This window comes from Streptomyces camponoticapitis, from assembly GCF_014646115.1.
GTDB classification, from domain to species: domain Bacteria; phylum Actinomycetota; class Actinomycetes; order Streptomycetales; family Streptomycetaceae; genus Streptomyces; species Streptomyces camponoticapitis.
In genome coordinates, this window is sequence record NZ_BMMV01000015.1 from 115,344 (window position 1) to 173,014 (window position 57,671).

General features: G+C 70.9%; 46 protein-coding genes (2 of these 46 cut by a window edge). 30 read left to right on the top strand and 16 right to left on the bottom strand.

Annotated features, from left to right (window positions below; all coding sequences use genetic code 11):
* Positions 1-336, top strand: partial view of an Ig-like domain-containing protein gene (locus IEY79_RS22655; RefSeq protein ID WP_189109392.1) — the end only. 1,914 nt of this gene lie to the left of the window's left edge; only the last 336 of its 2,250 coding nucleotides appear in the window; the start codon falls outside the window, past its left edge; it ends in the stop codon at positions 334-336.
* A gap of 47 nt (positions 337-383) precedes the next feature.
* Here IEY79_RS22655 and gap read toward each other — a convergent pair whose 3' ends face one another.
* Positions 384-1,376 (bottom strand): type I glyceraldehyde-3-phosphate dehydrogenase, encoded by a 993-nt coding sequence (gap, locus tag IEY79_RS22660; RefSeq protein WP_189109393.1) that lies wholly within the window; start codon positions 1,374-1,376, stop codon positions 384-386.
* A gap of 111 nt (positions 1,377-1,487) precedes the next feature.
* Positions 1,488-2,444, bottom strand: coding sequence for a GlxA family transcriptional regulator (locus tag IEY79_RS22665; protein WP_189109394.1), 957 nt, complete (start codon positions 2,442-2,444; stop codon positions 1,488-1,490).
* Positions 2,445-2,622: 178 nt separating this feature from the next.
* Between IEY79_RS22665 and IEY79_RS22670 the strand changes: the two genes are divergently transcribed.
* The gene (locus IEY79_RS22670) at positions 2,623-2,874 is read left to right on the top strand and encodes a BBE domain-containing protein (RefSeq protein WP_189109395.1); all 252 of its coding nucleotides are present in this window, start codon (positions 2,623-2,625) and stop codon (positions 2,872-2,874) included.
* A 13-nt stretch (positions 2,875-2,887) separates the two neighbouring features.
* A complete protein-coding gene (locus IEY79_RS22675) occupies positions 2,888-3,841 on the top strand; it encodes a TolB family protein (RefSeq protein ID WP_189109396.1) in 954 nt (317 codons plus the stop codon).
* 18 nt (positions 3,842-3,859) lie between these two features.
* Here the strand turns inward: IEY79_RS22675 and IEY79_RS22680 are convergent, their stop codons facing one another.
* A complete protein-coding gene (locus tag IEY79_RS22680; RefSeq protein WP_189109397.1) occupies positions 3,860-4,282 on the bottom strand; it encodes a YjbQ family protein in 423 nt (140 codons plus the stop codon).
* An 87-nt stretch (positions 4,283-4,369) separates the two neighbouring features.
* Between IEY79_RS22680 and IEY79_RS22685 the strand changes: the two genes are divergently transcribed.
* Complete coding sequence (locus IEY79_RS22685; RefSeq protein WP_373292598.1) at positions 4,370-5,470, top strand: NAD(P)-binding domain-containing protein; 1,101 nt, start codon at positions 4,370-4,372, stop codon at positions 5,468-5,470.
* Between the two features lie 79 nt (positions 5,471-5,549).
* Here IEY79_RS22685 and mltG read toward each other — a convergent pair whose 3' ends face one another.
* Positions 5,550-6,398: an endolytic transglycosylase MltG gene (gene mltG / locus IEY79_RS22690; RefSeq protein ID WP_189109399.1), complete on the bottom strand. Its 849-nt coding sequence runs from the start codon at positions 6,396-6,398 to the stop codon at positions 5,550-5,552.
* Positions 6,399-6,479: 81 nt separating this feature from the next.
* Positions 6,480-8,363: an ABC transporter ATP-binding protein gene (locus IEY79_RS22695; protein ID WP_229701046.1), complete on the bottom strand. Its 1,884-nt coding sequence runs from the start codon at positions 8,361-8,363 to the stop codon at positions 6,480-6,482.
* Between the two features lie 142 nt (positions 8,364-8,505).
* Between IEY79_RS22695 and IEY79_RS22700 the strand changes: the two genes are divergently transcribed.
* The 5 genes from IEY79_RS22700 (at position 8,506) to IEY79_RS22720 (ending at position 17,993) form a co-directional block, all read left to right on the top strand.
* Complete coding sequence (locus IEY79_RS22700) at positions 8,506-8,961, top strand: MarR family winged helix-turn-helix transcriptional regulator (protein WP_189109400.1); 456 nt, start codon at positions 8,506-8,508, stop codon at positions 8,959-8,961.
* Positions 8,962-9,190: 229 nt separating this feature from the next.
* Positions 9,191-10,696: a Gfo/Idh/MocA family protein gene (locus tag IEY79_RS22705; protein ID WP_189109401.1), complete on the top strand. Its 1,506-nt coding sequence runs from the start codon at positions 9,191-9,193 to the stop codon at positions 10,694-10,696.
* A gap of 199 nt (positions 10,697-10,895) precedes the next feature.
* Positions 10,896-12,767 (top strand): ABC transporter transmembrane domain-containing protein, encoded by a 1,872-nt coding sequence (locus IEY79_RS22710; RefSeq protein ID WP_189109402.1) that lies wholly within the window; start codon positions 10,896-10,898, stop codon positions 12,765-12,767.
* A complete protein-coding gene (locus IEY79_RS22715; RefSeq protein ID WP_189109403.1) occupies positions 12,764-14,554 on the top strand; it encodes an ABC transporter ATP-binding protein in 1,791 nt (596 codons plus the stop codon). Before IEY79_RS22710 ends, IEY79_RS22715 begins: the two co-directional genes overlap by 4 nt.
* Positions 14,555-14,726: 172 nt before the next feature.
* Positions 14,727-17,993 (top strand): hypothetical protein, encoded by a 3,267-nt coding sequence (locus IEY79_RS22720; protein WP_189109404.1) that lies wholly within the window; start codon positions 14,727-14,729, stop codon positions 17,991-17,993.
* A gap of 46 nt (positions 17,994-18,039) precedes the next feature.
* On the opposite strand, the gene IEY79_RS22725 is transcribed toward IEY79_RS22720, so the two are convergent.
* Positions 18,040-18,831, bottom strand: a complete 792-nt coding sequence (locus IEY79_RS22725) for a metal-dependent hydrolase (protein ID WP_189109405.1) — start codon at positions 18,829-18,831, stop codon at positions 18,040-18,042.
* A 167-nt stretch (positions 18,832-18,998) separates the two neighbouring features.
* On the opposite strand from IEY79_RS22725, the gene IEY79_RS22730 reads away from it, so the two are divergent.
* From IEY79_RS22730 to IEY79_RS22745, 4 genes are all read left to right on the top strand, one after another.
* A complete protein-coding gene (locus IEY79_RS22730) occupies positions 18,999-21,521 on the top strand; it encodes a DEAD/DEAH box helicase (RefSeq protein WP_189109406.1) in 2,523 nt (840 codons plus the stop codon).
* 39 nt (positions 21,522-21,560) lie between these two features.
* Positions 21,561-22,433 (top strand): acyl-CoA thioesterase, encoded by an 873-nt coding sequence (locus tag IEY79_RS22735; protein WP_189109407.1) that lies wholly within the window; start codon positions 21,561-21,563, stop codon positions 22,431-22,433.
* A gap of 51 nt (positions 22,434-22,484) precedes the next feature.
* Positions 22,485-22,973, top strand: a complete 489-nt coding sequence (locus IEY79_RS22740) for a glutathione peroxidase (protein WP_189109408.1) — start codon at positions 22,485-22,487, stop codon at positions 22,971-22,973.
* A gap of 194 nt (positions 22,974-23,167) precedes the next feature.
* Positions 23,168-23,689 (top strand): excalibur calcium-binding domain-containing protein, encoded by a 522-nt coding sequence (locus IEY79_RS22745; protein WP_189109409.1) that lies wholly within the window; start codon positions 23,168-23,170, stop codon positions 23,687-23,689.
* 20 nt (positions 23,690-23,709) lie between these two features.
* Here the strand turns inward: IEY79_RS22745 and IEY79_RS22750 are convergent, their stop codons facing one another.
* Positions 23,710-24,954 carry an acyl-CoA dehydrogenase family protein gene (locus IEY79_RS22750; RefSeq protein ID WP_189109410.1) on the bottom strand — a complete coding sequence of 415 codons (1,245 nt, stop codon included), beginning with the start codon at positions 24,952-24,954 and terminating at the stop codon, positions 23,710-23,712.
* A gap of 153 nt (positions 24,955-25,107) precedes the next feature.
* Between IEY79_RS22750 and IEY79_RS22755 the strand changes: the two genes are divergently transcribed.
* On the top strand, positions 25,108-25,752 hold the full coding sequence (locus IEY79_RS22755; RefSeq protein WP_189109411.1) for a TetR/AcrR family transcriptional regulator: 645 nt from the start codon (positions 25,108-25,110) through the stop codon (positions 25,750-25,752).
* A 34-nt stretch (positions 25,753-25,786) separates the two neighbouring features.
* Here IEY79_RS22755 and def read toward each other — a convergent pair whose 3' ends face one another.
* The gene (def, locus tag IEY79_RS22760; RefSeq protein WP_189109412.1) at positions 25,787-26,323 is read right to left on the bottom strand and encodes a peptide deformylase; all 537 of its coding nucleotides are present in this window, start codon (positions 26,321-26,323) and stop codon (positions 25,787-25,789) included.
* Positions 26,324-26,597: 274 nt separating this feature from the next.
* Here def and IEY79_RS22765 point away from each other — a divergent pair, with 274 nt between their 5' ends.
* From IEY79_RS22765 to IEY79_RS22815, 11 genes are all read left to right on the top strand, one after another.
* Complete coding sequence (locus tag IEY79_RS22765; RefSeq protein ID WP_189109413.1) at positions 26,598-27,875, top strand: ROK family protein; 1,278 nt, start codon at positions 26,598-26,600, stop codon at positions 27,873-27,875.
* Between the two features lie 5 nt (positions 27,876-27,880).
* A complete protein-coding gene (locus tag IEY79_RS22770; RefSeq protein WP_189109414.1) occupies positions 27,881-29,170 on the top strand; it encodes an extracellular solute-binding protein in 1,290 nt (429 codons plus the stop codon).
* A gap of 16 nt (positions 29,171-29,186) precedes the next feature.
* Positions 29,187-30,161 carry a carbohydrate ABC transporter permease gene (locus IEY79_RS22775; RefSeq protein WP_189109415.1) on the top strand — a complete coding sequence of 325 codons (975 nt, stop codon included), beginning with the start codon at positions 29,187-29,189 and terminating at the stop codon, positions 30,159-30,161.
* Positions 30,158-30,985, top strand: a complete 828-nt coding sequence (locus tag IEY79_RS22780; protein WP_189109416.1) for a carbohydrate ABC transporter permease — start codon at positions 30,158-30,160, stop codon at positions 30,983-30,985. Before IEY79_RS22775 ends, IEY79_RS22780 begins: the two co-directional genes overlap by 4 nt.
* Positions 30,986-31,050: 65 nt before the next feature.
* On the top strand, positions 31,051-32,520 hold the full coding sequence (locus IEY79_RS22785; protein ID WP_189109417.1) for a glycoside hydrolase family 3 protein: 1,470 nt from the start codon (positions 31,051-31,053) through the stop codon (positions 32,518-32,520).
* Between the two features lie 68 nt (positions 32,521-32,588).
* Positions 32,589-33,722 (top strand): N-acetylglucosamine-6-phosphate deacetylase, encoded by a 1,134-nt coding sequence (nagA, locus tag IEY79_RS22790; protein WP_268240599.1) that lies wholly within the window; start codon positions 32,589-32,591, stop codon positions 33,720-33,722.
* 367 nt (positions 33,723-34,089) lie between these two features.
* Positions 34,090-35,328, top strand: a complete 1,239-nt coding sequence (locus IEY79_RS22795) for a MurT ligase domain-containing protein (RefSeq protein ID WP_189109419.1) — start codon at positions 34,090-34,092, stop codon at positions 35,326-35,328.
* Between the two features lie 32 nt (positions 35,329-35,360).
* Positions 35,361-36,089, top strand: coding sequence for a type 1 glutamine amidotransferase (locus IEY79_RS22800; RefSeq protein ID WP_189109420.1), 729 nt, complete (start codon positions 35,361-35,363; stop codon positions 36,087-36,089).
* 138 nt (positions 36,090-36,227) lie between these two features.
* Entirely contained in the window at positions 36,228-37,253 is a 1,026-nt protein-coding gene (locus IEY79_RS22805) for a 6-phosphofructokinase (RefSeq protein WP_189109421.1), read from the top strand.
* 150 nt (positions 37,254-37,403) lie between these two features.
* On the top strand, positions 37,404-38,354 hold the full coding sequence (locus IEY79_RS22810; protein ID WP_189109422.1) for a cytochrome c oxidase assembly protein: 951 nt from the start codon (positions 37,404-37,406) through the stop codon (positions 38,352-38,354).
* A 67-nt stretch (positions 38,355-38,421) separates the two neighbouring features.
* Positions 38,422-38,586, top strand: a complete 165-nt coding sequence (locus IEY79_RS22815) for a hypothetical protein (RefSeq protein WP_189109423.1) — start codon at positions 38,422-38,424, stop codon at positions 38,584-38,586.
* Positions 38,587-38,630: 44 nt separating this feature from the next.
* Here IEY79_RS22815 and IEY79_RS22820 read toward each other — a convergent pair whose 3' ends face one another.
* Positions 38,631-39,020: a winged helix-turn-helix transcriptional regulator gene (locus IEY79_RS22820; RefSeq protein ID WP_189109424.1), complete on the bottom strand. Its 390-nt coding sequence runs from the start codon at positions 39,018-39,020 to the stop codon at positions 38,631-38,633.
* A 185-nt stretch (positions 39,021-39,205) separates the two neighbouring features.
* Here IEY79_RS22820 and IEY79_RS22825 point away from each other — a divergent pair, with 185 nt between their 5' ends.
* On the top strand, positions 39,206-40,177 hold the full coding sequence (locus tag IEY79_RS22825) for an NADP-dependent oxidoreductase (protein ID WP_229701048.1): 972 nt from the start codon (positions 39,206-39,208) through the stop codon (positions 40,175-40,177).
* Between the two features lie 7 nt (positions 40,178-40,184).
* Here IEY79_RS22825 and IEY79_RS22830 read toward each other — a convergent pair whose 3' ends face one another.
* Positions 40,185-40,658, bottom strand: a complete 474-nt coding sequence (locus tag IEY79_RS22830; RefSeq protein WP_189109425.1) for a DUF2000 domain-containing protein — start codon at positions 40,656-40,658, stop codon at positions 40,185-40,187.
* A 73-nt stretch (positions 40,659-40,731) separates the two neighbouring features.
* Here IEY79_RS22830 and IEY79_RS22835 point away from each other — a divergent pair, with 73 nt between their 5' ends.
* Both IEY79_RS22835 and rpmG read left to right on the top strand, forming a co-directional pair.
* Positions 40,732-41,238, top strand: coding sequence for an Lrp/AsnC family transcriptional regulator (locus IEY79_RS22835; protein ID WP_189109426.1), 507 nt, complete (start codon positions 40,732-40,734; stop codon positions 41,236-41,238).
* Between the two features lie 57 nt (positions 41,239-41,295).
* Positions 41,296-41,460, top strand: a complete 165-nt coding sequence (gene rpmG, locus IEY79_RS22840; RefSeq protein WP_189109427.1) for a 50S ribosomal protein L33 — start codon at positions 41,296-41,298, stop codon at positions 41,458-41,460.
* Positions 41,461-41,546: 86 nt separating this feature from the next.
* Here rpmG and IEY79_RS22845 read toward each other — a convergent pair whose 3' ends face one another.
* From IEY79_RS22845 to IEY79_RS22870, 6 genes are all read right to left on the bottom strand, one after another.
* Positions 41,547-42,707: an SPFH domain-containing protein gene (locus IEY79_RS22845; RefSeq protein ID WP_189109428.1), complete on the bottom strand. Its 1,161-nt coding sequence runs from the start codon at positions 42,705-42,707 to the stop codon at positions 41,547-41,549.
* A gap of 64 nt (positions 42,708-42,771) precedes the next feature.
* Positions 42,772-42,993, bottom strand: a complete 222-nt coding sequence (locus IEY79_RS22850; protein ID WP_189109429.1) for an NfeD C-terminal domain-containing protein — start codon at positions 42,991-42,993, stop codon at positions 42,772-42,774.
* Between the two features lie 121 nt (positions 42,994-43,114).
* On the bottom strand, positions 43,115-43,576 hold the full coding sequence (locus IEY79_RS22855; protein WP_189109430.1) for a hypothetical protein: 462 nt from the start codon (positions 43,574-43,576) through the stop codon (positions 43,115-43,117).
* A 44-nt stretch (positions 43,577-43,620) separates the two neighbouring features.
* Positions 43,621-44,019: a cupredoxin domain-containing protein gene (locus tag IEY79_RS22860; protein ID WP_189109431.1), complete on the bottom strand. Its 399-nt coding sequence runs from the start codon at positions 44,017-44,019 to the stop codon at positions 43,621-43,623.
* A gap of 38 nt (positions 44,020-44,057) precedes the next feature.
* A complete protein-coding gene (locus IEY79_RS22865; protein ID WP_189109432.1) occupies positions 44,058-44,624 on the bottom strand; it encodes a COG4315 family predicted lipoprotein in 567 nt (188 codons plus the stop codon).
* A gap of 188 nt (positions 44,625-44,812) precedes the next feature.
* Positions 44,813-45,424, bottom strand: coding sequence for a hypothetical protein (locus tag IEY79_RS22870; protein WP_189109433.1), 612 nt, complete (start codon positions 45,422-45,424; stop codon positions 44,813-44,815).
* Positions 45,425-47,300: 1,876 nt separating this feature from the next.
* Between IEY79_RS22870 and IEY79_RS22875 the strand changes: the two genes are divergently transcribed.
* Together IEY79_RS22875 and IEY79_RS22880 are read left to right on the top strand one after the other, a co-directional pair.
* A complete protein-coding gene (locus IEY79_RS22875; RefSeq protein ID WP_229701049.1) occupies positions 47,301-50,156 on the top strand; it encodes a helix-turn-helix transcriptional regulator in 2,856 nt (951 codons plus the stop codon).
* Positions 50,157-50,372: 216 nt separating this feature from the next.
* Positions 50,373-57,671: the start of a type I polyketide synthase gene (locus IEY79_RS22880; RefSeq protein WP_444544902.1), read on the top strand. The gene runs 11,853 nt beyond the window's last position; 7,299 of the gene's 19,152 nt are visible here — the first part of the coding sequence; its start codon is at positions 50,373-50,375; the stop codon falls past the right edge of the window.

Genomic DNA, 57,671 nt, shown 5'->3' on the forward strand with positions numbered 1-57,671 from the left:
TTCGCCTACCGGGGTTCGTCGGGCGCCGTGATCGAGGACAACCGCTTCGACAACGGCCTGAACCTGCGCGCCGACCTGAACGCCACCGACGCGGCCCAGGTCACCGGCGACGAGGTGGCCCTGGACGTCGACAACATCCTGCCGCTGCTGCCCTCGACGCGCTGGACCAGCAGCGACCCGGAGGTCGCCACCGTCGACCGGAACGGCGAGGTCACCGCGGAGCGGGCCGGCGAAACCACCGTCACGCCCACGACGAGCAGCCGGCTCGGGACCGTCTCGGGCACCCCGGTCACGCTCACGGTCGGCGGGGACGCCACCTCGCCCGCCTGTGCGTAGGACCTGATCCGCGGAGGCGGGGATTGATCGGCTGGTTGATCGGCGCGTCAGGCGAGGAGTTCGAGCGTGTCGATCAACCGGTTCGAGAAGCCGTACTCGTTGTCGTACCAGGCAACCACCTTGATGTGGCGGCCGTCGACCCGGGTGAGGGCCGAGTCGAAGATCGCCGAGGCCGGGTTGCCCGTGATGTCGGACGACACGAGGGCGTCCTCCGAGTACTCGATGATGCCGGCCATCGGCCCGTCGGCCGCTGTGCGGTAGGCCGCCAGCACGTCCTCGCGCGAGACGTCGCGGGCGACCGTCGTGTTGAGTTCCACGATCGAGCCCACCGGCACCGGCACGCGGATCGAGTCGCCCGAGAGCTTGCCGTTGAGCCTCGGCAGGACGAGGCCGATCGCCTTGGCGGCGCCCGTCGTGGTCGGCACGATGTTGACGGCGGCGGCGCGGGCACGGCGGGCGTCGCGGTGGGGAGCGTCCTGGAGGTTCTGCTCCTGGGTGTAGGCGTGCACGGTTGTCATGAAGCCGTGCTCGATGCCGGCGAGGTCGTCGAGGACCGCGGCCAGGGGGGCGAGGGCGTTGGTCGTGCACGAGGCGTTCGAGATGATCGTGTGCTTGGCCGGGTCGTACGCGTCGGTGTTGACCCCGAACGCGATCGTCGCGTCGGCGCCGGCCGACGGCGCGCTCACCAGCACCTTCTTCGCGCCCGCTTCGAGGTGGGCGCGGGAGGCCTCGGCGGAGGTGAAGCGGCCACTCGATTCGAGGACGATGTCGACGCCGAGTGCGGCCCATGGCAGCCGCGCCGGTTCGCGCTCGGCGAGGACGGTGATGCGGCGGCCGTCCACCACGAGGGCGTCTCCGTCGACGGTGACCGGGCGGCCGAGCCGGCCGGCCGTCGAGTCGAAGGCGAGCAGGCGCGCGAGGTCGATGGGCTGGGTGAGGTCGTTGACGGCGACGACCTCGAGGTCGCTGCCACGTTCGAGCAGTACGCGCAGCGCGTTGCGTCCGATGCGGCCGAATCCGTTGATGGCGATACGAGTCATGAGTGATGTCCCTTCGAGTCCCCTCCAGATTCGCGCGCCGCGGCCGGCCACGACGGCGGCGCGAACGCCATGGTTCGTAAGGATCACGCCAATGGGGGCGGGCCGGTCGGGCTACTCGCCCTGGGCGAAGGTGCGCCGGTAGGCGCTCGGCGTGGTGCCGAGCGTGCTCTGGAAGTGCAGCCGCAGGTTCGCGCCGGTACCGAGACCGACGTCGGTGGCGATCTGCTCGATGCTCAGCTCCGAGCGTTCGAGCAACTCGCGTGCGGCGTCGATCCGGGCGCGCATGATCCACTGCATCGGTGTGTACCCGGTGTCCTCGACGAAGCGCCGCGAGAACGTGCGCGGCGACACGGCCGCGTGCCGGGCCAGCGCATCGAGCGTGAGGTGTTCACCGAGGCGGCGCAGGGCCCATTCCCGGGTGGCGGCGAACCGTTCGCCGAGCGGCTCCGGCACCCGGCGCGGCACGTACTGCGCCTGCCCGCCGCTGCGGTAGGGGGCCGCGACCAGGCGCCGGGCCGCGTGGTTCGACGCGGCCACCCCGAGGTCGGAGCGCAGGATGTGCAGACACAGGTCGATGCCCGAGGCCGCGCCGGCCGATGTCAGCACGCTGCCCTCGTCCACGAACAGCACGTTCTCGTCGACCCGGACGAGCGGGTGCTTCGCCGCGAGCGCCCTCGTGTAGTGCCAGTGCGTGGTGGCTCGTCTGCCGTCGAGCAGGCCCGTGGCGGCGAGCGCGAAGGCACCCGTGGAGATGGCGGCGAGCCGCGCGCCCCTCTCGTGGGCCGCGATCAGCGCGTCGACGACCGGCTGCGGCGGATCGTCGCGGTCCGGGAAGCGGTAGCCGGGGATGAAGACGATGTCGGCCCACGCGAGGGCGTCGAGACCGTCGGCGACGTGGTACGAGAGCCCGTCACCACCGGTCACGGGACCGGGCGCGGCGCCGCAGACCCGTACCTCGTACGGCATGCTCTCGCGCGTCGTGAACACCTGCGCGGGAATGCCGACGTCGAGCGGTTTCGCACCCTCCAGGACGAGGACGGCGACACGATGCAGGCGGGGGGCTGGCACGACACCCAGGGTACGCGGCGGCCCTCCGGACCTGCGCGGACGCGGGACCGGAGCCCGCCGGAGCCGGAGCCCGGGGCGCGCGCCACGGTCCTGCCGGTCCGCGAAGCCGTCGGTCTCCGGCAACCGCCGGGCCGGTGCAGGACGTACGCCGCTTCCGCCGTGCCCGTTCGCGTGAACAGTGACCCTGCTGCGGCAGACCCGTACCGTGCACCGCGAACTCGGCCACCGCCTGCGCACGGACGCGGCGTACGTCAACTTCCCCGACCCGGATCTGCGCGACTGGCGGCACGCCTACTACGGCGGCAACTACGAGCGCCTGGTGGGGGTCAAGCGCCGGTACGACCCGGCGGGCCTGTTCCGCTACGCACAGGCGGTCGGCGGATCCGCTCCGGATCTCATCAGGCAGGGTGGACACCTGTCCGCGAGCTGAGGAGTTGCCTGAGATGACCACACCCGCACCGCGTGAAACGGCGCGTCCCGTCGGGCAGGACCCGGCGGGTGCCCGGCGAGAGCCGGGACAGAGCCTGACCTGCCGAGTCCACGTATTCGATGTGGCGTCTCTTTCGGCCGCGGTCGTCGCCGAGTTCGACCGGACGACCTTCGAGGCGCCGAACTGGGGGGCCGACGGCAACACGCTCTATCTGAACGGTGCGGGCGCGCTCTGGGCCCTCTCCCTCGACTCCCCGCTCACTCCGCGTCGCGTCGCGTACGAGGGGCTGCCGGATCTCAACAACGACCATGTCCTCGATCCTCGCGGTGACGCCATCTACATGTCCGCGACGGACGGGCACATCCACCACGGGCCGCTGGCCGGCGGCGGCCACCGCCGGGTCACGGACGAGCGGGACGTCCTGCACTACCTGCACGGGGTTTCGCCCGACGGGGAGAGGCTCGCCTTCGTACGGATCGACGGGTCGGGGGGTCCGGGCAGGCTCGCTCTGATCGGCTCCGACGGTGGTCCGGTCACGGTGGTGGACACGGGCGCGGGGCATCTCGACGGTCCCGAGTGGTCCCCCGACGGTGAATGGATCTACTTCAACACCGAGCGCTGGGCGTCGGGACCCGGGCACGCCCAACTGGCCAGGGTGCCGAGTGAGAACCCCTCCGCGGAGAAGGTCGAGCGGCTGATCTCGACCGGCACGGTGGACTGGTTCCCCCATCTCGCACCGGACGGCCGCCTGGCGGTGTATCTGCGGTATCCGGCGGGGACGGTGGGTCATCCCGGGGACGTCGATGTGGAGTTGGTCGTCGTCGACACAGCGGACTGGTCGGCGCCGCTGGCGCGCGTGCCGCTGCACGGCGGGCAGGGCACGATCAACGTCAACAGCTGGAGCCCCGACTCCGGACGATTCGCCTTCGTCTCGTATCCGTCCTCCGACGACGCGCCCGTCCGCTGAGCACGCCCCAGGGCCTGCTCAGCCCAGGAAGCTCAGCCGCACCTTCCGGTCCGGGTTGTCGGTGTTCGTGTCGACCAGACACACCGACTGCCATGTGCCCAGCTCCAGTCGGCCGGCGATCACCGGCAGTGTCGCGTGGGGTGGGACCAGGGCCGGCAGGACGTGGTCGCGGCCGTGGCCCGGGGAGCCGTGGCGGTGCTGCCAGCGGTTGTCCGCGGGGAGAAGGGTGTGCAGCGCGGCGAGCAGGTCGTCGTCGCTTCCGGCACCCGTCTCGATGACCGCGACACCGGCCGTCGCGTGCGGGACGAAGATGTGCAGGAGGCCGTCGCGGCCGGCCGCGGTCTCACGGAGGAACTGTTCGCACAGGTGCGTCAGATCCGTCACGGTCTCGTCGGTGCCGGTGGCGATGTTCAGAATCCTGGTGGTGAAGGCGTCGGGCATGGATCCATCCTGCCGTCTCACGGGCGGGTGCGCGTGCGGGATGGCGCGTGCGGGATGATCCGCGCACCCTCGGCTGTTGGTAGAAATGTGAACGATTTCGGGGTGGCAGAGGCGCGGGACACACCAACCGTGGACGTCGTGGTCATCGGCGCGGGCCAGGCGGGCCTGTCGAGCGCCTACCATCTGCGGCGCTCCGGGCTGGCGCCCGACCGGGACTTCGTCACGCTCGACCACTCCCCACGGCCTGGCGGCGCCTGGCAGTTCCGGTGGCCCTCGCTCACGTACGAGAAGATCCACGGGATGCACTCGCTGCCCGGCATGGAGCTGACCGGCGCCGACGGCAGCCGGCCGTCGTCCGAGGTGATCGGGGAGTACTTCACCGCGTACGAGGAGCGCTTCGGCCTGCGTGTCCACCGGCCGGTGGATGTGGCCGCCGTGCGTGAGGGCGAGGGCGGGCGGCTGCGGGTCGAGACGTCGGAGGGCGTCTGGTCGACGCGGGCGCTGATCAATGCCACGGGCACCTGGGACCGGCCCTTCTGGCCGCGTTATCCGGGGCAGGAGACTTTCCGGGGCCGCCAGTTGCACACCTCCCGCTATCCCGGGCCCGCCGCGTTCGCCGGGCTGCGGGTGGTCGTCGTCGGTGGCGGGGCCTCCGGGACACAGCATCTGATGGAGATCGCGGACGTGGCCGCCGGGACGACGTGGGTCACGCGCAGGCCGCCGGTCTTCCGGGAGGGGCCGTTCGGCGAGGAGCAGGGCCGGGCCGCCGTCGCGCTGGTGGACGAACGGGTACGGGCCGGGCTGCCGCCCCAGAGCGTGGTCTCGGTGACCGGGCTGCCGGTGAACGAGGCGATCACCCGGGCGCGCGGGCGGGGGGTGCTCGACCGGCTGCCGATGTTCGACCGGATCACCCCGTCCGGTGTGGTCTGGGACGACGGCCGGAGCGTCGAAGCGGATGTGATCCTCTGGGCCACCGGCTTCCGCCCGGCCATCGACCATCTGGCGCCGCTGGGACTGCGCGAGCCGGGTGGCGGTATCCGGGTCGAGAACACGCGTGCGGTACGGGACGAGCGGATCCATCTGGTCGGGTACGGGCCTTCGGCCTCGACGATCGGGGCCAATCGCGCGGGCCGTGCGGCCGTACGCGACATCAGGGCCCTGCTGGAGCACGAGCCCGCGCTCGTCTGAAGCCGCCCATGTCTGAAGTCGGCGGCCTCTGAACCGCGGTCCTCAGAGGGCGCGGCCGTCGATTCAGCGGGCAGGCGGGCTACTCCGTGGCGGAGCCCCTGTTCGCGTTGAACTCCGCCACGTTGCTCCGGTGCTCCGCGTAGTCGGCGGTGAAGCGGGTGTCCCCCGGTGCCACCGTCACGAAGTACAGCCAGTCGCCCCGGGTCGGGCTGATCGCCGCCTTCATCGCCGCCTCCCCCGGATTGCCGATCGGCGTGGGCGGCAGCCCCCTCGACTCGTAGGTGTTGTAAGGACTCTCGGTCTTCGTGTCGGAGTGCGTGGTGTCGAGTGTGCTTCGGTTCAGGGCGTAGTTGAGGGTGGAGTCCATCTGGAGCGGCATGTCCTGGGCCAGCCTGTTGTGTACGACGCGCGCGACCCGGCCCATGTCGGCGGCCGTGTCGGCCTCCGCCTGCACGATGCTGGCGATCGTCACCGTCTGATAGACCGTCATCCCGTGGCGCCGCGCGCCCTCGGTGATGTTGTCGGCGCCGAACCGCTCCCGTGCCGTGTCGACCATGTAGCCGAGCACGCCGGCCGGGGTCGCTCCGGCCTCGACCGGATAGGTGGCAGGGAAGAGATATCCCTCCGGGTTGCGGCGGGCCGCGCCCGGCAGTTCGAGGCGGGCGTCCGTCGCCGCCTTCGCGGTCGTACCGGAAGGAACACCGAGGACCTTGTCGACGGAGGCGTACACCTGGGTCGCCCGTCGTCCCTCCGGGACGAGCAACGACACCGTCTTCCCCTTCTCGGGGGGCGGTTCTCCGACGAGCAGCACCGGCACGAGCACGGCCACCGCGACGGCCAGCACCGCCGTCACGATCAGGACCAGTCGGCCGCGGCGCGTCAGTCGGGTCCCGCGCCCGGATGCCACCCGTGGGGGCTCGTTCGTCATGCGGGCACGCTAACCCGGACAAACCACATATTCCGGTACAGCGGCGGCGCTGCCCCGTGTGTCTCGCGGGTGGCCGCCCGGTCAGGCCGCGCTGGCGCGCGCGTCCTCAGGCGTCGCCTCGGACGGCCCCTCGGACGGCTCCTCGGACGTCATCTGCGCCGTCGACAGCCTGCCGTCCCTGCGGACGAGCGCCGCGTACCGGCCGTCGTGGCCTATCAGCTCCTCGTGCGTGCCTCGTTCGGCTATCCGCCCCGCGTCGAGGACGACGATCTGATCGGCGTCCCGCACCGTGGAGAGCCGGTGCGCGATGGTGATGGTCGTGCGGCCCTCGGAGAGCGCGTCGATGGCCTGCTGGACCGCGTGTTCCGTACGGGTGTCGAGCGCGCTCGTCGCCTCGTCGAGCACCAGGACCGGCGGGTCGCGCAGGATGGTGCGGGCTATCGCGAGGCGCTGCTTCTCACCGCCGGAGAAGCGGTATCCGCGCTCGCCGACCAGCGTGTCGTAGCCGTCCGGCAGTGAGGCGATGTGGTCGTGGATCTGCGCCGCCCTGGCCGCCGTCTCGATCTCCTCGTCCGTCGCCTCCGGCTTCGCGAAGCGCAGGTTGTCGGCGACCGAGGCGTGGAAGAGATACGTCTCCTGGGAGACGACACCCACCGCGCGGGCGAGAGTGGCGAAGCTCAGGTCACGTACGTCGACCCCGTCGAGCAGGACCCGGCCGCCCGTCACGTCGTACAGCCGGGGCACCAGATAGCTGAGGGTCGACTTGCCCGATCCGGTGGGGCCGACGACGGCGAGGCTGCCGCCCGCCGGGACGGTCAGGTCCACTCCGTGGAGGGTCTTGCCGTCCTTCTCGTCGTAGCTGAAGTCGACGCCGTCGAAGCGCACTTCACCCCGGACCTTGTCGAGCGCGACCGGCTTCTCGGGGTCGGTGATGTCGACGGGCAGGTCGAGATATTCGAAGATGCGCTGGAAGAGCGCGAGCGAGGTCTGCATCTGCACGCCGGTGGCGAGCAGGCTCACGGCCGGGCGGAAAAGGCCCTGCTGGAGGGAGACGAAGGCGACGAGCGTGCCGATGGAGACGCCGGTGCCGCCGGAGTGGAGGACGAAGCCGGCCGCCCAGTAGATGACCGCCGGCATGGCGGCCATGACGATGCCGATGACGGACATCCGCCACCGCCCGGCCATGTTCGACCGCACTTCGAGGTCGACGAGCTGCTCGGACTCCTCGGCGAAGGACTTGGTGAGCGAGTCGGCGCGGCCCATCGTGCGGCCGAGGAGAATGCCGCTCACCGACAGCGACTCGGTGACCGTGGCGGCCATCGTCGCCATCTGCTTCTGCCGTTGGAGGGTGATCTTTTTGCGCTCACGGCCGACGAGACGGCTGATCCACACGAACACCGGCAGCAGGAGCAGGGAGACGACGGTCAGCCGCCAGTCCAGCGCGAGCATCGCGACGACGGTCGCGATGACGGCGGTGAGGTTGGAGACCAGCGAGGTGGCGGTCGAGGTGACCGTCGCCTGCATACCGCCGATGTCGTTGGCGATCCGGGACTGGACCTCGCCGGTGCGGGTGCGGGTGAAGAACGCGAGCGGCATGCGCTGCAGCTGCGCGTAGACCGCCGTGCGCAGATCGTGCATGACGCGCTGGCCGACGGTGGTGGAGATGAGGGTCTGGATGACACCGAAGACGCTGCTGAGGACGGCGGTGAGGATCATGCCGAGGGCCAGCAGGCTGAGCAGCCCGGTGCGGCCCTGCGGGATCGCGGTGTCGAGGATCTCGCGCAGCATGAAGGGCGAGGCCACGGCGACGAGGGACGAGGCGCCGACGAGCACGCCGACGACGGCGAGCCTGCCGCGGTAGGGGCGGAAGAGCCGGAAGATACGGCGCAGCTGAGCCGGTGGCTCGGGCTGTGACGGCTCCAGGGGGCGGGCCGAGGGCTTCCAGGTCGACAGTTCGGACTTCATGGGCTCCTTCGAGGCTTTCGAGAGTTCGTTTTCGGGAGATTCAGGAGGTTCGGGAGTTTCGTGGAGTACAGGAAACTCACGGAGGAGGATAGCTCACTGTTACCTATCTTCACAATGTACCTGGTCCTGTTATTATTCCGCCATGAGCACCCCCGACGCCGACGGCCTGCTGGCCGAACAGCTCCTGAGGCTGACCCGCAGGCTCCACCGCGTCCAGAAGCGCTATCTGGAGCCGATCGGGATCACCCCCGCGCAGTCCCGTCTGCTGCGCACGGTCGCCTTCTACGACAGTCCGCCGCGGATGGCGGATCTGGCCGAGCGTCTGGAAGTGGTGCCCCGCGCCGTGACGAGCCTGGTCGACGGTCTGGAGTCGAGCGGCTGTGTCCGCCGCGCCCCGGACCCGACCAACCGCCGGGTGATCCGGATCGAGCTCACCGACACCGGGCGCGGCGTGCTGCGGGCGCTGCGCGACGCGCGCAGGTCGGCCGCCGAGGACATCCTGGCCCCGCTGACGGCGGACCAGCGCGACACGCTCGGAGTGCTGCTCTCGGCGCTGGTGGGCGGGCCCGTCGACGGCGTGCCGGAGCGGCGCTGCTGAAGACGCTGTTGAAGCGTGCTGGTGAACGGGGCTGCTGAGCCGGGCCGTCGAGCCGGGCCGTCGAGTGGTGCTGCCGACCGGGAGCGTCCCCGAGCGTGTTTACGGCCCAAGAGTCCAAGGGTTCGATCCAAGAGTCCAAACGAGTCCCCTTGCGCATCACCAGCCCCAACTACCAAGGTCCTCACCGAGGTTCAATTCCGCCGCGCACGTCAGCTCCTATGGAGGCTTCATGAACGACGCAGCACCGCAGAACCCCGGCGAGGACGACGCGAACAAGGACAACGGCGGCTCGATGAGCCGCCGTTCCGCTCTCAGAACGACGGCGGGCGTGGCCGGCGCCGGCCTCGGGCTCAGTGCCCTGGGCACCGGCACCGCCTCCGCCGCTGGGCCCACGTCGGCGTCCGGAACCGGGGCGGCCGCCGCACAGTCCGCCCCCGACAGCGCCGAGTCCTCCGCCGTCCCGGAGCGCCAGGGCCGCACGATGGCCGGCGTGCCCTTCGAAGGCCGCTCGACCGTCCGCGTGGGCATCATCGGCCTCGGCAACCGCGGCGGCAGCATGATCGATCTGTTCCTCGCGGTGCCCGGCGTCCAGGTCGTCGCCGTGTGCGACACGGTGAAGGACAAAGCCCTCAGCGCCGCCGCCAAGGTCGTCAAGGCCGGGCAGCCGGCGCCCGCCGTCTACACGAAGGACGAGCACGACTACGAACACCTCTGCGCGCGCGGCGACGTCGACTTCGTCTACGTGGCCACTCCGTGGGACTTCCACTTCGAGATGGCCAAGACGGCCATGCTGAGCGGCAAGCACGTCGGCGTGGAGTGTCCGATCGCGATGCGGCTCGACGAGCTGTGGAAGCTGGTCGACCTCTCCGAGCGCACCCGGCGCCACTGCATGCAGCTGGAGAACTGCGCGTACGGCAAGAACGAGATGCGCGTCCTACGGATGGCGCACGCGGGCCTGTTCGGCGATCTGCTGCACGGCGCCGGCGCGTACAACCACGACCTGCGCGGTCTGATGTTCGACCCGGACTACTACGAGGGCCCCTGGCGCCGGCTGTGGCACACCCGGCTCCGTGGCGACCTCTATCCGAACCACGGCTTCGGCCCGGTCGCCAACTACATGGACATCAACCGCGGTGACCGCGCCGTCAGCATCACCAGCATCGGCACGCCGGCGCTCACCCTCGCGCAGTACCGCGAGGAGAACATGCCGCCGGGCGACCCCAGCTGGAAGGAGACGTACGTCAACAGCGACCGGACGATCAGTCTGGTCCAGACGGCCAAGGGCCGGGTCATCCGGTTGGAGCACGACGTCTCGACGCCTCACCCGTACAGCCGCATCAACAGTCTCGGCGGTACCAGGGGCGTCTTCGAGGACTACCCCGAGCGCATCTACATCGAGCCGGATCACGCCAACGACGAGTGGGGCGACTTCGGCGCGTACGCCGAGTGGGACCACTGGCTCTGGAAGGAGCACGCGAATCCGCCGGGTGGGCACGGCGGGATGGACTACATCATGGTCTTCCGCCTGATGCAGTGCGTCCGACTCGGTCTGGTGCCCGACTTCGACGTCTACGACGCCGCGACCTGGACCGCTCCCGTACCGCTCAGCCACGCGTCCATCAAGGCGAACGGCAAGCCCCAGCAGATCCCGGACTTCACCCGCGGCGAGTGGAAGAAGTCCCGTCCCGGCACGGATTCCGAGAAGCCGGCCGAGGAGTCCTCCCGGAAGTCGTAGCAGCGGAAAGTCCTGGAAGTCGTGGAAGAAGTCCTGGCCACGGCGGACACTGGGCGGGCCCGGTCGGCACGAGCGTGCCGACCGGGCCTCGTCGCATGTCACTCCCATGTGGCCGAGAAACGAATAATCGATTGCCTCGGACCGTGCCCGAAGCACAACCTTGGACGGTTTGGGCCACTCCACGACTCACTGGGACGTCATGCAGATTCGCGATCTTCCGTACCCCGATCCGGGGAGACCCGACGCCCGGTCAGGACCGCGCTTCCTGTACTGGCTCGGGCGCAGACAACTGCGTGGCCAGCTCAAATCGCTCTCGTGGGGACTCCTGCACCAGCTGGGCGTCGCCGGGCTGCCACTGGGGGCCGGACTCGCCGTGCAGGCCGTCGTGGACCGCTCGGGCGGGCGGCTCGCGCTGGCCGGTGCGGTCATCGCCCTCTTCGGCTGCGCGATCACTCTCGGCGACACGATGCTGCACCGGACGGCGGTCACCAACTGGATCACCGCGGCGTCTCGCGTACAGCAGCTGCTGGCCCGCAAGACCGCCGAGCTGGGATCGGCGCTGACCCGCCGGGTCGCGGCCGGCGAGGTGGTCGCCGTCTCGACGGGTGACGTCGAGAAGATCGGCTGGTTCGTCGAGGCGCTGTCGCGCTTCCTGGCGGCGGCCATCGCCGTCGTCGTGGTCTGCGTCAGTCTCGTGTTCTATCTGCCCTCGATCGGCGCGGTCGTGGCCATCGGGGTACCGGTGCTCGCCCTGGCCGTGCTGCCGCTGCTCCCCCGGGCCACCCAACGCGCCGATGTCCAGCGCGAGAAGGCGGGCCGGGCCACCGAACTGGCCGCCGACACCGTGGCCGGACTGCGGGTGCTGCGCGGCATCGGCGGCGAGGAGCTGTTCCTCACGCGCTACCGCGAGGCCTCCCAGGAGGTCCGCGCCGCGGCCGTCCGCAGCGCCCGCATGTGGGCGCTGATCTCGGCGATCCAGGTCTTCCTGCCGGGAATCCTGCTGATCACGGTGGTCTGGTACGGCGCGATCCTCGCGGGTGACGGACGTATCTCGGTCGGCGAACTGGTCACCGTCTACAGCGCGGTCACGCTGCTGCTCTTCCCGCTCCGTCATTTCGAGGAGATCGCCATGGCGTACTCCTTCTCGCGTCCCTCGGCGACGCGCGCGGCCCGCGTGCTGCGGCTGGAGCGGACCTCTTACGAGGACGAGCGCGGCGGTCTCGACGACGCCCGTCCCACGGGTGACCTCTTCGACCCGGCGACCGGCATGCTCGCCACGGCCGGGCAGCTGACCGCCGTCGTGTGCGGCGATCCCGACGCGGCCGGGCGGCTGGCCGAAAGGCTGGGCGGACACGCGGCCGAGGAGGAGAAGAGCGCGTCCGTGCTGCTGGGATCGGTGGCGCTCGACGACCTTCCGCTGGAAGCGGCGCGCGCCTCGGTCCTCGTACAGGACAAGGATCCGGTTCTGCTGTCCGGGACACTCACCGAGCTGCTGGACGTGCCCGCGTCCGGCGCCGTGAAGCCCCGGGACGCGCTGGACGCCGCGCAGTGCGACGACGTGCTCGCCGCGCTCGTACAGGCGTCGGTGGACGGCAGCGGCGACCCGTTGCGCTCGCGCATCACCGAGCGCGGCCGGTCGCTCTCCGGCGGGCAGCGCCAGCGGCTCGCGCTCGCCCGCTCGCTGGTCGCCGACCCGGAGGTACTGGTCCTGGACGAGCCCACGTCGGCCGTGGACTCGCACACGGAGGCCCGGATCGCGGAGGGCGTACGGCGGCTGCGGAGCGGCCGTACGACGGTCGTGTTCGCGTCGTCGCCGCTGCTGCTCGACCGGGCGGACACCGTGGTCTTCGTCCACGACGGGAAGGTCGCGGCCGTGGGGCAGCACCGGGAGCTGCTGCGGGACGACCCGCGCTATCTGAGCGTCGTCACCCGCCGGACGGACGAGGAGGAGGCGGCCGAGGCCGAGGCCGGGACCGCCGGCGGGCCGGGCTCCGCGCCGGGCGACGACGCGCAGGTGCCGCCACCGCTGAAGACACGCGAAGAACTGGCAGAGATCGAGGAATCCGCATGATCGGCGTGGCACCACCGGAGTACGACCCGGCGGCCCCTGAGTCGGCCACGACCCTGCCCGTCGCCCGCCCGGCGACGGTGCGGAGCTACGTCGTGGAGCTGCTGCGGCGGCACCGCAAGGCGTTCGTCCTGCTCATCGTCGTCAACGCGGTCGCGGTGATCGCCTCCATGGCGGGGCCGTATCTGCTCGGCGGCGTCGTCGAGGACCTGTCCGAGGGCGCCAAGGGGGCCGGGGAACTCCATCTGGAGCGCACCGCCGCGATCTTCGCGGGCGCGCTGATCATCCAGACCGTCTTCACCCGGATGATGCGGCTGCGCGCCGCGATCCTCGGTGAGCGGATGCTGGCCGACCTGCGCGAGGACTTCCTCGTACGGTCGGTACGGCTGCCGCCCGGCGTCCTTGAGCGGGCCGGCACCGGCGACCTGCTGTCCCGTATCACCACGGACATCGACCGGCTCGCCAACGCCATGCGGGAAGCCGTACCGCAGCTCACGATCGGTGTCGTGTGGGCCGCGCTGCTGATCGGCGCGCTGGGTGTCACCGCGCCGCCGCTGGCCCTCGCGGTGGTGGTCGCGCTGCCGCTGCTGGTCGTCGGCTGCCGCTGGTACTTCAGGCGGGCGCCGGCGGCGTACCGCTCGGAGGCGGCCGGGTACGCGGCGGTCGCCGCCGTCCTCGCCGAGACGATCGACGCCGGCCGGACGGTCGAGGCGCACCGCCTCGGCCGCCGCCGGGTGGCGCTGTCCGACCGGCGGGTCAAGGAGTGGACGGCGTGGGAGCGGTACACGCTCTATCTGCGCTCGGTGCTCTTCCCGGTCATCAACCTCACCCATGTCACGATCTTCGCGGCGACGCTGGTGGGCGGCGGTGTCTTCGTGCTCCAGGGCTGGATCACCGTCGGGCAGCTGACGACGGGCGCGCTGTTCGCGCAGATGCTCGTCGACCCGGTCGGGCTGATCCTGCGCTGGTACGACGAACTCCAGGTGGCGCAGGTGTCCATCGCCCGGCTCGTCGGCGTACGCGAGATCGAGCCGGACGACGGTGACGAGACGGTCGTGCCGGACGGCCGCGATGTCAGCGCCGATCACGTCAACTTCGGTTACCGCGAAGGCGTCGACGTACTCCACGAGGTGACTCTGGACGTCGCGCCCGGCACCCGCGTCGCGCTGGTCGGACCGTCCGGCGCGGGCAAGTCCACGCTGGGACGGCTCCTCGCGGGGATCTACGGGCCGCGGACGGGCCGGATCACTCTCGGCAAGGCCGAGCTGTCACGGATGCCCGCCGAGCGGGTGCGCGGCCATGTCGCGCTGGTCAACCAGGAGCACCACGTCTTCGTGGGCTCGATGCGCGACAATCTGCGGCTGGCCCGCGCGGACGCGGCCGACGCCGAGCTGTGGGCGGCCCTCGGGGCGGTCGACGCGGACGGCTGGGCCCGCGCGCTCGACGACGGACTCGACACCGAGGTCGGCTCCGGCGCCACCACGCTCACACCGGCGCAGGCGCAGCAGATCGCGCTGGCGAGGCTGGTGCTGGCCGACCCGCACACGCTGGTCCTGGACGAGGCGACGTCACTGCTCGACCCGCGCGCCGCCCGGCATCTGGAGCGGTCGCTGGCGAAGGTGCTGGACGGCCGTACGGTCGTGGCCATCGCACACCGGCTGCACACGGCGCACGACGCGGACGTGATCGCGGTGGTCGAGGAGGGCCGGATCAGCGAGCTGGGCAGTCACGACGAACTGGTGGCGGCGGGCGGCGCGTACGCGGCGCTGTGGCGCTCCTGGCACGGCTGAGCGGTTTCGCCGGTCCGCGTATGCGCTGACGCGGACCGGCGGGCGGGGGCCGGGCTATACCCTCGTCATCACGTGACATGCGCGAACTCACCGTGATGACGGGGGACTTGATGCCGGAGCCAGGCTGCAAGGTGATCCCCGGCAGGGACACCGCGCCCACTGGAGCCCGCCGTTGAGACACTCCCATGAGCAGACCGTGCAGGCGGTCAACGGTTTCGCCTACGGCTGCATCGGCGCGGACATCCATGTGTTCGGCGACGGCGTGCCGCTCTACGTCCTTCAGCAGTGGCGCCGCGCGCCCCGGCCGGACCCGTCCTGGCTCCTGGACCTGCCCAGCCGTATGTTGAACGCGCGGTACGAGGTCGTCGGCTTCACCGGGCGCGAGGAAGCGCTGTCCGACCTTCGCCGCTGGCGCGACGGCGGCCCCCGCCTCGCGGTCCGGTGGCTGCACGCTCAGGGCGGCCAGGGCAAGAGCCGGCTGGCCGCGCGATTCGCGAAGGAGTCCGCGGAGGTCGGCTGGACCGCGGCGACGGCCGGGCGCGGCCCCGGAGTCGCCCACCCGCCGCCTGGGAGCCAGGACCTGCGCACCGACACCCGCGCCGGTGTCCTCCTGGTGGTCGACTATGCCGACCGGTGGCCGGTGGCCCATCTGACGTGGCTGCTCAGCAACGCTCTTCTGCACCAGGTCACCGTCCAGGCCCGGGTGCTTCTACTGGCCCGCGGCCGGGACGCCTGGCCCGCCGTCCGCGCCTCCGTGGCCGACCTCCAGGCCGACGTGTCGACGTACGCCCTGCCACCCCTGACGGACGTCGGCGGGGTCGGCGAAGGCGAGCGCCATGGCATGTTCCTCGCCGCACGCGACGCCTTCGCGGAGCTCTACGGCATGCCGGCGTACGACATCGAACCGCCGGGCGAACTGAGCGGACCGGACTTCGGACTGACGCTCGCGGTCCATCTGGCGGCGCTCGCGACCGTGGACCGCCACGCGCACTCCGCGCCCGCGACCACCGCGCCGGACATGACCGGCCTGACCGCCTACCTGCTGGACAGGGAACGCCGCCACTGGCGCACGTTGCACGAGGCCGGGGCGCTCAGTTCCACCACGGCGGAGGTCTCCCGTGCGGTGTTCGTCGCGGCCCTCACCGGATCGCTCCCCTACCGGGAGGCGAAGGGGGCACTGGAGAGGGCCGGACTCGGTGCCGCCGCGGACCGCCTGCTCACCGACCACGCGTACTGCTATCCGCCCGGCGCCTCCGACACGGTCCTGGAACCCCTCTACCCCGACCGCCTGGCCGAGGACTTTCTCGCGCTGTCCCTTCCGGGCCATGGCCTGACCGACCACGCCGCCGATCCCTGGGCCGCCGGCATGCCCGAACTCCTGCTGCCGGTCGTGCCCACGGCCGGGTCCGCCGTCTCCGAAAACGATCCCGACCGGAACGGCGCGGGCGATCTGCCGCCCTACGCCCCCCGCGCCCTCACCTTCCTCACCGCCGCCAGCCACCGCTGGCCCCATCTGCTCCCCACCCTGGCCGCCCTCGACGCGCGCCTGCCGGACGACGCCGACAGAGGCGAGGAGCTCGCCGCGGCGGCGGCCGACCTCACCGAGCGGCTCGCCCCCCTGCGCCTGTCGGCCACCACCGATCCCGGCGAACACGCACGGATCCACCGCGAGTTGGGGCAGCGGCTCGACAAGGCGCGCCGGGCCGAGACGGCCGCTCCCGCCTTCGCGGAGGCGGTGCGGCTGTACAGGGAGCTCGCCGCCTCGAACCCACCGGACTACGAAGCCCTCTTCGCGGAGGCGTCGTTCGAACTGGCCATGGCCCTGGTGTTCGCGGAGCTGGAGCCGTGGGCGCGGGACCCCGCCGCGAACCTCGCGGCCGACACCGAGCGGCTCGACCAGGCGGCGACCGCGTTCCGGGAAGCCATCGAGGGCTTCCGTCGGCTGGCGGCGGTGAACCCCGCCGAACACCAGGGGAACCTGGTGGCCGCACTGACGGCTGCCGCCTTCCTCGTTCCGCGGCTGGGACCGTCCGACACGGCGGTGGGAGCCGCACTGGAGGCGATCGACCTGGCCCGCGGGCTGGCGGACGCGGATCCCGGTGAATGGGCTCACCAGTTGCCCTATGTGCTGGTGACCTCCGCCACGGCCCTGGCCGGACAGCATCCCGGACAGGCGTGGGCGCTGGCCGACGAGGCGGTCGGCATCGCCCGTCGGCTGGCAAGCGAGGCTCCGGACGAACATGTGCGGGACCTGGTCTTCACCCTCTCCACCCAGGGTGCGGTGCTGCTGAGGCTCGAGCGGGCCGAGGAAGCCGTCGACGTGCTCAGCGAGGCAGCCGAGCTGAGCCGTCGAAGCCCGGAAGCGGGCGAGGACAAGGATCCCTGGTTCGAAGTCATGGCCCATGCGATCAGCTTCGTGTGGTTGCAGGAACGGGCCACCGGTACGGGGACGGGGCGCGGCGTGGCCGTGCGGGTGCTGGGGCGTCTGGCTCACGGCAATACCTCCGGGCGCGCGTCCGCGCTGTTGAGGGCCCTGATGGCCCTCCAGGGAACGCTGGACGCGTCGGCCGACGGGGAGGAGGTGATCAGCCTGCACCGCGACATCATCCACCTCCTCAGGACCTCGGACGAGATCTCCTACGCGGGGGACGACGGCCTGATCGGACGGTCCGACATCAACGGCGTGCTGGGCCAGGCGAGCCTCCATCTGGCGAGAGCGGGCCGGTGGGACGAAGCCGTGGCCTACCTGAACGAGACGGCACAGGAGACGTGGGCCGACGGAGCCGGGCCTCTCAACGCGACCCTGGCGAGCGCGGTCACCTGGATTGCCGCCCAACTGGCCGGACTCGATCCCACCGAGGACGGCAACCCGTATCACCGGATGGCCCGGCCCCAGGCGGTGCGTGTCATGAAGCGGATCGCCGAGACCTATCGCCGCCTGGCGCGGGACGACCCCGCCGCGCACGAACTCGGTCTCGCGGTCACGATGAAAATCCTGTCCCAGTCGCTGTGGGAGCTGGGACGCCGACAGGAATCCGTGAACGCGGGTCTTGAGTCCGTCCGCGTCTGGCGCCGCTGCGCCGCCCGGGACAACAGTGCCGAACACCGCTACCAACTGGGCCTCGCCCTGCGCTACCTCGCGGACAAGTTCACCGGCACCGGCCGGGCGGAGGAAGCGGCCACCGCGGCGCGAGAGGCCGCCACGCTCTGGCGTGCCCTGGCCGCCGAATCCCCCTCCCATTACCGCGGTGTCGCCGCGGCGCTCTACCTCGTCGCCGACAACCTGCGCCGACTCCGCCCGGCCGAGGCCCTGTCCGCGGCGGAGGAGTCCGCCGCCCTCCTGGCGCGGTTCCCTTCCGACGATGCCGCCGAACAGCGCTCCACCCTGGCGACGGTCAACGACCTCGTCGCCATGATCAAGACGGCTCTGCGGGAGTAGTCCGGGTGTGTACGCCACCCCGGTCCGGCGCCCCCGCCCCGTCCCGTCAGATCACGTTCAGCGCCGCCGCGCCGCCCACCCCGCCGAGCAGCATGAACGCCGGCATCAGCACCTTTATCTCCACCCAGCTCCCGGCCCTGAAGCGGATCGCCTTCGGCGGGCCGATCGGGTACCAGCGCTTGCGGCCCACCGGTATCGGCCACAGGATCGGGCAGCCCGACACCGTCAGCGCGTCGCCGATGTCGTGCACCAGCGCGCCCAGGACGATCGGCAGCCCCAGCCACAGATACTCCTGGCCCGGGGCGGTGAAGAGCCAGTCCGAGCCGTTGCCCGGTTTGTCCAGTACGCCGGCCAGGATCCACGCGCTCGTCGCGCCGAGCAGCCACACCAGTACGTCGCTGGAGACCCGTGCCGCCCGCCAGAGCAGGCCCTCCACGGCCAGCACCATATGGACGAAGAGCAGCGCGAGTACCGCCCAGCGTCCGCCGAGGACCGCCGTCGCCGAGGCGCCGCCGCCGATCATGACGGCCCAGAGCCAGGTGTGCGTGAGTGTGCGGTGACCGCCGGTCCTGCGGGCGTCGGCCGGTTTCTTCGTCGCTTTGTAGACGGCGAACGACAGCTTGTCGACGATGCCGCAGACCGCCTTGGACACCGGGCCGAACGCCCGCGAGATCGTCGCCGACTTGTGGTCCAGGTCGGGGGCGAGCGCCGCGCCCGCGCAGATCAGCGCTCCGACGACCAGCACGGGCCACGGCATGGCGCGGTCGGCCGCCGCCGCGGCGGCTCCCACACCCAGCCAGGCGGCGGCACCCGACAGCGAGTGCGCCGGCCCCATCATGGTCGTCCCCGCATGATCGATCCCCGCCCCGTCGTCGCCCTGGTGGTACGTGCGATGGGCCCACCGCCGTTGCGGAAAGGCCCAGTTGACAGAGCAGCGTACCGGGAGTGATCTTCCGCCTGTCGTCCGGTTCCCGCTTCCGGGCGGAAGGCAGGCAAGATGGGGGCGTGACCCTTATTGATCAGCTGCCGCCGGATGCCGACCCCGATGCCCTCTTCGAGGCTTTCTCGTCATGGGCCGAGGGCGAGGGCATCACGCTCTATCCGGCTCAGGAGGAGGCGCTGATCGAGGTGGTCTCCGGGGCGAACGTGATCGTCTCCACCCCCACCGGCTCCGGAAAGAGCCTGATCGCGGCGGGTGCGCACTTCACGGCGCTGGCCCAGGACAAGGTCACCTTCTACACCGCCCCGATCAAGGCGCTGGTGTCGGAGAAGTTCTTCGACCTGTGCAAGCTCTTCGGTACCGAGAACGTCGGCATGCTCACCGGCGACGCGTCCGTGAACGCCGACGCGCCGGTGATCTGCTGCACGGCGGAGGTGCTGGCCTCCATCGCACTGCGCGACGGCAAGCAGGCCGACATCGGCCAGGTCGTGATGGACGAGTTCCACTTCTACGCGGAGCCGGACCGGGGCTGGGCCTGGCAGATCCCGCTCCTGGAACTGCCGCAGGCGCAGTTCATCCTGATGTCGGCGACGCTCGGCGACGTGTCGCGGTTCGAGGAGGACCTGACCCGCCGCACGGGCCGGCCGACCTCCGTGGTCCGCTCGGCGACGCGGCCGGTGCCGCTGAGCTACGAGTACCGGCTCACCCCGATCACCGAGACGCTGACCGAGCTGTTGGAGACCCGTCAGGCGCCGGTCTACATCGTGCACTTCACGCAGGCGGCGGCCGTCGAGCGCGCGCAGTCGCTGATGAGCATCAACATGTGCACGCGTGAGGAGAAGGACCGGATCGCCGATCTGATCGGCAACTTCCGTTTCACCACCAAGTTCGGCCGCAATCTCTCCCGTTACGTACGCCATGGCATCGGGGTGCACCACGCGGGGATGCTGCCGAAGTACCGCCGGCTCGTCGAAAAGCTCGCGCAGGCGGGTCTGTTGAAGGTGATCTGCGGTACGGACACGCTCGGCGTCGGCGTCAACGTCCCCATCCGTACCGTGCTGTTCACGGCACTGACCAAGTACGACGGCACGCGCGTACGCACGCTCCGCGCCCGCGAGTTCCACCAGATCGCGGGCCGCGCGGGCCGGGCCGGTTTCGACACGGCGGGCTTCGTCGTCGCGCAGGCGCCCGAGCATGTCGTGGAGAACGAGAAGGCGCTCGCCAAGGCGGGCGACGACCCGAAGAAGCGCCGCAAGGTGGTCCGCAAGAAGGCCCCCGAGGGTTTCGTCGCCTGGTCGGAGACGACGTTCGACAAGCTCATCACCTCCGACCCGGAGCCGCTGACCTCCCGCTTCCGGGTCACCCACACCATGCTGCTGTCGGTCATCGCGCGGCCGGGCAACGCCTTCGAGGCGATGCGCCGTCTCCTGGAGGACAACCACGAGCCGCGCAAGCAGCAGTTGCGGCACATCAGGCGCGCGATCGCCATCTACCGGTCGCTGCTGGACGGCGGCGTGGTGGAGCGGCTGGAGACCCCGGACGCGGAGGGCCGCATCATCCGGCTCACCGTCGACCTCCAGCAGAACTTCGCGCTCAACCAGCCGCTGTCGACCTTCGCACTGGCCGCGTTCGAACTGCTGGACCCGGCCTCGCCCTCGTACGCGCTGGACATGGTCTCCGTGGTCGAGTCGACGCTGGACGATCCCCGGCAGATCCTCGCCGCGCAGCAGAACAAGGCGCGGGGCGAGGCGATCGGGCAGATGAAGGCCGACGGCGTCGAGTACGAGGAACGGATGGAGCGGCTCCAGGAGTTCACGTATCCGAAGCCCCTGGAAGAGCTGCTGTGGCACGCGTACGAGGTCTACCGCACCAGCCATCCGTGGGTCGGCGACCACCCGGTGTCGCCGAAGTCCGTCATCCGTGACATGTACGAACGGGCCATGACCTTCACGGAGTTCACGTCCCACTACGAGCTGGCGCGCACGGAGGGCATCGTGCTGCGGTATCTCGCGGGCGCGTACAAGGCGTTCGAGCACACCATCCCCGACGACCTCAAGTCGGAGGACCTGGAGGATCTGATCGCCTGGCTGGGCGAGATGGTGCGGCAGGTCGACTCCAGCCTCCTGGACGAGTGGGAGCAGCTGGCCAACCCGGAGGTGGAGACCGCCGAGGAGGCGCGGGAGAAGGCCGACCAGGTCAAGCCGGTCACGGCGAACGGCCGTGCCTTCCGGGTCCTGGTGCGCAACGCGATGTTCCGCAGGGTGGAGCTGGCGGCGCTGGACAGGGTGAACGAGCTGGGCGAGATGGACGCCGAATCGGGCTGGGACGCGGACGCCTGGGGCGAGGCGATGGACGGCTACTGGGACGAGTACGAGGAGCTGGGCACCGGTCCCGACGCGCGTGGGCCGAAGCTGCTCGGCATCGAGGAGGACCCGGCCCACGGGCTGTGGCGGGTCCGGCAGTCGTTCGCCGATCCGAACGGCGACCATGACTGGGGCATCAGCGCGGAGGTCGATCTCGCCGCGTCCGACGAGGAGGGCCGGGCCGTGGTCCGTGTCACCTCCGTGGGCCAGTTGTCGAGCGTCTGAGAGTCCCTGGCCGATCGATACCCGTGGAGTACGAGAACCATGACGAATCCCGCCGAGAGACTGGTCGACCTGCTCGATCTGGAGCGGATCGAGGTCAACATCTTCCGCGGGCGCAGCCCGCACGAGTCGCTGCAACGGGTCTTCGGCGGCCAGGTCGCCGGCCAGGCCCTGGTGGCGGCCGGGCGCACCACGGAGAGCGACCGGCCGGTCAACTCGCTGCACGCGTATTTCCTGCGGCCGGGCCGGCCCGGTGTGCCGATCGTCTACCAGGTGGAGCGGGTGCGGGACGGCCGGTCGTTCACGACGCGCCGGGTCACCGCGGTGCAGGAGGGGCGGACGATCTTCAATCTGACGGCGTCCTTCCACCACCCCGAGGAGGGCGGCTTCGAGCACCAGCTGCCGCCGCGCCTCGACTTCCCGGACCCGGAGTCCCTGCCGACGGTGGCCGACGAGGTCCGTGAGCATCTGGGCGGGCTGCCGGAGACGTTCGAGCGGATGGCGCGCCGACAGCCGTTCGACATCCGCTACGCGGACCGGCTGCGCTGGACGGCGGAGGAGATCGAGCGGGCGGATCCTCGCAGCGCGGTGTGGATGCGGGCGGTGGGCCCGCTGGGCGACGACCCCCTGGTGCACACCTGCGCGCTGACGTACGCGAGCGACATGACGCTGCTGGACGCGGTCCGTATCCCGGTTGAGCCGCTGTGGGGGCCGCGCGGGTACGACATGGCGTCGCTGGACCACGCGATGTGGTTCCACCGGCCGTTCCGGGCGGACGAGTGGTTCCTGTACGACCAGGAGTCGCCGATCGCGACCGGCGGGCGGGGGCTGGCCCGGGGGCGTATCTACGACCGCTCGGGCCGGCTTCTGGTCTCGGTCGTCCAGGAGGGGCTGTTCCGCAAGCTCGGCGGGTGAAGCGCGACAATGGTGGGGATTACGGGGACCGACTGCTCCGAGGAGACCTTGATGACTGTGTACGACATCCCGCTGCGCACGCTCAGCGGTGAGCCCACCTCCCTGGCCGCGTACAAGGGCCGGGCGGTGCTGGTGGTGAACGTGGCGTCGAAGTGCGGTCTCACTCCGCAGTACGCGGGCCTGGAGCGGCTCCAGCAGACGTACGGCGAGCGTGGCCTGACGGTCGTGGGCGTGCCCTGCAACCAGTTCGCGGGCCAGGAGCCTGGCAGCGCCGAGGAGATCGAGACGTTCTGCTCGACGACGTACGGCGTGAGCTTCCCGCTGCTGGAGAAGTCCGAGGTCAACGGCGAGAACCGGCACCCGCTGTACGCGGCGCTGACCGAGCGTGCCGACGCCGAGGGCGAGGCGGGTGACGTGCAGTGGAACTTCGAGAAGTTCCTGATCTCCCCGGAGGGTGAGGTCGTGGGCCGGATCCGTCCCCGTACGGAGCCGGAGGCCCCTGAGGTCGTCGCGGCGATCGAGGCTCAACTCCCCGCGTAACGCGCGCTCTTCACCACTGTGCCCGGCCCCTGACAGGGGGCCGGGCACCGGTGTGTCCGGACCCGGCACCGGTTCATACACCATGCATCCACGCTCTCATCACGGTTTCGCCACAACCGGAGCGAGGGTCGTACAAGGGGGCAAGTCACGCCGCTACGGTCATCCCCTCACGAAGCAGCCCTTGGGGGACACACATGAGCTTTCCACCACCCGCCGCGCCCGGTCCCAACCCGTATGCCGGCCCGCCGGCACCGCCGCCCGGCGGACGTCCGAAGTGGACGCGCAAGCGGGTGCTGCTTCCACTGGTGGCGCTGCTGTTCTTCCTGGGCGTGGGCTTCGGCTCGGCGGGCGGCACGGCGCAGACTGAGGACAAGGCCGACGCGAAGCCGGGTCCCACGACGACGGTCACGGCCACCACGACGGCCACCCCGGAACCGGTGGCCGCCGAGACGGTGACGGCCACTCCCAAGCCCGCGCCGACCGTCACCGAGACGAAGACCGTCAGGGTCACGGTCGCGCCCGCCGCCGACGACAACGGTGACAGCGGCGGGTCGAACGGCTCGGGGGGCTCGGACACGGGCGGCTCGGGAGGCGGCTCCACGTACTACGCCAACTGCACCGCCGTCCGGGCCGCCGGCGCCGACCCCATCCGCACCGGAGACCCCGGCTACGGCTCGCATCTGGACCGCGACGGCGACGGCGTCGCCTGCGAGTGAGCCACCCGGCCCGCGTCGCCTCAGCGGATCGGCATCCCCGACAGCGTCCGCGCGATGACCAGGCGCTGGATCTCGCTGGTGCCTTCGAAGATCGTGTAGATCGCGCTGTCGCGGTGCATCCGCTCCACCGGGTACTCCCGGGTGAATCCGTTGCCGCCGAGGATCTGCACCGCCTGCGCGGTGACCTCCTTCGCCGCCTCGCTCGCGTAGAGCTTCGACATGGAGCCCTCCGCGGCGGTGAAGGGCTTGCCCGTGGCCGCCATCCAGGAGGCGCGCCACACGAGCAGCCGGGCCGCGTCTATCTGGGTGCGCATGTCGACGAGCTGGAACGCGATGCCCTGGTTGTCGATGATCGGGCGGCCGAACTGGCTGCGGGTCTTGGCGTAGTCGAGCGCCACCTCGTAGGCGGCGCGGGCCGTGCCCACCGCCATGGCGCCGACGGCGGGGCGTGAGGCCTCGAAGGTCGCCATGGCGGCGTTCTTCACGCGCTCGCCGCCGCCCGTCGCGCCCCCGCCGCCCGCCCTGGCCTCGCGGGCGCGGGCCAGCCGCTCGTCCAGCTTCTCCTTGCCGCCCAGCAGGCAGTGGCCGGGGACGCGGACGTCCTCCAGGACCACCTCGGCCGTGTGCGAGGCGCGGATGCCGTGCTTCTTGAACTTCTGGCCCTGGGAGAGGCCGGGCGTGGCGGGCGGCACGATGAAGGAGGCGTGCCCCTTGGAGCCGGCCCCGGGGTCCACGACGGCGACCACGACATGCACATTGGCGATGCCGCCGTTGGTCGCCCAGGTCTTGGTGCCGTTGAGGACCCACTCGTCCTTCGCCTCGTCGTAGACCGCGCGGGTGCGCATGGCGGCGACGTCCGATCCGGCGTCGGGCTCGGAGGAGCAGAACGCGGCGACCTTCACGTCGTCCGCGTCGCCGTACATCTGCGGTATCCAGGTGCCTATCTGCTCCTCGGTGCCGTTGGCGAGCACACCGACGGCGGCGAGTCCGGTGCCGACGATCGACAGGGCGATGCCCGCGTCACCCCAGAACAGCTCCTCCATCACCATGGGGATGGAGAGGCCCGTGGGGTCGAAGTACTGCTGTGCGTAGAAGTCGAGGGAATAGACGCCGACCTTGGCGGCTTCCTGGATCACGGGCCATGGAGTCTCCTCCCGCTCGTCCCACTCCGCGGCGGCCGGGCGGATGACATCGGCGGCGAACCCGTGCAGCCAGTCGCGTACATGCTTCTGGTCATCGTTGAGTTCGAACGTGAACTCGGCCATCGTCATCCTCCAGCACTGCTGTTACTTACGGTAACACAAGTCTGTTACCGGCAAGTAGAGGATGTCAACCTGCGGCAGTCTGATCTGCGGGGACGGCGGCCTTGGTGTTACGTTGCCGGGGCGTCACGGAATCGCTCGGGCGGGGAGACACTCATGGGGACCACACAGCAGGCCGACCAGCACCGCTCAGCCCATCAGCGGCGCCGCCAACTCCTGGAGGCCGCCGACCGGGTCGTGCTGCGTGACGGCCCGAAAGCCTCCATGAACGCGATCGCGGCGGAGGCGGGTATCACCAAGCCGATCCTCTACCGCCACTTCGGCGACAAGGGCGGGCTCTACCGCGCCCTGGCGAAGCGTCATACGGACGCGCTGCTCAGCGCGTTGAAGGCGGCGCTCGACGCGCCCGCCGACCGCCGCGAGCGGGTGGAGGCCACGCTCGACACGTATCTCGCCGCGATCGAGGCGCGTCCCCAGGTGTACCGCTTCCTGATGCATCCCGCCGAGGACAGCCAACTCCCCGAGCAGGGCTTCGACGTGGGCCGGCACTCGGCGCCGCTGCTGCGCCGCCTCGGCGAGGAGCTGGCCGTCGTCATCGAGGAGCGGGTCGACCTCGGCCCGGGGAGCGCGCAGCTGGCCCGTGTCTGGGGCCATGGGATCGTCGGCATGATGCACGCGGCCGGTGACTGGTGGCTCGGCGAACGCCCTTGCTCCCGCGCCCAGTTGGTGAGCAGTCTGGCCGATCTGCTGTGGGGCAGGCTGTCGGCGGTGGCCGACCGGGCGGGCAGCCCCGGGCTCTGACACGTCCGCCCGGGGGTACGAGGCGGCCCGGCGCTCAGCTCCAGGACGCGCGCCGCGCCGCCCGCAGCAGCTTGGCCCGGCGCAGACCCGTCAGCCGGTCGGCGTAGACCAGCCCCTCCAGATGGTCGCACTCGTGCTGGAGGCAGCGCCCGAAGAAGCCTGTGCCGTGAATCCGTACGGGCTCACCGTCCACCGTCACGCCCTCCACCACCGCGTGGTCGAACCGCTCCGTGCCCGCTTCGAGGCCGGGCAGCGAGAGGCAGCCCTCGGGCCCCCGTACGGTGACCCCGTCCGCCTCCACCAGCCGGGGATTGACGACGTGTCCGAGATGGCGGACGTCCTCGTCGTCGGGGCAGTCGTACACGAACACCTGTAGCGGCACCCCGATCTGGTTCGCCGCGAGGCCGACCCCGCTCGCCCGGTACATCGTCGCGAACAGGTCCTCGACCAGCCGCGCGAGTCGCGGCCCGAAGTCCGTGACGGGCGCGCAGGGGGCGTGCAGGGCCGGGTCGCCGAGCAGCCGCAGGGGACGCACCCGTCCGGCGCTGCCGGGGATCGGCCGGTTTCGCATGGTCTCGACGCTCCGTCCCGGCCGGTTACCGGCGCACCGGCCGTCGATGGGTGCCGAGTTCGCTTGCCGTCATCGCGCCAGGGTACGTCGTCGCCGGGAGCGGGAGCCGCACGGGTGACGGCTCCGCCCAGGGAAGCACGGACCCGAACTGTGTGACGGGCGTGGCGGGTGGGTCGTCGCGGTTATCTGAATGTGATGTGCCGCATGTCTGGTTTTCGTCGCTCACCTGTGCCTAAAGTTGCGCCACCAAATTAATCTCAGAGTGAGAGGAATTGTGGCAACTACCTCGCTCCCCCGCACCTCCAACCGCAGCGCCGTGATCGCGGCCCTGCTGTCCGGCGCGGACACGGACCGTCAACGGCTCGTCGCGGACACCGGCCTGAGCCGGGCCACGGTGTTCCGCATCGTGGACGACCTGATGGCCGAGTCCCTCGCCCTGGAGGGTTTCCGGGTGCTCCGGGAGGGCCCCGGCAGACAGTCGACGTCCGTGAGTTTCAACCACCGCTCCGCTCTGGTCTGCGGAGTCGACCTCGGCGGCACCAACTGCCGTGTGGTGGTGGCGGACGCGCTGGGCCGCGCGATCATCAGGAGCCGGGACACCACGCCGCGCGACGCGACGGCGGACGAACTCGCCGCCTGGGTGGCCGGCCGGATCACCGATCTCGTCGAGCGGCACGGCGACGGCGTCCCCCTGCACACCGTCACGATCGGCCTGCCCGGTGTCGTCACCGGCGACGGACGGTCCGTCGTCGCATCGCACAATCTCGGCCAGATCAAGGGCACCGGATTCATCGAGAAGGTCTCCGCCCTCGTGGGCGTGGAGACCGAGGTCGGCAACGACTCCAACCTCGCCCTGCGGGGCGAACTCCAGTACGGATCGCTGCCGGACCGGGAGACCGCCGTACTGCTCGCCATGGGCACCGGCCTCGGTTCCGCCGTCTCCATCGACGGACAGGTGCTGCTCAGCAGGACCGGTCTGCTCGGCGAGTTCGGCCGCCTCCCGCTGCCCGGCCGCGAGGAGCGGCTGCGCGATCTGCTGTCCGGGGCCGACCTGGTGGCGTACGCGCGTGGCAGAGGCGTGGACGTGCCGACGGCGCGGGCGCTGTTCGCGGACCCGGAGGCGTACGCGCCGCTGCTGTCCGAGGTGCACGGCGCGCTGGCCCATCTCGTCACGATCGTCGCGCTCTCCTACGAGCCCGCCACAGTGGTCCTCACCGGCGGTTTCTCGGAGTCCTTCGACACCGCGCGGCTGGCCGCCATCAGCGACCAGGTCGCCGACACCGTCGGCGTCCGCAGCGTGGTGCGCCGATCGGACCTCGGCGACTCGGCGGGCCTGCTCGGCTCGATGGCGACCTCGCTGGGCCGTCTCTACGACTCGCTCGGCGTCAGCGCCGAGGACGCGGCCTCCGTGGCCGTCGACCGCGACCTGATCATCCGCCGTCTCGCGGACTGTCCCACCTCCCCCACGGCCCCGGCCGCCGGCGCCAGCACTTCCGGCACCGACGACGCGACCACCCGCACCACCCACGACGAGCAGATGGCAGAAGGGTGACAACGATGAATCGATCACGGACCCGGTGCGCACTCGCGGCACTTCCGGTCCTCGCGCTCACGCTCACGGCGTGCGGCGGTGGCGGGGTGGCGAAGTCCGACTCCGACAACAAGCTGACGATCTGGATGATGACCGGCGGGCCCGGCGACAACCCTCTGATCAAGGAGGCGACCGCCGAGTTCAAGAAGGACCATCCGGACATCGACGTCGACATCCAGATACAGCAGTGGGACGGTGTCGCGACCAAGATCACCACGGCGCTGGCCAGCGGCAACCCGCCGGACATCGTGGAGATGGGCAACACCCAGACCCCGCTGCAGACCTACTCCGGCGGCCTCGCCGACCTCACGGAGGACAAGAAGTCCTTCGAGGGCTCCGACGGCTGGCTGGACGGTCTCTCCGCCCCCTCCGAGTTCGACGGCAAGCTGTACGCCGTCCCGCTCTACGGCGGCACCAAAGTGGTCATGTACAACAAGAAGATGTTCGCGGAAGCGGGCATCACCTCACCCCCGAAGACCCTCGCCGAACTCCAGGAGCACTGCGGCGCGCTGGCGGAGTCGAACAAGGGGACGGCCAACTTCTCCGGCTTCTACCTGCCGGGCCAGTACTGGTTCAACGGCATGCCCTTCCTCTTCGCCAAGGGCGGCAAGGTCGCCTCGCAGAAGGACGGCGAGTGGAAGGCCGAGATGTCGTCGGCGGCCAACCAGTCCGGCCTCAAGGCATGGAAGAACTTCCAGAACACCTGCTCCACCCCGTCCTCCCGCGGCGTCAACACCGACAGCCCCGACCAGGACCAGCTGTTCGCCGACGGCAAGGCCGCCATGGCCTACGTCAAGGCGTGGGAGCCGGCCGCCGTCATCGAGAAGAACCCGGAGATGAAGGAGAACATCGGCTTCTTCGCGATGCCGGGCTACGACGGGAACAGCACGATGCCCGTGATCGTCTCCGGGTCGACCATCGGTATCGCGGCGGGCAGCCCCGACCGGGACGCCGCCGAGGACTGGCTGCGGGTCGTCTCCGGCGAGAAGTTCCAGCAGCGGATGGCGCTGAAGCTCAATCTGCTGCCGATCTCCCCGGAGTTCACCCCGGCCGGCGTGCCCGAGCAGCTGACGGTGGCCTCCCAGGCCAGCAAGGTGAGCCAGCCGCTGCCGAACAGTCCCGGCGAGGCCACGCTTGAGACCGAGCGCTACAACGAACAGTTCTTCTCGAAGATCGCGAGCGGTGCGGACATCGCCTCGTCGTCCGCCGCGTACGACAAGCACGCGACGGAAGCCTTCAACTCGCTGAGCGACTGACACCCCTGGACGCCTGATGGCACTCACTGAGAAGCACCGTCCGGTGCGCGCACCGGACAGGGACCGCCGCACCGGGCCACCGGGCCGGCGCGGTCCGGCACGGCGGTCCCGGATGCTGCCCTGGGCGATGATCGCCCCCGCGCTGGCCGCGCTCCTGCTGATCCAGGGTTATCCCCTGGTCCGGCTGCTCACCCTGTCGACGCAGGAGTTCGGCCCCCGCTCGCTGTTCACCGGGCAGTCGGACTTCATCGGCCTGGACAACTTCACCCGGATCTTCACGGACGCCGACTTCCTGGCGGTCCTGCTGCGGACCGTGGTGTTCACGCTGGTGTGCGTGACGCTGCTGATGGTGCTGGGATTCCTGATCTCGCACCTGCTGATGGGCATCTCGCCGTGGGCCCGCGTCGTGACCACCGTCTGTCTGGTGCTGGTGTGGGCGATGCCCATGGTGGCGGCGACGCTGGTCTGGCAGTGGATGTTCCAGCCGCAGTACGGCGTCGCCAACTGGCTGCTCACCCAAGTCCGGGTGTTCGGGGACATGTCGGTCTACGACTGGTTCTCGCACCCCACCCAGGCGCTGGGCCTGATCATCCTGCTGACGGTCTGGAAGGGGCTGCCGTTCGTCGCGCTGACCCTGTTCGCCGCCCGCGGCCAGATACCCGAGTCCCTGTACGAGGCGGCCCGCCTCGACGGCGCGGGGACCCTCCAGACGTTCCGCAGCATCACCATTCCGATCATGCGGCCCGTCCTCGCCATCCTCACCATCCTCGAAGTGATCTGGTCGGTGAACTCGTTCACCCCGATCTGGGTGCTGACGCAGGGCGGTCCCGACGGGGCGACCACCACGCTCGGCGTGTACGCGTACATCACCGCGTTCAGCCGTAACGAGTACGGCAGCGGCGCTTCGGTCGCGGTGGTGACCGTGGTGATCCTCGCCCTGTTCTCCGTCGCCTACGTCCGCAGGCTGTCCCGGCAGGGAGATGTCGTATGAGAACCCGCAGTCGGCGCGGCGTGAACAACACGATCGCGATGGCCGTGTCCGCCGTGATGGTGTTCCCCGTCTACTGGATGGTCGCCACCGCCCTCAAGGAGCGGTCGGACATCCTCAGTTCGGTACCGAAGTTCATCCCCTGGCCGATCAGCCTGGAGAACTTCACCCGGGCGCTGGACAAGCCGGGCTTCTGGGTGTTCGTCCGCAACTCGCTGACGGTCACGCTCTCCTCGGTGGTCCTCTCGCTGATCATCTCGCTGTTCGCGGCGATCGCGATCGCGCGGTTCCGGTTCGCCGGCCGCAAGGCGGTGCTGACCATCCTGGTGCTGGTGCAGATGGTGCCGGCTGCGGCCATGGTCATCCCGGTGTATCTGATGCTCAGGTCCGTCGGCGGACTGGACTTCCTGCCGGGCCTCGTCCTGACGTACATGACGTTCGTGCTGCCGTTCACGATCTGGACGCTGCGCGGGTTCGTGGAGGGTGTTCCCGTCGAGCTGGAGGAGGCCGCGCTCGTCGACGGGTGCGGGCGGTTCCAGATGTACGTACGGGTACTGCTGCCCCTGCTGATGCCGGGCATCGTGGCGACGTCGATCTTCGCCTTCGTCAACGCGTGGGACGACTACATCTTCGCCTACGTGATCATGAAATCCCAGGAGAACTACACGCTGCCGGTCTGGCTGGTGTCGTTCAAGACCTCGGAGAGCGTCGACTACGGCGCGATGATCGCGGCCTCGACGATCTTCTCCGTCCCCGTTCTCGTCTTCTTCCTGCTGGTGCAGCGCCGCCTCGTGGGCGGCATGACCAGCGGCGCCGTCAAGGGCTGACCGGGCCCGCGCCGCCACACACACATCACCGCACAACGATCAACCGCAAGGTGAGGAATCGAATCATGACCGAGCTGTCCCGGCTCGCCCACGGCGTGCTGTTCCCCGCGCTCGGACGCAGAACCGTCCCCAGGTGGGCGCGCGCCCGGGTCGCCGAAGGACTCGGCGGCTTCGTCCTGTTCGGCAAGGACATCGCCTCCGCCGAACAGGTGCGGGAGCTGACCACGGCCCTGCACGGCCTCCGTGACCATGTGCTGCTCTCCGTCGACGAGGAGGGCGGCGACGTCAACCGGCTGGAGGGCTACGGCGGTACGTCCGTACCGGGCAATCACGCCCTGGGCCGCCTCGACGATCCCGCCCGGACCCGTGAGTCCGCCTACCAGATCGGCCTCTCCCTGGTGGAGGCCGGCATCGACTGGGACCTGGCGCCCGCCGTCGACGCGGCCGTCAACCCCCTGTCCCCCAACGGCATCCGCACCTTCGGCGCCGATCGCGCGCTGGTCGCCAAGCACGCGGCCGCCTGGGTCGAGGGGCTCCAGGCGGCCGGGGTGAGCGCGTGCGCCAAGCACTTCCCCGGCCACGGTCTCAGCTCCACCGACGCCCATCTCGGCACGCCCACCGTGGACCTGTCCCGGCAGGAACTGGTGGACCACTACCTCGACCCGTTCCGTGCGGCCATCGCCGCCGGGGTCGACAGCATCATGGTGTCGCACGTCCACCTCAGCCGGCTGGACGACGTCCCGGCCACCATCAGCCCCGCCGTACTCACCGGTCTGCTCCGCGACGAGCTGGGCTTCGACGGCGTCGTGATCACCGACGCGCTGGAGATGCGCGGGATCGCCGACGTGGCGAGCCTGCCCGAGGCGGCCGTCCGGGCCGTCGCGGCCGGCGCGGACGCCCTGTGCCTGGGCGCGTGGGCGTTCGGCGACGACGTCGACGCGGCGGCGGCCGCCCTGGTGGCCGCGGTCGAGGACGGCACCCTGCCCGAGGAGCGGCTGCGCGAGGCCAACGCCCGGCTCGCCAAGCTCGGCACCCGGCCGCGCGCCACCGGCGTCGGGCACGACGACACCGTCGGCGAGCAGCAGGCCCGCGACGTCCTGGAGGTACGGGGCGACGTGGCGCTCAAGGGAGAGCGGGCCCTGGTCGTACGGCTCGACCCGACGCACTCGCCCGCGCAGGGCGGCGCCTCCTGGGGCGTGGAGGAGCCGCTGCGCGCGGCGGGCGTCGACGTCGAGGCTCTCGCGGTGGCGGGTGACACCTACAACGCAGAGGGCATGATCAAGGCCGAGGTCGGCCTGTATCTCGACGAGTTCGGGCCGGACGCCGACGTGGTGCTGCTGGTGCGCAGCTCGCACCGGTTCCCCTGGCAGGGGCCGGTCCTGGACGAGCTGCTGGAGCGGTACCCCCGCTGTGTGGTGGTCGACATGGGCGTACCGGGCCACGACTTCGGCGGCTTCCGGGGCTGGGTCCGCACCTTCGGAGCCTCACGCGTGTGCGCGCGGGCCGCGGTGGACGCGCTGCTGGGCGGGCGATGACGGCGGGCCGTCCGGTACCGGGATCCGCACGACAGGCCCCGGGGCCGGAAGGTGCCGGTGGCGGGCGGCTGTTCACCGGCGGCAGGTTCGTCACGCCTGACGCCGGGGTGAGGGACGGGTGGCTCCTCGTGCGGGACGGCCGTATCCACTCGATGGGTACCGGCGCCCCGCCCGGCACGCCGGAGCCCGTGGTGGATCTGGGCGGCCGGACCGTCGTGCCGGGGTTCGTGGACCCGCACTGCCACGGCGGCTGCGGGCACTCGGTCTACACGGGGGATCCCGCCGCCGTACGGGGGGCGGCGGCGGGTCATCTCGCGCGGGGTACGACCACGATGCTGGCGTCCGTCGCGACGGTCGAGCCGTCCGCGATGGAGACGGCCGTACGCGCGATCGCGTCGGTCATCGACGACGGGTCCGCGCCCAGTCTCGCGGGCATCCACTTCGAGGGCCCGTTCCTGTCGCCCCTGCGCCGGGGCGCGCAGACCCGCTCCGCGCTGCGCGACCCCGACCCCGCGCTGCTGGCGCGGCTGATCGACGCGGCGGGCGGGCACGCGGTGTCGATGACCGTGGCGCCGGAACTGCCCGGCGCGCCGGAGCTGATCCGGCGGTACGCGGACGTGCTGGTCTGCTGTCTGGGTCACACCGACGCGGACGCGGCCCGGTTCGCGCGGGCCACCGATCTCGGTGCCCGTGCGGTGACGCACCTGTTCAACGCGATGCCGCCGCTGCACCACCGGGAGCCGGGGCCGGTCGCCGCCGCGCTGCTGGACCCCCGGCTGGTCTGCGAACTCGTCCTGGACGGCCACCATCTGGCCGACGACACCGTCCGGCTGGCCCACCGGGTCGCGGGCCCCGACCGGCTGGTGCTGGTCAGTGACGCGATGCCGGCTGCGGGCATGCCGGACGGGGAGTACGCCTTCGCGGACCGCGAGGTGACCGTGGCGGGCGGGGTGGCGACGCTGCGCGGCACCGACACGCTCGCCGGGTCGACGCTGTTCGTCGCGGAGGCGTTCCGCAGGGCCGTGGCGACGGTGGGCATTCCGTTGGCGGACGCCGTACGGATGACGTCCGGCACCGCCGCCCGGCTGCTCGGGCTGAGCGACCGGGGCGAGCTGCGGCCGGGCCTGCGAGCCGACCTGGTCGAGCTCGACCAGGAGCTCCGACCCGCCCGGGTGTGGCTGGGTGGTGTGGAGGTGGGGTGAACATCCCGCGCAATACCTGGCCCCCGGCGGAGATCTGACGGACCGTCGGGGGCCGGCTGACGCGCCGGGCCGGCCGGAGTGGTCCACCACCTCCGCACAGGGCCCGGCTGTGCGCCGTACGGCCGCCGGACCGGCGGGAACGGGGCCGTACGGCCTGCGCGCGGGGTGCACCGCCCGCGGAAACACGCAGCTCGCCGGGCCGGGAACCGTCGCGCGGGCCACCGGCGGCTCCCTCGCGCGCCCGCCCGGCGGCTTCGTTCAGGCGTAGGTGTGACAACGATCGGTCCCATCTCCGGTGCCGTGGTTCGGGCCTGTGCGCGTATCTCGATAGGCTGAGCCCGGACCGACGCGAGGAGGATCAAGGACGATGGCAGGCAACACGGACCCGCTGTCGCCACGGGCCAAGCTGGCCGTGACGGCAGGCAAGGCCGCAGCGGCGGTGTCGCGCGCTGCGGGGCGCGGCAGCGGATCGGTGATCGGCGGCAAGGTGGCGTTGCGGCTCGACCCGGATCTGCTGGCGGCTCTGGCGCAGCATCTGGACGTCGTGCTCGTGTCGGCGACGAACGGCAAGACGACCACGACACGCCTGATCGCCGAGGCGCTGCGGGCCAGCGGCCCCGTGGTGTCGAACGCGCTGGGCGCGAACATGCCGGCCGGCATCACCTCCGCCCTCGCCGGCGGTTCGGACGCCAAGTACGGCGTGATCGAGGTCGACGAGAAGTACCTCGCCGGTGTCGCGCGCGACACCACGCCCAAGGCGATCGCCCTGCTCAATCTCTCCCGCGACCAGCTCGACCGCGCCGCCGAGACCCGTATGCTCGCCGAGCACTGGCGTGAGGGCCTGGCCGGTACGAAGGCCGTGGTCATCGCCAACGCCGACGACCCGCTGATCGTCTGGGCCGCCTCGTCGTCACCCAACGTGGTCTGGGTCGCCGCCGGCCAGGAGTGGAAGGACGACGCCTGGTCCTGCCCCGCCTGCGGCGGTGTGATGCAGCGGCCGGGCGACGACTGGTTCTGCGGTCAGTGCGGCTTCCGCCGGCCCGCGCCGAGCTGGGCGCTGCACGGTGACCATGTCCTGGACCCGCACGGCTCCGCCTGGCCGATCCACCTCCAGCTGCCCGGCCGCGCCAACCGCGCGAACGCCGCCACCTCCGCCGCCGTCGCCGCCACGTTCGGGGTGCCCCCGCAGGTCGCCCTGGAACGGATGTACCAGGTGCAGGCCGTGGCCGGCCGGTACGACGTGGTGTCCTTCCTCGGCCGTGATCTGCGGCTGCTGCTGGCGAAGAACCCGGCGGGCTGGCTGGAGACCTTCTCCCTCATCGACCCGCCGCCCACGCCCGTCATCCTCGCGGTCAACGCCCGCGGCGCCGACGGCACGGACACCTCCTGGCTCTGGGACGTCGACTACACCCGGCTGGCCGGTCACCCGATCTTCGTCATCGGCGACCGCAAGCTGGACCTGGCCGTGCGGCTGGAGGTCGCGGGCCTGGACTTCCGGGTGTGCGCGACCGCCGACGAGGCCGTGCAGATGGCGCCCCCCGGACGCATCGAGGCGATCGCGAACTACACGTCCTTCCAGGACCTGCGCCGGCGCGTCGGCAACTGAGACAGATGAAGTCCGAGAGGGACGAGCGAAGAATGAGTGACAACAGTCTGCGACTGGTCTGGATCTACCCGGACCTGCTGAGCACCTACGGCGACCAGGGCAACGCGCTGGTGGTGGAGCGCCGCGCCCGGCAGCGGGGTCTCGACGTCACGCGCGTGGACGTCCGCAGCGACCAGGCCGTACCGACCTCCGGCGACATCTACCTCATCGGTGGCGGCGAGGACCGGCCGCAGCGGCTGGCCGCCGAGCGGCTGCGCCGTGACGGCGGTCTCAACCGGGCCGTGTCCAACGGCGCGATCGTGTTCTCGGTCTGCGCCGGCTACCAGATCCTGGGCCACGAGTTCGTCAACGACCTCGGCGAGCGCGAGGGTGGTCTCGGACTGCTGGACGTGATCTCCACCCGTGGCGAGGGCGAGCGCTGTGTCGGAGACGTACTGGGCGACATCGACCCGCATCTCGGACTGCCGCCGCTGACCGGTTTCGAGAACCACCAGGGCATCACCCATCTCGGACCGAGTGCCCGCCCGTTCGCACGGGTCTCGCTCGGCCGGGGCAACGGCACGGGTGACGGCACGGAGGGCGCGTACAACGACACGGTGTTCGGTACGTACATGCACGGCCCGGTCCTGGCACGGAACCCGCTGATCGCCGATCTGCTGCTGAAGCTGGCCCTCGACGTCAACGCGCTGCCGCCGGCCGACGACCGGTGGTACGAGGCGCTGCGCGCCGAACGGATCGCCGCCGCGACGCAGCCGGCCTGACGCCTTCCGTTCGACCGAGGGGTGTCCAGCAGTCGGACGCCTGGTTCGGCCCCGCCACTCCGCGCCGGTAGGGTGGCGGGGATTCAGCCGGACGACGTGGTCCGGCCGTCGGCCCACGTTGCAAAGGTTCTCCGGGCAATGCGAATTGGTGTGCTCACCTCCGGCGGCGACTGCCCCGGTCTCAATGCGGTGATCCGGTCCGTGGTGCACCGCGCCGTCGTCGACCACGGTGACGAGGTCATCGGCTTCCACGACGGCTGGAAGGGTCTGCTGGAGTGCGACTACCGCAAGCTCGACCTGGACGCGGTCGGCGGCATCCTGGCCCGTGGCGGCACGATCCTCGGCTCCTCCCGGGTCCAGCCCGCGCACCTGCGTGACGGCGTGGAGCGCGCGAAGGGGCATGTGGCCGACCTGGGTCTCGACGCGATCATCCCGATCGGCGGTGAGGGCACGCTCAAGGCGGCCAACCTGCTCTCCGAGGCGGGGCTGCCGATCGTCGGCGTACCGAAGACCATCGACAACGACATCTCCTCCACGGATGTGACCTTCGGCTTCGACACCGCCGTCGGTGTCGCCACGGAGGCGCTGGACCGGCTGAAGACCACCGCCGAGTCCCACCAGCGTGTGCTGATCGTCGAGGTCATGGGGCGACAGACCGGCTGGATCGCGCTGCACTCGGGCATGGCCGCCGGTGCGCACGCCATCGTCGTCCCGGAGCGGCCCTTCGACATCGGGGAGCTGGCCGAGCTGGTCGGCAAGCGGTTCTCAGCGGGGAAGCGGTTCGCGATCGTGGTGGTCGCCGAGGGCGCCAAGCCGCGTGAGGGCTCCATGGAGTTCGACATCGGCGGCAAGGACATCTACGGGCACGAGCGCTTCGCGGGCGTCGCCAGGCAGCTCTCCGTCGAGCTGGAGGAGCGCCTGGGCAAGGAGGCGCGGCCGGTGATCCTGGGCCACGTCCAGCGCGGCGGGACGCCGACGGCGTACGACCGGGTGCTGGCGACGCGCTTCGGCTGGCACGCGGTGGAGGCGGCGCACCGCGGTGAGTTCGGCATGATGACCGCGCTGCGCGGTACGGACATCCGGATGGTGCCGCTCGCGGAGGCCGTCGAGACGCTGAAGACGGTGCCGGCGGAGCGCTACGCCGAGGCGGAGTGCGTGCTCTGAGGCGCTGATCCCTCGCCTCTCCGGCGTGAACCGCCCTTGTTCGTACGACGAACCGCCCCCGGCCGCGAACCGCGCCGGGGGCGGTTCTAGTCTGGTCCCGGGGTGCGGACACATCGCACCATTCGGGATCGTCGCAGCGGGAGAGCACGTATGGATCACGGCGGGCACGGCACGACGATGGATCTGCCGCCGTTCACGCTGGGCCGCGCACTGGAGTTCTCGCCCGACACCTTCTTCCTCGTCGGCTGTCTGCTGGCGCTCGCGCTGTACGGCTGGGGCGTCCTGCGGCTGCGCGCGCGGGGCGACAGCTGGTCGCCGGGCCGCACCATCCCGTTCGTGCTCGGCGTGCTGAGTGTGGCCCTGGTGATGTGCACCGCGCTGAACGACTACGGCATGGTCATGTTCAGCGTGCACATGGTCCAGCACATGGTGATCAGCATGGTCTCCCCGATCCTGCTGCTGCTGGGCGCGCCGGTGACTCTGGCGCTACGGGCGCTGCCCGTAGCGGGCGGGGGCCGCAAGGGACCGCGTGAGCTGCTGCTGGCACTGCTCCACAGCCGGTTCCTGCGTTTCGTGTCGCATCCCGCCTTCACCATCCCGCTGTTCATCGCGAGCCTCTACGGTCTCTACTTCACCTCGCTCTTCGACTTCCTCATGGAGTCGAAGCCGGGGCACATCGCGATGATGGTGCACTTCCTCTCCGTCGGCCTGATCTTCTTCTGGCCGATCATGGGAGTGGACCCGGGACCGCACCGGCCCGGCTATCTGATGCGGATGCTGGAGCTGTTCGCCGGGATGCCGTTCCACGCGTTCTTCGGGATCGCGCTGATGATGGCGAGCGAGCCGATGGTGCGGGCGTACGAGAACCCCCCGGCATCCCTGGGCATCGACCCGCTCTCCGATCAGAACGCCGCCGGCGGCATCGCCTGGGCCTTCAGCGAGATCCCGTCCGTCCTCGTGCTGATCGCGCTGGTGTACCAGTGGTACCGGTCCGACCAGCGCCAGGCGAAGCGCTCGGACCGGGCGGCCGACCGGGACGGTGACAAGGAACTGGCCGCGTACAACGCCTACCTCGCGTCGTTGCAGACACGCGGACAGTAGCGCGAAACCCCCCTTTCGGGTGACGATGGTCCTTACGGCCACGATCACGGCCGGGAGGAGGACGCCCATGTCCGGATCCGGATCCACCAAAACGATGGGGATCATCACCGTTGGCGCGCTCGTGGTCGTGACGGCCTACACCGCGGCGCTGGGGAGCAGCGGCTGGCTCTGGTTCGGGTGGGTGGTACTGGTGCTGGTGACGCTCGCGATGGTGGCGGCGCGCGGCAACTGACGCGCGCCGGACGCCACCGGGCGTTCACGGTCAGCCGGCCGCGGTCAGCCGGCGGCCGGCGAGAGACCGGGCTCGGGTGTCCGCGTCTCGTCCAGGTTGTTCTCCACCCAGGCACGCAACTGACCGAGCGGCACGGCGACTCCGCGCCCCAGCTCCGTCAGTTCGTACTCGACGTGGAGCGGGACGGCCGGGTAGACGGTGCGGTCCACGAAGCCGTGGTCCGCCAGTCGGCGCAGGGTGCTCGTGAGCACCTTGGGGCTGATTCCCTGAAGCCGCCGCTGGAGCGTGCCGAAGCGCTGCGGGCCCTCTTCGAGGGCGCCGATGGCGAGTGCGGCCCACTTGTTGGCCAGCAGGCCGAGGACGTCCCGGCAGGGGCACTGCGCGGCGTAGACGTCGTGCTTGTCGTGCCGCCCCGTCGTACAGGGGTGAGCCATGGGATCCGCCTTCGCCGCCGTGCCGCGCGCTCGCGCCACCGAACTGAACACTTCCCTTTGGATAGTAGTGTCCCTTGCGGGAAAGCAGTACCCGGGGAGTACTTTCGCGGTGTCGAAGATCCACCGACCGGGGCCGCGTCCTCCGCGCTCCCCCGGCACGCACTCTTTCAGGAGACTTGACCGACATGAGCAGTGAGCCGACGATGCGCGCGATCACCCAGGACTCCCTCGGCGGGCCCGAGGTGCTGCGTCTCACCGACCGTCCGCGGCCCAGCCCGCTACCGACCGAGGTGCTGGTACGGGTGCACGCGGCCGGGGTGAACCCGGTCGACTGGAAGTCGCGCGAGAGCGGCGGCATCGCCGGTCTTCTCGGCGCTCCCCCGTTCATCCTGGGCTGGGACGTGTCGGGTGTGGTGGAGGAGGTCGGCTTCGGTGTGCACACGCTGAAGGTGGGCGACGAGGTGTACGGGATGCCGTGGTTCCCGCGCCCGGCCTCCGCCTACGCCGAGTATGTGACGGCTCCCTCGCGGCAGTTCGCGCTCAAGCCCCGCACGCTCGACCACAACACGGCCGCCGGCGTGCCGCTGGTCGGGCTCACGGCCTGGCAGGCGCTGGTGGACGCGGCGCACGTGACAGCCGGGCAGCGGGTACTGATCCACGCGGCGGCGGGCGGCGTGGGCCATCTGGCGGTGCAGTTCGCGAAGCACCTCGGGGCGTATGTCATCGGGACGGCGAGCGCGGCGAAGCACGACTGGCTGCGCGAGCTGGGCGCGGACGAGGTCGTGGACTACACCCAGGTCCGCTTCGAGGAGGCCGTCGGCGACGTCGACGTCGTCATCGACCTGGTGGGCGAGGGCCACGACGCGACGACCAGCCGCTCGCTGGAGACCCTGCGGCCCGGCGGCACGATCGTCGCCGTACCGTCCGGTGTCGCGCCGGAAGTGCTCGACAGCGCCCGTGCGCGGGGACTGAACGCGACCGCCTTCCTGGTGGAGCCGGACGGGGTCTCCCTCACCCGGATCGCCGGGCTGATCGACGAGGGCGCGGTGCGCGTCGAGGTGGAGGGCGTCCTGCCGCTGGCCGACGCGGCCGAGGCGCACCGGCGGGTCCAGGGGGGCCGCACGCGCGGCAAGATCGTGCTGAGCGTGATGTCCTGACGATCCGTCAGGGCAGCAGGGGCAGTCTCCCGACGAGCTTGCCGATCCTGTTGCGCGGGCCGACGAGGCCGACCGCGAGATAGGTCAGGTCCTCGTGCCTGGTACCGGCGAGCAGGCCGAGGTACTCGTCGTAGATCCGGGACGTCTGGGCGGGCTCCGGCATGTCGACGACGAATACGTCCGCCTTGGCGCTCGCCTTCTCCCGCAGGGCGTGGAGGGTGACGGCGTCGGCGGCCAGGACGGCACAGCCCGCCCAGGGCAGTCCCGGGTGCACATGGCCCGAGCCGTCCCGGCCGTCGCCGCCGAGCAGGTCCGGCAGGGCCCTGCCGACGGCGGCGGCCATACAGGCGGCCGCGTTCACCGCACGGCCTGCGGGCAGGGACTCGTCGATGACGACGACCCACTTGAGCGGGGCCTGACGGGTGGAGAGGCCGGTCGTCGCGTCCGTGCGGAGCTGAGAGATGTCGTTCTGTACGGTCATGCCTCAGAACGGTAGGCAGTCATGCGTACGATGGTGAGTTCCGGCGCACTTCATACGGCCGAGGGGCGGAAACGTGGAACTTGATGCGCTCGACTGGGCTCTACTGCGGGAGCTCCAGCACGATGCACGGCAGACCAACCGCGATCTCGCGGCCAAGACCGGCGTCTCCCCGTCCACCTCGCTGGAGCGGGTCAAGATCCTTCGTGAGCGGGGGGTGATCGACGGCTTCCACGCCGCGCTCGATCTGGACGCGGTGGGCCGTCCCGTACAGGCGCTGATCTCCGTACGGATCCGGCCGCCCTCCCGGCCCGTCATCGAGGGGTTCCGCGAGTGGGCGGCGGGACTGCCCGAGACCATCGGGCTGTTCGTGACATCGGGCCCGCACGACTTCCTCCTGCATGTGGCGGTCCCCGACGTCGACGGGCTGTACGCCTTCGTCATCGACCGTCTCACCGAGCGCCGCGAGGTCGCGGACGTGCAGACGACGATGGTGTACGAGCACGTCCAGTCCCGGTCGATCTCCCGGCCCGCCGAGCAGAGCCGCGGGCGGGGTGCCCGGCGGCGGCGGGGGCCGGTGTAGAGCGGGGCACGGAGCGGGCCATTTTGAAAATGGGAACCATTATCGTATGATGTGGTCATGGCACACAACGAACTCCGTCCGGTGATCAAGCTCCGCTCCACCGCGGGCACCGGCCACACGTATGTCACCCGCAAGAACCGCCGCAGCGACGCGGACCGTATGGTCCTGCGCAAGTACGACCCGGTCGCCCGCCGGCACGTCGATTTCCGCGAAGAGCGCTGATCGCCGTACCGGCCCCCTGCAGACAGGCGTCGGGCGGACTCTTCCGAGTCCGCCCGACGCCTGCTGAGGGCAGGAACCCCTCACCGTCACTTGGTGGTGTCCACCTTCGCCGGTGCCTGTCCGTTCACGTTCGGCGCCGGGTCCCTGGTCTGATCGGCCGGTGCCCGGGTCGAACCGTTGTGATGCTGCAGCGAGTTGAGGATGGTCATGCCCTGGCCGACCAGCCCCGCCGCCATCTCGTTGACACCGTCGGTGCCGTTGAGGACGGTGAGGTTGGAGTCCGCCAGGCCCTTCGCCGCCGCGTCGGCGAGCTCCGGGAGGACCTCCACGACACGGTTGGCCGCGAGAAGCTCCTGGTTCCCGTCCCGCAGGGAGATGGCACGCGCGCTGTTCGCGTCGGCCTGCGCCTGCGCGAGCGTCCGCTGGCGGTACGCCTCCGCGTCCGCCGGGCGCCTGACCTCGGCCTCCAGCCGCTGGCCCGCCAGCATCGCCTGCCGCTCGGCCAGCGCCGTCTGCTCCTCGATGACGTCCTGCGAGGCCTTCGCCTGAGCGAGCGGACCCGCCTGGGAGGCACGCGCCCGCACCTGCTCGGTCTCCGCCTGGAAGCCGGCCCGCTTGATCGAGGTGTCCCTCTCGTACTCGGCCTTCAGCGCCTCCGCCTGCTGCTCGCGCTCGGCGGCCTCCTGGTCGGCGCGGGCCGCGGCGATACGGGCCTGGCTCGCGACAGCCGCGGCGTGCGGCGCCGCCAGGTTGTTGATGTAGCCGGTGGCGTCCTCGATCTCCTGGATCTGGAGGGCGTCCACCACGATGCCGAGCTTCTCCATCTCGCTGTGGCTGGCCGCCTTCACCTCCTGGGCGACCCGGTCCCGCTCCCGGATGATCTGCTCGACGGTCAGTCCACCGATGATGGACCGCAGGTGACCGGCGAAGATCCGGCCCACCAGCTCCTCCATCCGGTCCTGCTCGGCGAGGAAGCGCCGTGCCGCGTTGGCGATCGACACCGCGTCGTCACCGACCTTGAACACGGTCACCGCGCGGACGGTCAGCCGGATGCCCTGCTGGGTGACACAGTCCTCGGCTATCTCCGCCTCCCGCAACGCCAGGGAGAGCATGCGGGCCTTCTGCTTGATGGGAAGAACGAAACTGCCGTGACCGGTGACTATCCGGAACTGGGTGTCCTGGACCTGCCGTTTGGAACCGGATATGAGCATCGCCTCGTTCGGTGCTGGAACGCGCCAGAACAACATGAGGGAACTCCTGTCCTCAGTACACACTCACACACCGTGATCGGTGTCCGGTGGGCTTCCTGCTTCAGTCGGGAAGGGGCTCCACCATCACCGAGCGGGCCGAGACACGGTCGGTCACCAGTACCCGGACGTTGGTGGCGATCGGCCGGTCGCACCAGGCCGCGTACGCTTCCGAGCCGCCGCGTACGGCAACCAGTACTTCTCCGGGGCCGTCCGGCGGGATCGGGACCGTGATACGTCCGACCGCTCCCACCGGGCTCTGCGCAGAGTCATCTGTGACGGACATGGATCGTTGCCCTCACCTCCAGCGCTCAACACGCCCCCGGTATTTTCAGGCTACTCCGGGGGCGTGCGGATGGCCGGTCAAGGATTTGTCAATGGGCGGTCGGCCGGGCCGGCGGACCCGGTCAGTACAGGCGTCTGCCCCGGGGACGGAAGATCAGCAGATACGCCGTGGCCACGATGGCGACGGCCTCGACCACGACGGTGGCCTGCTTCTCGCCGAACCAGAGCGGTTCGTACATGTTCGGGAAGGGTCCGAGGACGCCCACGTTCACGTACCGGTACACGAGCAGGAGCGCGAGCCCGCCCGCCGCCACCAACCAGGCGAAGGCGTCGCCCAGGAACCGGCGCCAGACAAGCACGAGCAGCGCGGCCAGCGCGGAGAGACCCGCCTCGATCCGGAAAAGGTCGCCCTGGCTGATGTCCTCACTGATGGCGTCGTACTGCGGCGCGAGATCCGCGTGGTAGTACGCGTCGAGGGCCAGGGCCGCCGCTGCGAGCACCCGGGCCACGCCCCGCACGATGCGGCCGGCGCCGCCCCGGCGCCGGGGCGCGGCGTGCGCGGCGGTGGGGTGTGGTGACGACATGGGTGTCTCCATTCGCGCCCCAAGAACGGAGCCGGCTGCCGGGCTCACTTGACGGTGAGCGTGCCCTTCATGAACGGGTGGATCGTGCAGTCCCAGGGGAACTCCCCCGCCTTCGCCGGCGCGGTGACGGTGGCGCTCTTGCCGGGCGCGAGGTCGCCGGTGTCGAAGGAGGCACCCTTGGTCGCCGTCAGGGTGTGTGTGGTGGTGTCGTCGTTGATCACGGTGATCTTCGCCCCGGGCGCGACGGTCAGGGAGGCCGGCTGGAACTTGAAGTTGTCGATGGTGACCCGCGGCCCGCCCGCGGACGGACTGGCGGCCGACTTCGTCGCGCTGTCGCCGCCGCCGTCGCCGTCCGAACATCCGACGAGGGTTGTCAGAGCGAGGGCGCAGGCGGCGACGGCAACGGCGAACCGAGCCCGGCCGGTGGGGAACGAGAACGGCATGACGTCTCCGAGCGGTCGTGGACCGGAGCTACCGACTGTCAGTAACCGCCGCCACCGCTGCTGTTCCCGGAGTTCTTGGTGATCTTCTTGCCGGCCGGGTCCATGACGTACCACTTGGCGCCGAAGGCGTTGAGGCCCTGCCCGTTGGTCTGGCCGGCCTTCGTGTCATCGGCGAAGTGGTAGAGCGGGCGTCCGTTGTAGGTCACCTGCATGCTGCCGTCGTCGCGCTTCGTGGTCTTCAGCAGATTGGCCTTGAGCCCGCTGCCGGCGGCCGGCTTCGACTTCACGGTGTACGGCGGCCACTGCTGGGCGCACGCGCCGTTGCACATCGACTTGTTCTTGGTGTCCTTGTCGAACTCGTAGAGCGACATACCCTTGTTGTCGACCAGCATCTTGCCGAGGGAGCCGTTGTTCTTGACGTCGACGGTCGGCGCCGCGGACGACGACACCGCCGGGACCACCTCGGCCTCACGGCTGTCGGCGTGGTTGGTGTCGGTGTCGCTGGCGCTGCCATTGTCGCCACCGCCGTCCGAACAACCGGCCGCCGCGGTGGCGAGCAGCAGGGCGGAGGCCAGTGCGGTGACTGTCCTGGTGTGCCGTCTCATCAGGGACTCCTCGATCGTCGGCCGCCCGGGCGGGCAGCACGCGGCCCGCCCGATCGGGGCCGCTCGCCCCAAGTGCACAGCAGGGCCGACGGACCGGCCACCTGGGCTGGGCCGTCGGAGTGCGGCCCGGACGGGACCGAGGGAGTGGCGAGGAGTTGTGGTGGGACGGGGCGCCTGAGCCCGTTCGGTCAGGCTTCCTCGAAGTAGGCGTCGAGCACCGCGTCGAGGTCGGCCGTCCACTTCTTGAGGCTGCTCCGGGAGGGTGCGTCGACCTCCGACTGGTAGTGACGGCGGCCGGTGGTGTGCAGGGTGACGGTGAACCGGCGGGTGAATCTGGGGGTCTCGATCTCCACGGCGCCGATCTCGTCCCAGCCGAACTCCGCCTCGGTCTCGTCGAGCCGGAGGCGGACGCCGGTGCGGTCGGCGGTCATCGAGGCGCGGCGGTCGCTGACGTCGAAGACGGGACCGTCCTCGTCGGCGTCGTCGTCCGAGGCGTCCTTCTTGAAGGAGACAGCCCCGTTCGCGTCGTCCGCGTCGTCCGCCTTGTCGCCGGTCCCGGCGTCGGACGTCGAGTCGGCCTCCACGTCGGTCGGTCCGGACTCGTCGGCGGTTGCCGCCCGGGAGGCCTCGGCCCCTTCGGTCGGCTCTTCGGCCGTCTCCTCGTCGGTGGCCCCCGGAGGAACGTCCTTGGCGGCGTCGTCAGCCTCCTCTACGAGGCGGGGTGCCATGAGCCCAGGGATGTATCCGGGATCGGTCCCCGCGGCGGGTACGGGCTGGATTATCGGATCGATGCGCTCCACGGCTGGAGTATGGCGGATAAACCTGTGCGAGGAACACTCGGTAGCCGCATGACCCCCCAATTACGGTGAATGTGACGAGCCGCATGCCTCTTGAAGGCGAGTACCGGCCCATTCCCGACATAGCACTCGCCGAGGCGGGTGGAGCACGCCGGCCGGTACCCGGCGGCCGCGTCCGGACTCGCGTGCGGAGCTCCAAGACGGTGCCGTACGGCGGGACATGACGGACCGTGGGGTGATCGACCAGTCCTCGGTGTCCCCGGCCGGGAGGTAGGGGGCGAGGCCCGGAGAGCGGGGCTCGCATCCATGAGTTGAGGCACCGACGGCGCGCGATTCGACCTGGGCGTGAGCCCGCCGCACAGGCACGCCCCCCTACTCACCCCCTATTTATTCACCCCTATTCCTCAACCCCTATTTCGGTTCCGGTTGGAGCCGCGGGCCATCCTGACGGGCACGTTCCGGTCTTGGGCGGCGAAGGGCCCCGGCCGTTCCCCGCCCGGTCTCACGACGCCGCCACGGCCGCCCGGCCCGACGGCGGGGCCCGCACCTGACAGTCCACCTGCGGGGCGCCGTTGGCGGGGACGGAGTTCGGCGAGTTCGACAACGCCCATGCGCTATGTTTTCACCGCAGGAGCGCCCTTGCCCGAACGGGCCGTCTCGTCGCCCGCAAGCACCCGCACGTGACCGATATCTCCTGACCGGTATGGACTATGGCGCGAGGGAAAAGGGGTGCCTATTGTTTTTCAACAACCAGGTAAACAAATCCGCTGCGCGCCGCTCGCGCCCCCGTGCGCCTGCTATCTTAATTTCACCCACGCAGCTGCCGTCGGGCCCGTGCCCGCCGCACTATCCGCGGCAAACGGAATGCCGGAGACCGGGCAGTTCACCCACCGGGGCACGCAGCCGAGGCACCTTAAGGCCGACACCCGTTCATCCCGTGCGCCCAAAGAGTCCGTCTGCCGCACGCTTCGAGCCGTCATCATCCAGCGGGAAAAGCGCGTCAGGCCGTCCGAACCGGAGGCGGGACGATTTGCCAAGGGGGCACGGTCGGCGCGTCAGCGCGCGTGGTGCGCCGGCCGCGCGCCGCCCGGTGTCGACCGGGACCGCGGACTCGGCATCCAGGACCCTCCCGCCACCTCACCAGGGCGTTCGCACGGTCGCCACGCGCCGGGCCTCGCGGGACACCGCGCCGGCAGCGCGCGGGAAAGGGTGGACCACGGCGTCCTCAACTCCGTAAGCCGCGACCGGCGTCGGCCGTCCCGCGACTCCGCCGACGGCTCCGCCCACCTCCGGCCGGCGCCGCCGCGGCGATCTCCGCACGTGCGCACCGGGGCCCGCGTCGCGGCTCCGCCGCTCGGGCCGTACGAACTGACCGGTAACACCGAGTTCACCTATCCCGGTGATGAACGCGTCACGACCGGAACCCTTCGCGTATGGATTCCGTCTTGGCCGCCGAGGCCAGATCGTCGCTGGTCTTCGGGTTTGGCCGAAAGCAAGCCGCCGCGCTTGAATCGACGACGGCGCGTCTTTTGGTAACCGTGGCCGGAGGTGAGGACCGTATCGTAGTACAGGCAGTCCGTGAAGCGACCGACTCCAGGCGTCGGCACCCTCGCAATTCGCCCCGTACGGCACCAGACCAGGCTCCGCGGGGCCCTCGAAAGTTCCCTACGAGCCGGTAATCGCCGCTGAGGTTACTAGGAGATTTCGCACAGCGGCTCTTACTACTCCCTAGCGCCACAGCGATTATCCTATCGCCGGGTGGTGACCGAATACGGTCACTATGCTTCTCATATTGACGACTGGGTTCCGTTTCTCGCTGCGCCGGAAACGGAGACCAGATGCACGACCAAAAGGTGTAAACAGGGGGGGAAGGCTCGTAGTGTTGAAGGAACGGGACAAGATACTCGAACAGCTCGACGATCTGCTGATCCAGTCCACGCGAGGCAGGGGGGCCATCGCCGCGATCAGCGGTTCGACCGCGGTCGGGAAGACCACGACACTCAACGCGCTGGCGGAGCGCGCGACTTCGGCGGGCAGCACGGTGCTCAGCGTGGTGAGTTCGCCCCACGAGCGCGAGGTGCCCTACAGCGCCCTCGCGCAGCTGCTCCACTCGATCGAGGCCCAGTGCGTCGCCACCGACGGTCCGGGCGACGGGGGCCCGGGGAGCCTCCGTCCCGGCAGGCAGGCCGAGGTGGCCGCCGCGCTCGCCCCGCCCGGGGCCCACGACGATCCGCTGACCGTCGCACGGCGGACCTACCAGGTCATCGCCGAACTGACGACCTGGCGTCCCGTGCTCATCACGGTGGACGACATCCAGCACACCGACACCGCCACCCTTACCTGCCTGCGCCACCTGGCGCAGCGGCTGACCCAGCTCTCGCTCACGCTCGTCTTCACGCACGGGGTCTCCGTCGACGAACAGCCGGCTCGCGTCCTGGACGACCTGCTGTACCGCACCAGCGCCCGCCACTTCCATCTGGAGCCGCTCTCGCGCGTGGACATCATGGGGCTGGCCGCGAGCCGCCTCCCGGTCCTGCCCTCGGACCGGCTCATCGTCGAGATCCACCGGCTGAGCGGCGGAAATCCGCTGCTCGCGCTGGCGCTCATCGAGGAGCACCGGCTGCGCGCCGCGTCCGAGTCCGTCCCTGGGCCGGTCCCCCAGCAGACGACCGAGGGCCCCGGCCGCCAGACGACCACCGAGGGCGGGGCGTCGATCGGCCCCGTCTTCTACCAGGCGGTCCTCGCCTATCTGCACCGGCTCGGTCCGCGCGCGGTCCGGCTCGCCCGGTGCCTCGCCCTGCTGGACGAGTCGACGACGCCTCTTCTGCTGAGCCGGCTGAGCGGTATCGACCCCGAACTGTTGAAACGTTATATACGGCTCTTCACCAGCATGGGTGTGCTGGACGGCGTGCGACTGCGGCACGCCGGCGTACGCCAGGCGGTCCTCGGTGAGATGCCGCATGGCGAGGCGACCCAGCAGCGGTACCGCGCCGCCTGCCTGTTGAACGAGGGCGGGGCGCCGCCGCAAGCCGTCGCCATGCACCTGCTCAGCGTCGGTCCGCTGCACGACGGATGGGTGCTGCCCGTACTGCAGGAGGCCGCCTCCCACGCCATGGAGGACGGGGACGTACCGCAGGGCATCCGCTATCTGGAGCTGGCCTGCGAGTGCTCATCGGACGAGGGACAGCGTCTGTCGGCGAAGTCGCTCTACGCGTACGGCCAGTGGCAGCTCAGACCCGCCGAGTCCGGCCCGCACTTCCGCGCGCTCAAGGGCCCCATCCTCGAAGGGAAGCTCGCGGGCAACGACGCCCTGTGGGTCGCCGAGGGGATGCTGTTCCACCTCAACTTCGAGGAGGCGCTGGAAGTCGTCGACCACGTCAACACCGGCGACGAGGAGCTGTCGAACGCACTGCACAGCACCCGGATGCTCATGGCCGCCGAAGTCCCCGGCCTGCTCGAACGGCTGAACCGTCCGCTCCCGGCGACGACCGCCCCGGCGACGTCCCACGCGGAATTAAGGGCACGCCACGCCCTCGCGCTCGTCCTTGAGAACGGCGCGGACAAGTACGCCATCGCCCTGGCCGAGCAGGTGTTCCAGGGCAGCCAGAGCCGGCCGACATCGAGGCTCAGCGGCCTGCCGAAGGCACTGCTGGCCCTGTGCTACGCGGATCAGCTCGACTCCGCCGCCACGTGGTACGAGCTGGTCGCGGCCGAGATGGAAGGCCATGACGCCCCCGGCTGGCGCGCCCAGATCGAAGGCGTCGGAGCGCTCCTGTCGCTGCGGCGCGGACGCCTGGCGGACGCCGTACGCCAGGCGGAGACCGCCTACTCCCGGCTGTCCGGGCCGAGATGGAACGTCAGCAGCGCGCTGGCGCTGACCGTGCTCGTCGAGGCCCACACCGCGATGGGCAACCACCAGGCCGCGGCCAAGCATCTGGCGGCCGAGCCTCCGCCGGCGCTCTTCCTCACCCGCGCGGGGCTGCACTACCTGTACGCGCGCGGCCGTCACCACCTCGCGACCGGCAACACGTATCTCGCCCTGTCGGACTTCCAGGAGTGCGGCACGCTGATGCGGCGCTGGAACATCGACTCCCCCTCCCTGGCGCCCTGGCGGCTCGGAGAGGCCGAGGTGTGGCTGCGGCTGGGCGACCGGGAGCAGGCCGCCCGGCTCATCGAGAAGCAGCTCGCCCATCCCGACATGGGGCTCACCCGCTCGCGCGGGATGACCCTGCACACCCTGGCACTGGTCCAGGCGACGGCCAAGCAGCCGCCGATCCTGCGGGACGCCTTCCGGCTGCTGGAGGCGAGCGGAGCGCGGTACGAGGCCGCCGCCGTCCTGGCCGATCTCAGCCGGGCCTACCAGCAGTTGGGCGACAAGCGGGCCCGGCCGACCGCACGGCGGGCGTGGCGGCTCGCCAAGAGCTGCCAGGCGGAGTCCCTCTGCCAGGCCCTGCTGCCGACGTCCATGCCGCAGAGCATGGACACGAGGCCGGCCGAGGGGTCCCGCGGTCCCGACCGCGTGGCACAGGACAGCTTCGGCACGCTCAGCGAGTCCGAACGACGCGTCGCGATGCTGGCCGCGCAGGGGTACGCCAACCGTGAGATCGCCGAGAGGCTGTTCATCACGGTCAGCACCGTCGAACAGCATCTGACCCGCGTCTACCGCAAGATGGGCATCAGGAATCGCGAGCAGCTCCTCCAGGGAGCGCACGCGGTCAGCTACGAGTCCGTCTGATCCGTACGACGCCCCCCACAAGGGGCCCGGTCCGCCTGCCCGTTCACCAACGGGCAGGCGGACTTCCGTCTGTCCTGGAGCCCAAGCGGGGGCGGTCCCCAGGGGTACCCCTGACAAAGCCGTCCTAGGGGGCTCTACGGGTAGCTGGGGGCGAGCGGCGGAGATGATGATCGTTCCCTCAAGACGAACGCCTGCCCGGCGTTTTCGAAGCGCGCGATGAGGGAGGCACTCGCCATCATGTCGAGTGATCTTGTTCACGGTACGGATGCAATCGCTATCACCGGCATGTCATGCCGCCTCCCCCAGGCACCCGACGCCAGCGCCTTCTGGGAGCTGCTGCGGTCGGGCCGGAGTGCGATCGGCGAGGTACCACAGGACCGTTGGGACCCGGACGAGGTGCTGCCGGACTCGCCTGAGCGGCACCGCGCCGCGCTGCGCCACGGCGGGTTCCTCGACCGCGTGGACCAGTTCGACGCGGCGTTCTTCGGGATCTCGCCGCGCGAGGCCGTGGCGATCGACCCCCAGCAGCGGCTCTTCGCCGAACTGGCCTGGGAGGCGCTGGAGGACGCGGGCATCGTCCCGGAGACTCTGCGGTCCACCGCGACCGCCGTCATCGTCGGCGCGATCGCCGGTGACTACGCGGCGCTGGCCCACCGAGGCGGCGCGATCACGCAGCACTCGCTGCCGGGTCTGAACCGCGGCGTCATCGCCAACCGGGTCTCCTACGCGCTGGGCCTCAACGGCCCGAGCATGGCGGTCGACTCGGCCCAGTCGTCGTCCCTCGTGGCGGTGCACCTGGCGGTCGAGAGCCTGCGCAAGGGTGAGTGCACCCTCGCGCTGGCGGGCGGTGTGGCGCTGAACTTCGCACCCGAGAGCGCCGAAGTCGCGGGGATGTTCGGCGGGTTGTCGCCCGACGGGCGCTGCTTCACCTTCGACGCGCGCGCCAACGGGTACGTACGCGGTGAGGGCGGCGGCGTCGTCGTACTGAAGCCGCTCGCGGACGCGGTGCGCGACGGCGACACCGTGTACGGCGTCATCCGCGGCAGCGCGGTCAACAACGACGGCTCCACCGACGGACTCACCGTGCCCAGCGCCGAGGCGCAGGCGACGGTGCTGCGCCAGGCGTGCGAGGACGCGGGCGTGGACCCGGCCGAGGTCCGTTACGTGGAACTCCACGGCACGGGCACCCCTACCGGCGACCCGCTGGAGGCGGCCGGTATCGGCGCCACGTACGGCAGCGCGCGTCCCGCGGGCTCACCCGTCCTCGTCGGCTCCGCCAAGACCAACGTCGGGCACCTGGAAGGCGCGGCGGGCATCGTCGGCCTCATCAAGACGGCGCTGAGCATCCGGCACCGCGAGATCCCGGCGAGCCTCAACTACGAGACGCCGAACCCGCGCATCGATCCCGAGGCGCTCAATCTGCGTGTCCAGACCGCGTCCGGCCCCTGGCCGGACGCGCCGCTGCTTGCCGGTGTGAGCTCCTTCGGTGTCGGCGGAACGAACTGCCACGTCGTCCTCGCCGAGGCGCCCGAGCGGGCCGCTCCCGAGGCCGCGCCGGCGGGCGACGAGCCCGAGCTGCCGCTGGCCCCGTGGCTGGTGTCCGGGCGTACGGAGGCCGCTCTGCGCGCCCAGGCCGGGCGGCTGCTGGAGCGGCGTACCGGGGACGCCGACGCGTTCGACATCGGCCGGTCGCTGGCCGGCACCCGTACCCACTTCGAACACCGCGCCGTCGCCCTCGGGCTCGACCACGACGCGCAGTTGGAGGCGCTGAGGACCGGCGCCGAGGTGCCGGGGCTCGTCACCGGTGTCACCGGCGAGCACGGGAAGATCGCGCTGGTCTTCCCGGGGCAGGGCTCGCAGTGGGAAGGCATGGCGCGCGAGCTGATGCGCACGTCGGCGGTCTTCCGCGCGTCGATCGAGGCGTGCCACGAAGCCCTCGCCCCGTACGTCGACTGGTCGTTGCTGGACACGCTCACCGCCGAGTCCGGCGCGACGGCCCTCGACCGCGCGGACGTCGTCCAGCCCGTGCTCTTCGCGGTGATGGTCTCGCTCGCCAGGGTGTGGGAGTCGCTGGGCGTACGGCCCGACGCGGTCATCGGTCACTCGCAGGGCGAGATCGCCGCGGCGCACATCGCGGGCGCGCTCGACCTGGCGGACGCCGCAAGGATCGTGGCCCTGCGCAGCCGGACGATCATGACGCTGGCGGGTACCGGAGCGATGGCGTCGGTGCCGCTGGCGGCCGACAGGGTCGCCGAGTACATCGAGCCCTTCGGCGACGGACTGAGCATCGCCGTCGTCAACGGGCCCAGCACCACGGTCGTGGCCGGAACCCCCGAGGCCGTCGCCGAGCTGCTGGCCCGCTGCGAGAGCGACGGGATCCGCGCGAAGGCCGTCTCCGCCGTGGACTTCGCCTCCCACTCGCCGCACATGGACGCCATCAAGGACCGGCTGCTGGAGCAGTTCGCCGGAGTGACGCCGCGTTCGTGCGACATCGCGTTCTACTCGACGGTCACCGCGGGCGCCATCGACACGGCAGGGCTCGACGCCGAGTACTGGTTCTCCAACCTTCGTCGGCCCGTCCTCTTCGAGTCGACCCTCCGGGCCATGGCCGAGGACGGCTTCGGCACGTTCGTGGAGTCGAGCCCGCACCCCGTGCTCACGGTCGGACTGCGCGCGACGCTGCCCGACGCGGTGGTGGTGGACTCGCTGCGCCGCAACGAGACTCCGTGGCCGCAGCTGCTGACCTCCCTGGCGGAGCTTCACGTTCGCGGTCTGCCCGTGGACTGGTCCGCCGTGTTCGCCGGCCGGGCGCCCGGCCGTGTGGCGCTGCCGACGTACGCGTTCCAGCGCGAGAGCTACTGGCCGGAGGTCTCGACCGCGTTCGAGCCCGGCACCCGCGGCACCGCCCAACTCCCGGAAGCCGTACGCGAGGAGACCCCCGCCGCGGGCTCGTCATGGGCCGGACGGATCGCCGGCCTGCCGGCGGACGAGCGCTCCCGTGTCGCGCTGGAGCTCGTCCGGCTGCGTACCGCGATCGTCCTCGGCCACCTGAGCACGGACACGGTCGAGGTCGGCCAGGCCTTCCGTGAGCTGGGCATGGACTCCACCATGGCGGTCCAGCTCCGTCAGAACCTCGTGGACATCACCGGGCTGAACCTGCCGGAGACCGTCGTGTTCGACCACCCGAGCCCGTCCCGGCTCGCCCGGCGGCTGATCGAACTGGCCCTGGGCGACGACATCTCCTCGGCCGCGTCCGCACTGTCGCGGTCGGGATCGGTGCTGGACGCCGACGACCCGATCGTGATCGTCGGCATGGCCTGCCGCTACCCCGGCGGCGCCAGCACGCCGGACGAGCTGTGGCGGCTCGTCGACGACGGTGCGAGCGCGATCTCGGGCTTCCCCACGGACCGTGGGTGGGACCTGGAGGCCCTGTACGACCCCGAGCCCGGGGTGCGCGGCAAGACGTACACGCGGCACGGCGGATTCCTCGACGAGGCCGCCGAGTTCGACACCGAGTTCTTCGGCATCAGCCCCCGCGAGGCCACGGCGATGGACCCGCAGCAGCGGGTGCTCCTCCAGGTCACCTGGGAGGCTCTGGAGCGCGCCGGGATCGACCCGGACGGTCTGCAGGGAAGCAGCACCGGTGTGTTCGTGGGCGCGATGTCGCAGGAGTACGGCCCGAGGCTGCACGAGGGCGACGACGGGCTGGGCGGCTATCTGCTCACCGGCAACACCGCGAGTGTCGTCTCCGGGCGTATCTCGTACACCTTCGGTCTGGAAGGCCCGGCGGTCACCGTCGACACGGCGTGCTCGTCGTCGCTCGTCGCGATGCACCAGGCCGCGCAGGCGCTGCGTGTCGGTGACTGCTCGCTGGCCCTGGCGGGCGGCGTCGCGGTCATGGCGACCCCCGGCATGTTCGTGGAGTTCGGGCAGCAGCGTGGGCTGGCGCCCGACGGCCGCTGCAAGTCGTTCGCCGGCGCCGCCGACGGCACGATCTGGGCCGAGGGCGCGGGCATGGTGCTCATGGAGCGTCTGTCGGACGCGAAGGCCAACGGCCACACGGTGTTGGCCGTCATCCGCGGCTCGGCGGTCAACCAGGACGGTGCGAGCAACGGCCTCACCGCTCCGAACGGTCCCTCTCAGCAGCGCGTCATCAACGCCGCTCTCGCCGGAGCGGGTCTTACCGCCGACCAGGTCGACGCGGTCGAGGCCCACGGCACGGGAACGCCTCTCGGTGACCCGATCGAGGCCCAGGCACTGCTCGCGACCTACGGTCAGAACCGCGAAGAGCCCCTGTGGCTCGGGTCGTTGAAGTCCAACATCGGGCACACGCAGGCAGCCGCCGGTATCGGCGGAGTCATCAAGATGATCCAGGCCATGCGCCACGGCACCCTGCCGCAGACGCTCCACGTGGACGAGCCCAGCCCGCACATCGACTGGACGTCCGGCAATGTGCGGCTCCTCACCGAGTCTCGTGCCTGGCCGGAGACGGATCATCCCCGCCGGGCCGCCGTCTCCTCCTTCGGCATCAGCGGCACCAACGCCCACCTCATCATCGAGCAGCCCCCGGTCACACCGGAGCCCGTGGAGAGCGGCCAGGAGCAGGACGCGCCCGAGGCGGGCCTGGTGCCCTGGTTCCTCTCCGCCAAGTCCGAAGAGGCGCTCCGCGACCAGGCGCGGCAGCTGCTCGACCACGTGACCGCGCAGCCCGATCTCCACCCCGCGCACATCGGCCAGGCGCTCACCGCGACTCGCGCGCGGTTCCAGCACCGTGCCGTGGTGATCGGTGAGGGTCGTGACGAACTCCTCGCGGGTCTGCGCTCGTTGAGCAACGACGAGACCTCCCGCGCGGTCGTCACCGGTACGGCCCGGGAAGGCACCACCGCCTTCCTGTTCACCGGGCAGGGATCGCAGCGGGCCGGTATGGGCCGGGAGTTGTACGACACGTACCCGGTGTTCCGCGACACGTTCGATGAGGTCTGCGCCACTCTCGACCGGCATCTGAACGCCGAGGTCCCGGTCAAGGACGTCGTCTTCGCCGACGACCCGGAACTCCTCAACCAGACCCGGTACACCCAGTCCGCGCTCTTCGCCATCGAGACCGCCCTCTACCGCCTCGTCGAGTCCTTCGGTGTCACGCCCCACCATCTGGCCGGACACTCGATCGGTGAGATCACCGCCGCCCACGTCGCCGGCATCTTCACCCTGAACGACGCCTGCCGGCTCGTGGCCGCCCGCGGCTCGCTCATGCAGGCCCTGCCGGCCAACGGCGCCATGATCTCGCTGCGCACCACCGAGGAGCAGATCCTTCCGTTCCTCGAAGGGCACGAGCACCACGTCACCGTCGCCGCCGTGAACGGGCCCAAATCGGTTGTCATCTCCGGCGACGAAGAGGCCGCCACCCAGATCGCCGACGCCCTCGCCAAGACCGGTGTCAAGACGAAGCGTCTGACGGTCTCCCACGCGTTCCACTCGCCCCACATGGATCCCATGCTGGAGAAGTTCGAAAGCGTCGCCGCGGATCTGACGTATCACACGCCGATGATTCCGGTTGTCTCCGCGGTCACCGGCGAGCTCGCCGACCACCGCGTCACCACTCCGCAGTACTGGGTCCAGCACGTCCGCGACGCCGTCCGCTTCGCCGACACCATCACCACCCTGGACGGACTCGGCACCCGCCACTACCTCGAACTCGGACCCGACCCCGTCCTCACCACGCTGGTCAAGGAGACCCTCACCAAGTCTCGTAGGACCACCAGCCCCACGGCCGTGCTCCGCAAGGGGCACGCCGAGGCCACCACGCTCCTCACCGCCCTCGCCACCGCGCACACGGCCGGCGCCCCGGCGAACCTCACCACCCATCTGCCCGTCCCCGACAGCCGGCCCGACCTCCCCACGTACCCCTTCCAGCGCCGGCGCTACTGGCTCACGGCCACCGAGGCGACAGGGGACGTGAGTTCGGCGGGGCTGACCGCCACCGGGCACCCGGTGCTCACCACCGCCGCCGAGCTTCCCGACCCGGGCGGGCTCCTGCTGACCGGCCGCGTCAACGCCTCCGCGCCCTCGTGGGCGGCGGACCACGCCGTCTTCGGCACCCCGGTCATGCCGGGCGTGGCCTTCGTCGACATGCTGCTGCACGCCGCGGCCCTGGTGGGGCGCCCCCGTATCGAGGAACTCACCCACCATGTCTTCCTGGCCCTGCCGGAGCACGGCGCCCTCCAACTGAGAGTCGTCGTCCGGCCGGCGGACGACTCCGGGCGCCGGACCTTCGCCGTCCACTCACGGCCCGAGGACGCCCCGCTCGGCGCCGACTGGACCTGCCACGCCACCGGTGCGCTCGGCACGGCACCCGCCGTACCGCCGGCCCTTCCGGCGGCGGACGCGGCCTGGCCCCCGGCCTCCGCCCAGGCTCTGGACACCGACGGCTTCTACCGGCGGATCGCCGAGGCCGGATTCGGTTACCAGGGGGTCTTCCAGGGGCTCGGCGCCGCCTGGGAGGACGGCGACACGCTGTACGCCGAGGTGGCCCTGCCCACAGGGACCGCCCCGGGCTCGTACGGCGTCCACCCCGGCCTGCTCGACTCCGCGCTCCACCCGATCGCCCTGGCATCGACCCGGACGGACGGCACGCTCCTGGTGCCGTTCTCCTGGAGCGGCGTGGCACTCCACGCGAACGGGGCCCGCGCCCTGCGGGTCCAGCTCGTACGCTCGACACCGGAGACGGTCGCCCTGACGGTGACCGACCCGTCCGGTGCGCCGGTCCTGACCGTGGACTCCCTCGCCATGCGCGGAGTCCGCTCCGAGCAGCTCGAAGCGGCCAGGCCCGACCGCGACGGCGCGCTCCACGAGGTCGCCTGGCGCGCCGTACCCGCGCCGCCGCGCGCCGCCTCCCGCCCCGACGGCGCCGGCTGGGCCGTGGTCGGAGACACCCGTGACCCGCGCGTGTCCGCCGTACTCGCGGCGCTCGGTACGGCGGCCGAGTCGTTCCCGGACGCCGAGGCGCTGCGCGCTTCTCTGCGGGCCGGCGCGGCGCGGCCATCGACGGTCGTCGCCCGCTTCGCCACCGGCGGCGCGGACCCGGTCGAGGCGGCACACGCCCGGACGCGCGACGCACTGCGTCTGCTCCAGGCGGTCCTGGCCGACGGAGCGCCGGACTCGCGTCTGGTGGTCCTCACCGAGAACGCGATGTCCACCGGAGCCGGCGACGTGTCGGCCGACATGGCCGGTGCCGCGGTCTGGGGACTGATCCGGTCGTCCCAGTCCGAGCACCCGGACCGGTTCACGCTGATCGACGTCGACGGCTCGCGGGCCTCCGACGAGGCGGTCGTGGCCGCCCTCTCCACGGGAGAGCGCCAACTGGCCCTGCGAGAGGGGCGGTTCTTCGTTCCGCGCCTCGCGCGGCTGACCCCCGGCGCGATTCCCGCGACGTTCGACGCGCGGCGCGCCGTGCTCATCACCGGAGGAACGGGCGCCCTCGGCTCCATCCTCGCGCGCCACCTGGTCACCCGGCACGGC

What these genes read in the sequence shown, in the direction of transcription:
- gap (WP_189109393.1), bottom strand. Translation starts at nt 1,376, where the DNA reads ATGACTCGTATCGCCATCAACGGATTCGGCCGCATCGGACGCAACGCG.
- IEY79_RS22675 (WP_189109396.1), top strand. Translation starts at nt 2,888, where the DNA reads ATGACCACACCCGCACCGCGTGAAACGGCGCGTCCCGTCGGGCAGGAC.
- IEY79_RS22680 (WP_189109397.1), bottom strand. Translation starts at nt 4,282, where the DNA reads ATGCCCGACGCCTTCACCACCAGGATTCTGAACATCGCCACCGGCACC.
- mltG (WP_189109399.1), bottom strand. Translation starts at nt 6,398, where the DNA reads ATGACGAACGAGCCCCCACGGGTGGCATCCGGGCGCGGGACCCGACTG.
- IEY79_RS22695 (WP_229701046.1), bottom strand. Translation starts at nt 8,363, where the DNA reads ATGAAGTCCGAACTGTCGACCTGGAAGCCCTCGGCCCGCCCCCTGGAG.
- IEY79_RS22700 (WP_189109400.1), top strand. Translation starts at nt 8,506, where the DNA reads ATGAGCACCCCCGACGCCGACGGCCTGCTGGCCGAACAGCTCCTGAGG.
- IEY79_RS22705 (WP_189109401.1), top strand. Translation starts at nt 9,191, where the DNA reads ATGAACGACGCAGCACCGCAGAACCCCGGCGAGGACGACGCGAACAAG.
- IEY79_RS22710 (WP_189109402.1), top strand. Translation starts at nt 10,896, where the DNA reads ATGCAGATTCGCGATCTTCCGTACCCCGATCCGGGGAGACCCGACGCC.
- IEY79_RS22715 (WP_189109403.1), top strand. Translation starts at nt 12,764, where the DNA reads ATGATCGGCGTGGCACCACCGGAGTACGACCCGGCGGCCCCTGAGTCG.
- IEY79_RS22725 (WP_189109405.1), bottom strand. Translation starts at nt 18,831, where the DNA reads ATGATGGGGCCGGCGCACTCGCTGTCGGGTGCCGCCGCCTGGCTGGGT.
- IEY79_RS22735 (WP_189109407.1), top strand. Translation starts at nt 21,561, where the DNA reads ATGACGAATCCCGCCGAGAGACTGGTCGACCTGCTCGATCTGGAGCGG.
- IEY79_RS22740 (WP_189109408.1), top strand. Translation starts at nt 22,485, where the DNA reads ATGACTGTGTACGACATCCCGCTGCGCACGCTCAGCGGTGAGCCCACC.
- IEY79_RS22745 (WP_189109409.1), top strand. Translation starts at nt 23,168, where the DNA reads ATGAGCTTTCCACCACCCGCCGCGCCCGGTCCCAACCCGTATGCCGGC.
- IEY79_RS22750 (WP_189109410.1), bottom strand. Translation starts at nt 24,954, where the DNA reads ATGGCCGAGTTCACGTTCGAACTCAACGATGACCAGAAGCATGTACGC.
- IEY79_RS22755 (WP_189109411.1), top strand. Translation starts at nt 25,108, where the DNA reads ATGGGGACCACACAGCAGGCCGACCAGCACCGCTCAGCCCATCAGCGG.
- def (WP_189109412.1), bottom strand. Translation starts at nt 26,323, where the DNA reads ATGCGAAACCGGCCGATCCCCGGCAGCGCCGGACGGGTGCGTCCCCTG.
- IEY79_RS22770 (WP_189109414.1), top strand. Translation starts at nt 27,881, where the DNA reads ATGAATCGATCACGGACCCGGTGCGCACTCGCGGCACTTCCGGTCCTC.
- IEY79_RS22775 (WP_189109415.1), top strand. Translation starts at nt 29,187, where the DNA reads ATGGCACTCACTGAGAAGCACCGTCCGGTGCGCGCACCGGACAGGGAC.
- IEY79_RS22780 (WP_189109416.1), top strand. Translation starts at nt 30,158, where the DNA reads ATGAGAACCCGCAGTCGGCGCGGCGTGAACAACACGATCGCGATGGCC.
- IEY79_RS22785 (WP_189109417.1), top strand. Translation starts at nt 31,051, where the DNA reads ATGACCGAGCTGTCCCGGCTCGCCCACGGCGTGCTGTTCCCCGCGCTC.
- IEY79_RS22795 (WP_189109419.1), top strand. Translation starts at nt 34,090, where the DNA reads ATGGCAGGCAACACGGACCCGCTGTCGCCACGGGCCAAGCTGGCCGTG.
- IEY79_RS22800 (WP_189109420.1), top strand. Translation starts at nt 35,361, where the DNA reads ATGAGTGACAACAGTCTGCGACTGGTCTGGATCTACCCGGACCTGCTG.
- IEY79_RS22805 (WP_189109421.1), top strand. Translation starts at nt 36,228, where the DNA reads ATGCGAATTGGTGTGCTCACCTCCGGCGGCGACTGCCCCGGTCTCAAT.
- IEY79_RS22810 (WP_189109422.1), top strand. Translation starts at nt 37,404, where the DNA reads ATGGATCACGGCGGGCACGGCACGACGATGGATCTGCCGCCGTTCACG.
- IEY79_RS22815 (WP_189109423.1), top strand. Translation starts at nt 38,422, where the DNA reads ATGTCCGGATCCGGATCCACCAAAACGATGGGGATCATCACCGTTGGC.
- IEY79_RS22820 (WP_189109424.1), bottom strand. Translation starts at nt 39,020, where the DNA reads ATGGCTCACCCCTGTACGACGGGGCGGCACGACAAGCACGACGTCTAC.
- IEY79_RS22825 (WP_229701048.1), top strand. Translation starts at nt 39,206, where the DNA reads ATGAGCAGTGAGCCGACGATGCGCGCGATCACCCAGGACTCCCTCGGC.
- IEY79_RS22830 (WP_189109425.1), bottom strand. Translation starts at nt 40,658, where the DNA reads ATGACCGTACAGAACGACATCTCTCAGCTCCGCACGGACGCGACGACC.
- rpmG (WP_189109427.1), top strand. Translation starts at nt 41,296, where the DNA reads ATGGCACACAACGAACTCCGTCCGGTGATCAAGCTCCGCTCCACCGCG.
- IEY79_RS22845 (WP_189109428.1), bottom strand. Translation starts at nt 42,707, where the DNA reads ATGTTGTTCTGGCGCGTTCCAGCACCGAACGAGGCGATGCTCATATCC.
- IEY79_RS22850 (WP_189109429.1), bottom strand. Translation starts at nt 42,993, where the DNA reads ATGTCCGTCACAGATGACTCTGCGCAGAGCCCGGTGGGAGCGGTCGGA.
- IEY79_RS22855 (WP_189109430.1), bottom strand. Translation starts at nt 43,576, where the DNA reads ATGTCGTCACCACACCCCACCGCCGCGCACGCCGCGCCCCGGCGCCGG.
- IEY79_RS22860 (WP_189109431.1), bottom strand. Translation starts at nt 44,019, where the DNA reads ATGCCGTTCTCGTTCCCCACCGGCCGGGCTCGGTTCGCCGTTGCCGTC.
- IEY79_RS22865 (WP_189109432.1), bottom strand. Translation starts at nt 44,624, where the DNA reads ATGAGACGGCACACCAGGACAGTCACCGCACTGGCCTCCGCCCTGCTG.